General features: G+C 62.1%; 53 protein-coding genes (2 of these 53 running past the window's edge). 33 read left to right on the top strand and 20 right to left on the bottom strand.

The annotated features are described in order from the left end of the window. From PWG15_RS28915 to PWG15_RS28900, 4 genes are all read left to right on the top strand, one after another. Positions 1–47: the 3' portion of an ABC transporter permease gene (locus PWG15_RS28915; RefSeq protein WP_275024948.1), read on the top strand. The gene continues 1,129 nt to the left of window position 1, outside the view; 47 of the gene's 1,176 nt are visible here — the last part of the coding sequence; its start codon lies beyond the left edge, outside the window; the stop codon is at positions 45–47. Positions 48–116: 69 nt separating this feature from the next. Continuing rightward, positions 117–1,334: a glycosyltransferase family protein gene (locus tag PWG15_RS28910; RefSeq protein WP_275024947.1), complete on the top strand. Its 1,218-nt coding sequence runs from the start codon at positions 117–119 to the stop codon at positions 1,332–1,334. A 4-nt stretch (positions 1,335–1,338) separates the two neighbouring features. Beyond that, positions 1,339–2,583, top strand: a complete 1,245-nt coding sequence (locus PWG15_RS28905) for a glycosyltransferase family 4 protein (protein WP_275024945.1) — start codon at positions 1,339–1,341, stop codon at positions 2,581–2,583. Continuing rightward, on the top strand, positions 2,583–3,719 hold the full coding sequence (locus tag PWG15_RS28900) for a glycosyltransferase family protein (protein WP_275024944.1): 1,137 nt from the start codon (positions 2,583–2,585) through the stop codon (positions 3,717–3,719). Before PWG15_RS28905 ends, PWG15_RS28900 begins: the two co-directional genes overlap by 1 nt. Before the next feature lie 99 nt (positions 3,720–3,818). Here the strand turns inward: PWG15_RS28900 and PWG15_RS28895 are convergent, their stop codons facing one another. Beyond that, positions 3,819–4,493: a class I SAM-dependent methyltransferase gene (locus tag PWG15_RS28895; protein ID WP_275027248.1), complete on the bottom strand. Its 675-nt coding sequence runs from the start codon at positions 4,491–4,493 to the stop codon at positions 3,819–3,821. A gap of 304 nt (positions 4,494–4,797) precedes the next feature. Between PWG15_RS28895 and PWG15_RS28890 the strand changes: the two genes are divergently transcribed. The 8 genes from PWG15_RS28890 to nadE all read left to right on the top strand — a co-directional run bounded on the left by PWG15_RS28890 (position 4,798) and on the right by nadE (position 14,438). After that, positions 4,798–7,500: an ABC transporter transmembrane domain-containing protein gene (locus PWG15_RS28890; RefSeq protein ID WP_275024943.1), complete on the top strand. Its 2,703-nt coding sequence runs from the start codon at positions 4,798–4,800 to the stop codon at positions 7,498–7,500. A 91-nt stretch (positions 7,501–7,591) separates the two neighbouring features. Beyond that, positions 7,592–8,056 carry a cyclic nucleotide-binding domain-containing protein gene (locus PWG15_RS28885; RefSeq protein ID WP_275024942.1) on the top strand — a complete coding sequence of 155 codons (465 nt, stop codon included), beginning with the start codon at positions 7,592–7,594 and terminating at the stop codon, positions 8,054–8,056. 106 nt (positions 8,057–8,162) lie between these two features. Next, on the top strand, positions 8,163–8,924 hold the full coding sequence (locus PWG15_RS28880) for an FkbM family methyltransferase (protein ID WP_275024941.1): 762 nt from the start codon (positions 8,163–8,165) through the stop codon (positions 8,922–8,924). 339 nt (positions 8,925–9,263) lie between these two features. Further along, the gene (locus PWG15_RS28875; protein ID WP_275024940.1) at positions 9,264–9,497 is read left to right on the top strand and encodes a hypothetical protein; all 234 of its coding nucleotides are present in this window, start codon (positions 9,264–9,266) and stop codon (positions 9,495–9,497) included. A 140-nt stretch (positions 9,498–9,637) separates the two neighbouring features. Beyond that, complete coding sequence (gene asnB, locus PWG15_RS28870; protein WP_275024938.1) at positions 9,638–11,575, top strand: asparagine synthase (glutamine-hydrolyzing); 1,938 nt, start codon at positions 9,638–9,640, stop codon at positions 11,573–11,575. 23 nt (positions 11,576–11,598) lie between these two features. Further along, complete coding sequence (locus PWG15_RS28865; protein WP_113478800.1) at positions 11,599–11,865, top strand: acyl carrier protein; 267 nt, start codon at positions 11,599–11,601, stop codon at positions 11,863–11,865. A gap of 21 nt (positions 11,866–11,886) precedes the next feature. Then, positions 11,887–13,434 carry a class I adenylate-forming enzyme family protein gene (locus PWG15_RS28860; protein ID WP_275024934.1) on the top strand — a complete coding sequence of 516 codons (1,548 nt, stop codon included), beginning with the start codon at positions 11,887–11,889 and terminating at the stop codon, positions 13,432–13,434. Continuing rightward, positions 13,431–14,438, top strand: coding sequence for an NAD(+) synthase (nadE, locus tag PWG15_RS28855; protein ID WP_275024933.1), 1,008 nt, complete (start codon positions 13,431–13,433; stop codon positions 14,436–14,438). Before PWG15_RS28860 ends, nadE begins: the two co-directional genes overlap by 4 nt. A 72-nt stretch (positions 14,439–14,510) precedes the next feature. On the opposite strand, the gene PWG15_RS28850 is transcribed toward nadE, so the two are convergent. Both PWG15_RS28850 and PWG15_RS28845 read right to left on the bottom strand, forming a co-directional pair. Continuing rightward, positions 14,511–15,626 carry a hypothetical protein gene (locus PWG15_RS28850; RefSeq protein ID WP_275024931.1) on the bottom strand — a complete coding sequence of 372 codons (1,116 nt, stop codon included), beginning with the start codon at positions 15,624–15,626 and terminating at the stop codon, positions 14,511–14,513. Beyond that, entirely contained in the window at positions 15,623–16,276 is a 654-nt protein-coding gene (locus PWG15_RS28845; protein ID WP_275027247.1) for a N5-glutamine methyltransferase family protein, read from the bottom strand. The genes PWG15_RS28850 and PWG15_RS28845 overlap by 4 nt, the downstream gene beginning before the upstream one ends. A 270-nt stretch (positions 16,277–16,546) precedes the next feature. Here PWG15_RS28845 and PWG15_RS28840 point away from each other — a divergent pair, with 270 nt between their 5' ends. From PWG15_RS28840 to PWG15_RS28790, 11 genes are all read left to right on the top strand, one after another. Continuing rightward, positions 16,547–17,866, top strand: coding sequence for a lipopolysaccharide biosynthesis protein (locus PWG15_RS28840; protein ID WP_275024924.1), 1,320 nt, complete (start codon positions 16,547–16,549; stop codon positions 17,864–17,866). Beyond that, entirely contained in the window at positions 17,856–19,004 is a 1,149-nt protein-coding gene (locus tag PWG15_RS28835; protein WP_425536777.1) for a GNAT family N-acetyltransferase, read from the top strand. Before PWG15_RS28840 ends, PWG15_RS28835 begins: the two co-directional genes overlap by 11 nt. Before the next feature lie 127 nt (positions 19,005–19,131). Continuing rightward, positions 19,132–20,748, top strand: a complete 1,617-nt coding sequence (locus PWG15_RS28830; protein WP_275024923.1) for a GumC family protein — start codon at positions 19,132–19,134, stop codon at positions 20,746–20,748. A 10-nt stretch (positions 20,749–20,758) separates the two neighbouring features. After that, positions 20,759–22,087 carry an O-antigen ligase family protein gene (locus tag PWG15_RS28825; RefSeq protein ID WP_275024921.1) on the top strand — a complete coding sequence of 443 codons (1,329 nt, stop codon included), beginning with the start codon at positions 20,759–20,761 and terminating at the stop codon, positions 22,085–22,087. Continuing rightward, positions 22,080–22,841, top strand: coding sequence for a polysaccharide deacetylase family protein (locus PWG15_RS28820; RefSeq protein ID WP_275024920.1), 762 nt, complete (start codon positions 22,080–22,082; stop codon positions 22,839–22,841). Before PWG15_RS28825 ends, PWG15_RS28820 begins: the two co-directional genes overlap by 8 nt. 9 nt (positions 22,842–22,850) lie before the next feature. Beyond that, the gene (locus tag PWG15_RS28815; protein WP_275024919.1) at positions 22,851–24,095 is read left to right on the top strand and encodes a glycosyltransferase family 4 protein; all 1,245 of its coding nucleotides are present in this window, start codon (positions 22,851–22,853) and stop codon (positions 24,093–24,095) included. A gap of 325 nt (positions 24,096–24,420) precedes the next feature. Next, positions 24,421–25,521, top strand: a complete 1,101-nt coding sequence (locus PWG15_RS28810; protein WP_275027245.1) for a glycosyltransferase family 4 protein — start codon at positions 24,421–24,423, stop codon at positions 25,519–25,521. A 138-nt stretch (positions 25,522–25,659) separates the two neighbouring features. Continuing rightward, the gene (locus tag PWG15_RS28805) at positions 25,660–26,022 is read left to right on the top strand and encodes a VanZ family protein (RefSeq protein WP_275024918.1); all 363 of its coding nucleotides are present in this window, start codon (positions 25,660–25,662) and stop codon (positions 26,020–26,022) included. A gap of 81 nt (positions 26,023–26,103) precedes the next feature. Further along, positions 26,104–27,102, top strand: coding sequence for a glycosyltransferase family 2 protein (locus PWG15_RS28800; RefSeq protein ID WP_275024917.1), 999 nt, complete (start codon positions 26,104–26,106; stop codon positions 27,100–27,102). A 29-nt stretch (positions 27,103–27,131) separates the two neighbouring features. Then, positions 27,132–29,267 (top strand): glycoside hydrolase, encoded by a 2,136-nt coding sequence (locus tag PWG15_RS28795; RefSeq protein ID WP_275024916.1) that lies wholly within the window; start codon positions 27,132–27,134, stop codon positions 29,265–29,267. Between the two features lie 89 nt (positions 29,268–29,356). Further along, positions 29,357–29,776 carry a CBS domain-containing protein gene (locus PWG15_RS28790; RefSeq protein ID WP_275024915.1) on the top strand — a complete coding sequence of 140 codons (420 nt, stop codon included), beginning with the start codon at positions 29,357–29,359 and terminating at the stop codon, positions 29,774–29,776. A gap of 71 nt (positions 29,777–29,847) precedes the next feature. On the opposite strand, the gene PWG15_RS28785 is transcribed toward PWG15_RS28790, so the two are convergent. The 6 genes from PWG15_RS28785 to PWG15_RS28760 form a co-directional block, all read right to left on the bottom strand. Then, a complete protein-coding gene (locus PWG15_RS28785; RefSeq protein WP_275024913.1) occupies positions 29,848–30,555 on the bottom strand; it encodes an OmpW/AlkL family protein in 708 nt (235 codons plus the stop codon). Positions 30,556–30,747: 192 nt separating this feature from the next. Continuing rightward, positions 30,748–31,494: an ABC transporter ATP-binding protein gene (locus tag PWG15_RS28780; protein ID WP_275027244.1), complete on the bottom strand. Its 747-nt coding sequence runs from the start codon at positions 31,492–31,494 to the stop codon at positions 30,748–30,750. Next, the gene (locus tag PWG15_RS28775; protein ID WP_275024912.1) at positions 31,491–32,300 is read right to left on the bottom strand and encodes an ATP-binding cassette domain-containing protein; all 810 of its coding nucleotides are present in this window, start codon (positions 32,298–32,300) and stop codon (positions 31,491–31,493) included. The genes PWG15_RS28780 and PWG15_RS28775 overlap by 4 nt, the downstream gene beginning before the upstream one ends. After that, a complete protein-coding gene (locus PWG15_RS28770) occupies positions 32,297–33,148 on the bottom strand; it encodes an ABC transporter permease (protein ID WP_275024911.1) in 852 nt (283 codons plus the stop codon). Before PWG15_RS28770 ends, PWG15_RS28775 begins: the two co-directional genes overlap by 4 nt. After that, entirely contained in the window at positions 33,145–34,110 is a 966-nt protein-coding gene (locus PWG15_RS28765) for an ABC transporter permease (protein WP_275027243.1), read from the bottom strand. Before PWG15_RS28765 ends, PWG15_RS28770 begins: the two co-directional genes overlap by 4 nt. Positions 34,111–34,328: 218 nt before the next feature. After that, complete coding sequence (locus PWG15_RS28760; protein WP_275024910.1) at positions 34,329–35,873, bottom strand: ABC transporter substrate-binding protein; 1,545 nt, start codon at positions 35,871–35,873, stop codon at positions 34,329–34,331. A gap of 448 nt (positions 35,874–36,321) precedes the next feature. On the opposite strand from PWG15_RS28760, the gene PWG15_RS28755 reads away from it, so the two are divergent. The 7 genes from PWG15_RS28755 to PWG15_RS28725 all read left to right on the top strand — a co-directional run bounded on the left by PWG15_RS28755 (position 36,322) and on the right by PWG15_RS28725 (position 43,857). Beyond that, positions 36,322–37,401 carry a LacI family DNA-binding transcriptional regulator gene (locus PWG15_RS28755; protein WP_275024909.1) on the top strand — a complete coding sequence of 360 codons (1,080 nt, stop codon included), beginning with the start codon at positions 36,322–36,324 and terminating at the stop codon, positions 37,399–37,401. Beyond that, positions 37,398–38,420, top strand: coding sequence for a polyamine ABC transporter substrate-binding protein (locus PWG15_RS28750; RefSeq protein ID WP_275024907.1), 1,023 nt, complete (start codon positions 37,398–37,400; stop codon positions 38,418–38,420). The genes PWG15_RS28755 and PWG15_RS28750 overlap by 4 nt, the downstream gene beginning before the upstream one ends. 101 nt (positions 38,421–38,521) lie before the next feature. Then, a complete protein-coding gene (locus tag PWG15_RS28745; protein ID WP_275024905.1) occupies positions 38,522–39,349 on the top strand; it encodes an ABC transporter permease in 828 nt (275 codons plus the stop codon). After that, a complete protein-coding gene (locus PWG15_RS28740; protein ID WP_058323510.1) occupies positions 39,346–40,125 on the top strand; it encodes an ABC transporter permease in 780 nt (259 codons plus the stop codon). Before PWG15_RS28745 ends, PWG15_RS28740 begins: the two co-directional genes overlap by 4 nt. Then, positions 40,118–41,146 carry an ABC transporter ATP-binding protein gene (locus tag PWG15_RS28735; RefSeq protein ID WP_275024904.1) on the top strand — a complete coding sequence of 343 codons (1,029 nt, stop codon included), beginning with the start codon at positions 40,118–40,120 and terminating at the stop codon, positions 41,144–41,146. The genes PWG15_RS28740 and PWG15_RS28735 overlap by 8 nt, the downstream gene beginning before the upstream one ends. A 6-nt stretch (positions 41,147–41,152) precedes the next feature. Further along, on the top strand, positions 41,153–42,073 hold the full coding sequence (locus PWG15_RS28730; protein WP_275024903.1) for a nucleoside hydrolase: 921 nt from the start codon (positions 41,153–41,155) through the stop codon (positions 42,071–42,073). Continuing rightward, positions 42,070–43,857 (top strand): adenine deaminase, encoded by a 1,788-nt coding sequence (locus PWG15_RS28725; protein ID WP_275024902.1) that lies wholly within the window; start codon positions 42,070–42,072, stop codon positions 43,855–43,857. The genes PWG15_RS28730 and PWG15_RS28725 overlap by 4 nt, the downstream gene beginning before the upstream one ends. Positions 43,858–43,873: 16 nt before the next feature. Here the strand turns inward: PWG15_RS28725 and PWG15_RS28720 are convergent, their stop codons facing one another. After that, positions 43,874–45,049, bottom strand: a complete 1,176-nt coding sequence (locus tag PWG15_RS28720; RefSeq protein WP_275024901.1) for a M20 aminoacylase family protein — start codon at positions 45,047–45,049, stop codon at positions 43,874–43,876. Positions 45,050–45,240: 191 nt separating this feature from the next. On the opposite strand from PWG15_RS28720, the gene PWG15_RS28715 reads away from it, so the two are divergent. After that, entirely contained in the window at positions 45,241–45,921 is a 681-nt protein-coding gene (locus PWG15_RS28715) for a phosphoribosyltransferase (protein ID WP_275024899.1), read from the top strand. A gap of 62 nt (positions 45,922–45,983) precedes the next feature. Beyond that, on the top strand, positions 45,984–46,379 hold the full coding sequence (locus PWG15_RS28710) for a VOC family protein (RefSeq protein ID WP_275024897.1): 396 nt from the start codon (positions 45,984–45,986) through the stop codon (positions 46,377–46,379). A gap of 122 nt (positions 46,380–46,501) precedes the next feature. Here PWG15_RS28710 and PWG15_RS28705 read toward each other — a convergent pair whose 3' ends face one another. The 9 genes from PWG15_RS28705 to PWG15_RS28665 all read right to left on the bottom strand — a co-directional run bounded on the left by PWG15_RS28705 (position 46,502) and on the right by PWG15_RS28665 (position 55,922). After that, on the bottom strand, positions 46,502–46,963 hold the full coding sequence (locus tag PWG15_RS28705; protein ID WP_275024895.1) for a DUF411 domain-containing protein: 462 nt from the start codon (positions 46,961–46,963) through the stop codon (positions 46,502–46,504). 181 nt (positions 46,964–47,144) lie between these two features. Further along, positions 47,145–47,438, bottom strand: coding sequence for a copper-binding protein (locus PWG15_RS28700; protein WP_275024894.1), 294 nt, complete (start codon positions 47,436–47,438; stop codon positions 47,145–47,147). Between the two features lie 27 nt (positions 47,439–47,465). Continuing rightward, positions 47,466–47,951, bottom strand: a complete 486-nt coding sequence (locus tag PWG15_RS28695; RefSeq protein ID WP_275024893.1) for a cupredoxin domain-containing protein — start codon at positions 47,949–47,951, stop codon at positions 47,466–47,468. Positions 47,952–48,001: 50 nt separating this feature from the next. Continuing rightward, entirely contained in the window at positions 48,002–49,339 is a 1,338-nt protein-coding gene (locus PWG15_RS28690) for a multicopper oxidase family protein (protein ID WP_275024892.1), read from the bottom strand. A 13-nt stretch (positions 49,340–49,352) separates the two neighbouring features. After that, the gene (locus PWG15_RS28685) at positions 49,353–50,816 is read right to left on the bottom strand and encodes a TolC family protein (protein WP_275024891.1); all 1,464 of its coding nucleotides are present in this window, start codon (positions 50,814–50,816) and stop codon (positions 49,353–49,355) included. Positions 50,817–51,242: 426 nt separating this feature from the next. Continuing rightward, positions 51,243–51,635, bottom strand: a complete 393-nt coding sequence (locus PWG15_RS28680; RefSeq protein ID WP_275024889.1) for a hypothetical protein — start codon at positions 51,633–51,635, stop codon at positions 51,243–51,245. Between the two features lie 96 nt (positions 51,636–51,731). Further along, positions 51,732–52,202, bottom strand: coding sequence for a Cu(I)-responsive transcriptional regulator (cueR, locus tag PWG15_RS28675; protein ID WP_275024888.1), 471 nt, complete (start codon positions 52,200–52,202; stop codon positions 51,732–51,734). 123 nt (positions 52,203–52,325) lie between these two features. Continuing rightward, a complete protein-coding gene (locus tag PWG15_RS28670; protein WP_275027242.1) occupies positions 52,326–54,764 on the bottom strand; it encodes a heavy metal translocating P-type ATPase in 2,439 nt (812 codons plus the stop codon). Between the two features lie 732 nt (positions 54,765–55,496). After that, positions 55,497–55,922, bottom strand: a complete 426-nt coding sequence (locus PWG15_RS28665) for a DUF2721 domain-containing protein (protein WP_275024887.1) — start codon at positions 55,920–55,922, stop codon at positions 55,497–55,499. Between the two features lie 280 nt (positions 55,923–56,202). Between PWG15_RS28665 and PWG15_RS28660 the strand changes: the two genes are divergently transcribed. Next, entirely contained in the window at positions 56,203–56,862 is a 660-nt protein-coding gene (locus tag PWG15_RS28660; protein ID WP_275024886.1) for a hypothetical protein, read from the top strand. Here the strand turns inward: PWG15_RS28660 and PWG15_RS36595 are convergent. After that, on the bottom strand, positions 56,758–57,098 hold the 3' portion of the coding sequence (locus PWG15_RS36595; RefSeq protein WP_425536776.1) for a class I SAM-dependent methyltransferase. Its footprint extends 325 nt past the window's final position; the window shows 341 of its 666 coding nt (coding positions 326–666); the start codon falls outside the window, past its right edge; its stop codon occupies positions 56,758–56,760. The genes PWG15_RS28660 and PWG15_RS36595 overlap by 105 nt on opposite strands.

The raw sequence follows: 57,098 nt of genomic DNA, 5'->3' as shown, positions 1-57,098 counted from the left end.
ACTTCTTGGGAGATGGGTTGCGTGACGCGGCCGATCCCTACAAATGAAGCCCGATTTGACGCCGACGATCGGTCGGCGTGAAACGGTTCATTGATCCTGAGCGAAAGGTTTCTTGCATGATGCGGCGTTTCGAAGATGCCCGGATCCTCATGTATAGCCATGATACGTTCGGGCTCGGACACCTCCGGCGGTGTCGCACGATTGCGCATTCGCTGGTGGAAGACTATCGCGGCTTGAACATCCTGATCATCTCCGGGGCGACGATCGCCGGCGCCTTCGATTATCGCGCGCGTGTGGATTTCGTAAAAATCCCGAGCGTGATCAAGCTGCACAACGGCGACTACACCTCGCTCGACCGGCACATCGAGCTCGACGAGACGCTGAAGATGCGCCAGGCGATCATCCGGCACACGGCCGAAACCTTCAAGCCGGACATCTTCATCGTCGACAAGGAGCCCATGGGGCTGCGCGGCGAGGTGGAGGAAACACTGACCTATCTGAAGGCGCATGGCACGACGCTGGTGCTTGGCCTGCGCGAGGTCATGGACGCGCCGCATCTGCTGGAGGCAGAGTGGAAGCGGCGCGATACGATGCGCAAGATCGAGCAGTATTACGATACGATCTGGGTCTATGGCCCGCCGGATTTTTACGATCCGCTGACCGAACTCGAAGTGCCGCCGGCCGTGCGCGACCGGATGGACTTCGTCGGCTTCCTGCAGCGCAGCGTTCCGCGCGAGGAACTGCCGGGCCATAAGCCCCAAGGCGACTACATTCTGGTGACGACCGGCGGCGGCGGCGACGGCGCCGATCTGATCCACCAGGTCATTCACGCCTACCAGCAAGACCCGGAGCTGACGCACAGGGCGTTGATCGTGCTCGGGCCCTATATGCCGGTCAAGAAGCGGGAAAAGCTGATCCGTAAGGGCAGCAAGATCCCCTACATCAAGATCATCGAATTCGACAATCGCATGGAAGAGCTCATCGCCGGCGCAAAGGGCGTCGTTGCCATGGGTGGCTACAACACCTATTGCGAAATCCTCTCCTTCGACAAGCCGGCGCTGATCGTACCGCGCATCCAGCCGCGCGAAGAGCAGTTGATCCGCGCCCGCCGCGCGGCCGAGCTTGGCCTCGTCGAAATGCTGTTGCCGGACGAAGCGGAAGATCCGCTGCGGCTGGCGGCAGCACTGAAGGCGCTGCCGTTGCGGGCGCCGCCTTCGAAAAGCACCGCAAACGGCCTGCGACTGGAAGGGCTCGCCCATATCACCGAGATCGTCGGTCGGTGGCTCGACCGGCCGTCGAGCGACCACCTGAATATCGTGAAGAAATCGAGCTGAAGCATTGCCGACAGATCGCAAGATTGCAGTCGTGCTGAAGGGCTATCCGCGTCTTTCGGAAACCTTCATCGCGCAGGAACTGCTTGGCCTTGAGCGGGCTGGACTGGACCTCGTATTGATCGCGCTTCGCCGTCCGACCGACAGCAAGCGCCATCCGGTTCACGATGAAATTCGTGCCGATGTTCACTATCTGCCCGAGTATTTGCATGAGGAGCCGCTGCGGGTGCTGCGTGGCCTCGTCCGTTCCTTGCCAAAACCGGGTTTCTGGCCGGCATTCGGGCTTTTTCTGAAGGACCTGCGCCGTGATTTCAGCCGCAACCGCTTTCGCCGGTTCGGGCAGGCCGTGGTGCTTGCTTCGGAATGGCCGGGCAATCCGCGCTGGCTGCACGCGCATTTCATCCACACGCCGGCTTCGGTGACCGCCTATGCCAGCGTGATCGCCGGTACGCCCTGGAGCTGCTCGGCGCACGCCAAGGACATCTGGACGTCACCGGACTGGGAGCTTTCCGAAAAACTGGGCCGAGCACGTTGGACGGTCACATGCACGCGCATGGGCTATGAGCATCTCAAGAGTCTGACGACCGAGAAGGCGAGGGTGCATCTGAGCTACCACGGCCTTGATCTGGACCGTTTCCCGCGGTTCGGGGGCACGCATTCCGACCGCAACGGTTCCGACCCTTCGGATCCCGTGCGCCTCGTCAGCGTCGGCCGCGCCGTCGGCAAGAAGGGATACGACGTCTTGCTGAAGGCACTCTCGCTTTTGCCGGCGGACCTTCATTGGCGGTTCGAACATATCGGTGCCGGTGAACTGACCAGCACGCTCAAGGCGCTTGCCGCCGAGCTTGGCGTTTCCGACAGGGTTGTCTGGAAGGGTGCGCTCGACCAGACGGACGTGCTTGCCCATTACCGGACGAGCGATATCTTCGCGCTTGCCTGCCGCATCACCGCCGACGGCGATCGCGACGGGTTGCCCAATGTGCTCGTCGAAGCGTCGAGCCAGCGGCTGCCTTGTGTCTCTACGGCGATTTCCGGCGTTCCGGAACTGCTCGTCGATGGCGAGAACGGTCGGATTGTCCCTTCGGAAGATCCACAGGCGCTTGCACAGGCCCTGGAGCAACTCATCCGAGATCCAGCGCTCCGTCACAGGCTGGGCGGCGCGGCTGAGCGGAAGGTGCGCGAGCAATTCGATCACCACACCAGTATCGATCAGCTTGCCGGCCTGTTTGCCAGCGAATGGAGAGCCGTGTGATGCGCGCACGCCGTGTTTTTTTCTACGTGCAACATCTGCTCGGCATCGGCCATCTGGCGCGGGCGAGCCGGATTGCGAGCGCACTTGCCGCCAGGGGCTTCGAGGTGACCGTTTTGACCGGCGGCAGCCCGGTGCCGGGGTTCCCGGGAACCGACGTAAAGCATGTGGCCCTTCCGCCGGTGCTAGCCGGCGACAAGGGGTTTTCCGGCCTTGCAGACGGCGAAGGGAATCCGGTCAGCGATGCCTTCAAGGACAGGCGCCGCGACCTGCTGATCGAGGCTTACCTTGCCTGCAATCCCGATATCGTCCTCTTCGAGGCCTTCCCTTTCGGTCGCCGGCAGATGCGTTTTGAGCTCATGCCCTTGCTCAAGGTGATCGAAAAGCAGACCAGAAGACCCCTCGTTGCCGCTTCTCTGCGCGACATCCTGCAGGAGCGGACGAAACCCGGCCGCGCCGAAGAGACCCTCGACGTTGTCAGCGCATATTTCGATCTCGTGCTGGTGCATGGGGACCCTGCCTTTGCGCGGCTCGAAGAGACCTATCCCTACGCGGACGAGATCAAGGACAAGGTCGTCTATACCGGCCTTGTGGCCGGGCCGGCACCGGCCGCTCCGGCGGAAACGTTCGACGTGCTCGTTTCGGCCGGTGGCGGTGCGGTGGGCAAGGAACTGATCGGCGCAGCGTTGCAGGCGGCAAGCTTGCTGCCGCGCGAACTGCAGTGGTGCCTGGTCACGGGGCCGAACTTGCCACAGCAGGACTACGATGTCTTCCAGGCTGCAGCACCCGGCAACGTGCAGCTCTTCCGCTTCCGAAGGGATTTCGCCAGCCTGCTTTCGGGTGTCCGGCTTTCGGTTTCTCAGGCCGGCTATAACACGGTCTGCGACATCATCCGTGCCGGCTGCGGATCCCTGCTGATCCCCTTCGTCGCTGGTGGCGAAACCGAGCAGTCGACCCGCGCGGAACGGCTCGAGAAGCTCGGCCTTGCCGGCGTGCTGCCGGAGGCCGAGGTGACGCCCGAGAGGCTGGCACACGATGTCGAAGCGATGCTGGCGCGACCGAAGCCGAACATTCCGCCGCTGGATCTGGACGGCGCGAAGAAGACTGCCGAAATCCTGGAAAGTCGCACCGCTCTTTGATCGGTCTTTCGCGCGGGCGGCGTCTTTTGCGTGCGTGGGCCCGGCTGAGGCGCTGTTTGACAGGTAGATGGCCGCTTCGCTGCGGCGCGCCGGCTAACCTCAGACCTTACCGATCACCATGAAGCGGGTATATTTTTTCGTTGGCAGGGCGCCGGCAAATTCGACCGTCGAAAGCGCCGCCTGTTTCTTGAAGTCCTCGACGGAAGCCACGCAATTGATATGGGTGGGCTCGCTGAAATAGTCGTTGGATTGCAGGAGGACGCGCGTGCCGGCGGGGATGCGATCGAGCCACGCCCTCAGATCGGCGATGTGTTCGCAACTCGTGTTGATGATGAGGTCGGCCCCGAGCGCCGTATAGTCGATCGCATACATGTCGGCCGTCACCGCACGGAATTTCTCCGGGAAGGCAAAATTGAGGGTTTGCGCAACTGTTTCCACATCCGGGTCGATGTCGAAGCTGTCGACCGCAGCCACATTGAAGCGCGCGTCCTCCAGCAGCATCGCGCCCAGGATGCCATACCAACCGCCCAGGATCGCAACCTTAGCGTAGGATGAGCCAGCAACATTCAGGAGCGTATCGCGCGCCCACACCTTGCAGGCAATCTGCTTGTGGTTGAAGGCGTTGGCGATGTGGGCTTCTGGATGTTGCGCGATTACCTTGGCGACGCCTTCGAGAAGGGGGCTTTGCGTATAGGCGGCGATACCGCGTGCCAAATCAAAGGCATGCTCGTACCAATCGCTGCTTTGGGAAGGCTGGTGGCTGGTGTGTTTCATGCGCTCGTTGTAAGCTGGGCGCCGGGCGAGTGCAATAACGGCGTGTGCTTCGGAGAGTGACGTTCTCTGTGGTTGCCTTCGCGGCAGTGGAGTGGAAACCGCGTCCATTGCAGATTTCCCTCGCACCTGCATAATCGACAGAACCGGATTCGGCGCCGGGCGGAATATGCAGGCATCCACTTCGCGATCGAGCGCCGACAGGCACCCATCCGGAGGCTCCGCCGAGGAATGATGCGTGGTGGGGCAAACGGCAGTCCGCCACGCAAGCAGCTATCGTGTTCAATAAGGTCCTATTGCCAGACACATGGAACCACGCCTTTCCCGCTACATCTGGACCCACACACGCAAGGATCAGCTTTGGATTCTGGTGATTGTCGCGCTGTCGATGATCCCCTACTTCCTGTCCTTCGACCTGCCGAAGCAGATCGTCAACGGACCTATCCAGGGTGACGGCTTCGACAGTCCGGAGGCGACGCAGGCCTTCCTGCCGATTTCGTTCGACTTGCCGTATTTCGGAACGATCAATGTCTTTGACGGTTTCCATCTCGGCCGTGAAGGCATGCTGCTGGCGCTCAGCCTGGTGTTCTTGCTGCTGGTGGTCGTCAACGGCCTCTTCAAGTTCTACATCAACACCTTCAAGGGCCGGCTCGGCGAGCGCCTGCTGCGGCGCATCCGCTTCGAACTCGTCGATCGTGTCCTCCGTTTCCCGCCGAGCCACTTCAAGAGAGTGAAGCCGGCCGAAATCGCAACGATGATCAAGGATGAGGTCGAGCCGCTCGGCGGCTTTACCGGTGACGCCTTCGTCTCGCCGGCGCTGCTTGGCGGCCAGGCGCTGACGGCGCTGGTGTTCATCCTGCTGCAGAGCTTCTGGCTCGGTCTGATCGCGACGCTGATCGTGGCCGTACAGGCGGTCATCATTCCGCGCATGCGCAAGCGGCTACTGGTCCTTGGACGTGAGCGGCAGCTGACGGCGCGCGAACTCTCCGGTCGTGTCAGCGAAATCGTCGACGGCATCGGTGCCATTCGCGGCCATGACACGTCGAACTACGAGCGCGCCGACATCGCGGCCCGGCTCGGCCGGATCTTCAAGATCCGCTACGACCTCTACCAGTGGAAGTTCCTCGTCAAGTTCATCAACAACTTCCTGGCGCAGGTCACGCCGTTCCTGTTCTACGCGATCGGCGGCTATTTCGCCCTGCAAGGTCGCCTCGATATCGGTCAGCTCGTTGCCGTCATCGGCGCCTACAAGGACCTGCCGGGTCCGCTGAAGGAACTGATCGATTGGGACCAGGCCCGCCAGGACGTTCAGGTGAAGTACGCGCAGGTGGTCGAGCAATTCAGCGTCGATTCGTTGCTCGATCCCAAGGTCCAGGCCGTCGCAGCAGGGGCCATCGAATCGTTGAACGGACCGCTGGCGGCAGTGAACCTCACGGTGGTCGACGACGGTGGGTCGACCGTGCTCGACCACGTGTCGCTTCAGGTGCAGCCGGGCGAGAAGGTGGCGCTGACCGGCGGTGGCGAGGTGCTGGCGGAGGCCTTCGGCCGGCTGGTCTGGCCGGCGAGCGGCAAGGTGGTCGTCGGCGGACAGGATATTCTGGAGATTCCGGAATCGGTTACCGGACGTCGGATCGCCTATGCTTCGTCCGATGTCTACGTGTTCCAGGGGAGCCTCGGCGACAACCTCCTCTATGGCCTGAAGCACGCTCCACTGACGGAAGTAAGCTACGAAGGGGAGGGTGCTTCACACCGCAAATGGGAAGTGACCGAGGCGCGCCTTGCCGGCAATCCGCATCTGGATGTCAACAGCGACTGGGTCGACTACGGCTCGGCCGGGGCGAGCGGCCCGGATGACCTGCTCGTGCAGATTCGCCCGGTCCTCGACGCCGTGCTTTTGACCAATGACGTGATGGCGCTTGCCGTCCGCTCGACGATCGATCCGAACCGCCACGCGGCGTTCGCGGCCGGTATCGTTGAAATGCGCAGCGCGCTCAGGCAGAGTCTCGAAAAGGAAAAGCTCAGCGATCTCGTCGTGTTCTTCGAACCGGGAACCTACAACATCGAGGCCACTATCGGTGAAAACCTGCTGTTCGGCACCATCACCGATCAGGCGATGTGGGCGAGTGCGCTTGAAAACCACCCGTTCTTCAAGACGGTCCTGCAGCGGGTCGGGCTGCGCGACACCTTCTATGAGATGGGGCTCGAGATTGCGGAGAACGTGGTCGAACTGTTCCGCGACTTGCCGCCGGATCACCCGTTCTTCCAGCAGCTGACCTTTATGACCGCCGAGGAAATACCTGTCTACGAGGCCATTCTGCAGAAGGTGCGCACCCGCGGCAAGGCAGAGGTTTCAGAAGACGATCAGATCAAGATCATCCGCCTGTGCTTCGATTACATCGAGCCGCGGCACCGCTTCGGTTTACTGACGGACGAGGTCATGGCGAAGGTTGTTGCCGCGCGCCGCGAGTTCGATGAGGGGCTGCCGGCCGACCTCGTTGGAATGATCGAGCACTATCGTCCGAACCGGTACATCGCCTCGGGCAGCATCATCGACAACGTGCTCTTCGGGCGCATTGGCCACAAGCATGCCGATGGTTCGGAAAAGATCCGGGCGATTGTTCGCAACCTTTTCGAGGCCGGTGGCCTCTACAACGAAGTCCTGGCCTTCGGCTTCGATTACAATGTCGGAGCAGGCGGCAAGCGTCTGACGGCGGCACAGCGGCAAAAGCTCGATCTTGCGCGCGCGCTTGTCCGCGCCTGCGATTTTTATATCTTCAACCAGCCGCTGCTTGCGCTCGATCAACGCGTCCAGGAGCAGGTCGTGCGCAATGTCTTCTCGATGCTTGACCGGGCCGGGCGCGATCCTGCGATCATCTGGGTTCTTGCCAATCAATCGTTGCTGGACCTCTTCGATCGCGTGGCGCAGTTCGAAAATGGGCGCCTGATTCATGACACCGGCGCCGACGCCGCAGTGGATGACGGACGCGACTACAAGGAAATGGCATCTTGATGTAATATTAATGTCAGGGCACGAACATATGGTCCCGCCGCGATGCGGGAGGCAGACTGCTCCCGACGGGAAATCGGAGACACGGATTGTGATGTTGCTCAAGGATGAAGTTGAAATGCTGCGCCGGATTACCCTGTTTTCGGGGTTGCCGCCGGCAAAGTTGAAGCTTCTTGCCTTCACGTCCGACCGGGTCATGTTCGGTGCCGGGGAAGCGCTGTTCTATCAGGGTGACATCGGCGATGCGGCCTATGTCATTCTCTCCGGCAAGGCGGAGGTGCTGATCAACACCGCCGGCGGTCCCTTCAAGATCGCCGAGTTCGAGCAGAATTCCATCGTCGGCGAAATCGCCATCCTCTGTAATACGCCTCGCACGGCGACCGTGCGGACCACCACGCCGCTCGAAGCCTTGCGTATTCGCAAGGAGGATTTCCTCAAGCTGCTGGCCGATTTTCCCGAGATGGCGGTGGAAATCATGCGTGTCCTGGCTGATCGCCTGGCCCAGACCACGGCCGAGTTGAGCGAAGCCCGTAGCCAGGTCGAGCGGGTCGACGCCTGACGTGCTCCCAGCCTGAGCTGTGCCATTGTGGAAACATACCCTCAGGGCATGTGAGCCTTTCGCAAAAGCGATTCCGCTTGGCGGGTTTATCGGATAGACAGGCGACATGCGTTCGATCACCTATTTCCGCAAGACCGTTCAGTTTCCCGACAAGCCTGAGAAGAAGCGCTTCTTCTCGCGGCTGCAGAATGGCGATTGGGAACCTTGTACGTTTCAGAACATCGAGCGCCTTGTCGACCGCAAGACGACCTTCATCGATATCGGCGGATGGATCGGGGTGACGCCCTATTGGGCAGCGCAGATCGCAGACAACGTCATTACCGTTGAGCCTGACCCCGTTTGCTTCGGTATTCTCAAGGAGATGCAGCCGGAAAACAGCGGCGAGGTGCGCGTGATCAACGCCGCACTGTCCGAGGACGAGGTGCTGGTGCTGCACTCCGTCGGCGGCGGTTTCGGCAGCTCGGAAACCTCCGCGCTGATTGCCGACGACAACGGCGAGGCGATCCGTGCGCAGACGGTTACGATCGCCGAGCTTCAGACCATGGCCCGGACGGACCGGCTCTGCTTCAAGATCGACATCGAGGGATACGAGTATCGCGCTCTGGATCAATTCCGGGCCATCGATCCGCAACGCACGGCCGGAGTCCTGCTTGCGGTGCATCCGCAGATCCTCTTTGCCTCGCTGAGCGGACCTTCGGCGCTGCGCGCCATTCGCACGATTGCTGCCACGTTGCGCCTGATCCGCAGCCTGAGCGGCTTCCACCTCGATAATCCCTCGGCGATCTGGGCGGCGCTCCGCAAATCGATCGCCCGTCGGGAGTTTCGTGGCTTCGATCTCTTGTTCGTTTCGAGGCGGCATGATCGCTAGGCGGTTGCAACAACGGCAACGTGGGTCCACCCGCGTAAATCCGATGTATGCCCCTTCGGCAGGGGTGCTCGACGGCTGGCGTTCAAGCCACGTCCTGCAGGGATTGGTATCGAGCGAGACCGGCGCCCGTTGACATTGTCGCCAGCATGGTTAACCATTCTTTAGAGAATGTTAATTCTCCGTTTAAAGACGTAATTTTCAGTGCTATAAAATTCTTGGCCGCTATTACCTGCAGCGCCGGGCGTCATGTGGGACGCGCAAAGGTTGCTGTGGTACTTTGATTTGCTGCATGTCGTTGTCTAAAATCGAAATCGATCTGAGGGGCATGCAGGAAGCTTAATGTTGTGTCGTGAGGGCGACCGCATGTCATGGATGTATTTTGCGACTGCCGCCTATTGCCTGACCGCCTTGTTTCTCCTGGCGATGACCTATCTTGAAGGTTTGCAGGCGCGTGCGCCTTGGAACATGTATCGTCTTGCCGGACTGCTCATCTGCATTTTTTGGCCGGTCCTGTTTCTCTATCTGATGTTTAAAATGATATCGAAAACAAGAATTTCGGAGCGTCGAGGTTAGATTTCTCTGCCTCTAAGTCGGGTTTTGAGCCCGAACCGTGGCATTTACCATACAACCAGAAAATGCCGGAGATTTAACCCATGAGTCCCTCATGCGGATTATGCTTCAGCGGTGATCGACCGGTGTGAAAGTATTTGAACATGTGCGGTTTCGGTGGCTATTTCGGCTCAGTTCCAGACGCAAAGAACCTCCTTGAGAGAATGGTTTCCGCGATCGCCCATCGCGGCCCGGACGAGAACGGCGTCTTCGTCGACAAGGAGGCCGGACTTGGCCATGTGCGCCTGTCGATCGTCGGTCTCGGCGACGGCCAGCAACCGATGTCCGACGAGAGCGGTGAATTGACGATCGCCTTCAACGGCGAGATTTTCAACTATGTCGAACTACGCGACGAACTGCGCGCCAAGGGCCGGCGCTTCCGCACCTCGAGCGACACCGAAGTCATTCTGCATCTTTACGATGTCATGGGGGAGGAGTGTCTGTCCCGTCTCAATGGCGACTTTTCCTTCGCCATATGGGATCGCCGCCGCCAGCGGATGATGCTGGCGCGCGACCGGATGGGCGTACGCCCGCTGTTCTACATGAACAATGGCGGCACACTCTACTTCGCTTCCGAGATCAAGGCCTTGCTACAAGTGCCGGGCGTTTCTGCCGAGCTCGATCCGATCGCGCTCGACCAGATCTTCACGCTCTGGGCCCCAATCGCCCCGCGCACCGGATTCCGCGACATTCACGAACTCGAGCCGGCGCATCTCATGATTGCGGAAAAGGGCAAGGTTGCGATCCGCCCCTACTGGCAACTCGACTATCCCGACCGCGGGGCATCGCCGCTGTTTACAGACGAACGTGCCGCTGCCGAAGAGTTGCGTGCGCTGCTCACGGATGCCACCCGGATCCGGATGCGTGCCGATGTTCCCGTCGGTTCGTATCTTTCGGGCGGGCTCGATTCCTCCATTGTCGCGGCGATGGCGACCGGCATGGCGCCACAGGGGCTCAGGACCTTCTCCGTCACCTTCGACAGCGTGGAGCATGACGAGAGCGCATTCCAGATGGAAATGGCGACAGCGCTCGGCACGCATCACAGCGCCGTTGCATGCCGCGCTGGTGATATCGCGAGGTCTTTTCCGGAAGTGATCCGCTTTGCGGAACGACCGATCATCCGCACGGCGCCGGCACCTCTCTATCAGCTTTCGGGACTGGTTCGGGAGCAGGGGTTGAAGGTGGTTCTGACCGGCGAGGGGGCCGACGAGGTTTTTGCCGGCTACGATATCTTCAAGGAGGCGCGGGTCCGCCGGTTTTGCGGCCGCCAGCCCGGTTCGCGCATACGCCCGCATCTCTTCCGCAAGCTCTATCCGTACATCCCGGGCCTGCAGCAGCAATCGGCGGAGTATCTCGCCGCGTTCTTCGGCGCCGGCGACGTGCCGCTCGACGATCCGCTCTTCTCGCACCGTCCACGCTTCAAGAGCACAGCGGCGACCAAGATCTTCTTCTCGGGCGACCTGCGTACGCGGCTGAGCAACTACGATGCAGCGGAGGATCTGGCGAGCCGGCTTCCGGCAGCATTCAGCCGCTGGCACCCCTTGCACCAGGCGCAATATCTCGAAAGCCGCTTCCTGCTGCCGGGCTATATCCTGTCAAGCCAGGGCGATCGCATGGCCATGGCCCACGGGATCGAAGGACGCTTCCCGTTCCTGGATCATCGCCTCGTCGAATTCGCGACCCGTCTGCCGCCCGAAATGAAGCTGAAGGGACTGGTGGAGAAGCATATCCTGCGCGAAGCGACGAAGGATCTGCTGCCGCCGTCCATCGGCCAGCGCACCAAGCAGCCCTATCGCGCGCCGGACAGCCATTCCTTCACCGGGGTGGGCGAACTCGAATACGTCCGCGATGCCATGAGCGAGGCGCGCGTCAGCGACAGCGGGCTTTTCAATGCCAAGGCCGTGACGAAGCTTTACGAAAAATGCCAGTCGCAGCCGGTTACCGGCTTCCGCGACAATGCCGCTTTCGTCGGAGTCCTGTCGACACAGCTCTGGCTGCAAACCTTCACCGGCTCCGGCATCCGCGCGGCGGAAGCTGCCTGAAATAATTGAGGAAAGGAAACCACATGACGGAAACGATTAAAGACAAGGTCAGAGCCTTCGTCATCGAAAACTTTCTGTTCGGCGATACATCCTACGATCTCGCCGACGCAGCCTCGCTGATCGAGAATGACATTATCGATTCAACCGGCGTTCTCGAACTGGTGGCCTTCATCGAAGACCAGTTCGGCATTGTCATGGGCGACGCCGACATCGTGCCTGCGAATCTCGATTCTCTTGCGCGCATTTCGGCCTTCATCGAGGCCCGGGTCGGGGCGCCGGCCACGGCATAATCAAGGCGCGAGGGGGCGTCCATGCGGTTCGAGCAATTCCTTATCGGCAATGCCGCCCGGCAAGCGGCGAAAACGGCGCTGGTCACCGACCGCCGCCGCCTCAGCTACGGCGAATTCGACGATCTTTCGGGCAGACTGGCTGCCGCGCTGGCGCGGGCCGGCGTCAAGCGCAACGATCGCGTGCTCGTCTTCATGGACAATTGCTGGGAAGCGGCTGTTTCGATCTTCGCGATCCTGAAAGCCGGCGCGACGTTCAGCCCGATCAACGCCTCGACCAAGGCGGACAAGCTCGCCTATATCATCACCGACTGTGAGGCGGCGGCGATCCTGACGCAGGCAAAACTGATGCCGATCGTGGCGGAGGCGCAGGCCTTGAGCGGTAAATCGGATATCTTCGTTGCCTCGACAGATGCACCCAACGGAGGGGCCCCGCTCGACGCGATCTCCTTCGAGAGCTGCCTCGCGGAAGCGGCAACGCCCGTGCCGCATCGCGGCATCGACGTCGATCTTGCGATGTTGATCTATACCTCGGGTTCGACCGGTCGGCCGAAAGGCGTGATGATGACCCATCGCAACATCGATGCGGCATCGGAATCGATCACCACCTATTTGCGCAACGAACCCGACGATATCATCCTCAATGTATTGCCGCTTGCCTTCGACTATGGCCTCTACCAGCTGCTGATGGCGATCCGCATCGGCGCGACGCTGGTGCTCGAAAAATCCTTCGCGTTCCCGCATGCAATCTTCGAGCGGATCCGTGAGGAGGGCGTAACCGGCTTCCCGCTGGTTCCGACGATGGCGGCGATGATCTTGCAGATGCGCGATCTGGAACCCGGTTTCCTGCCAAGCCTGCGTTATCTCTCCAACACCGCCGCTGCCTTGCCGCCGCCGCATATTGCACGGTTGCGCGAACTCTTTCCGGGCGCCCGGCTCTATTCGATGTACGGGTTGACGGAGTGCAAGCGCTGCACTTATCTGCCGCCGGAAGAACTCGACCACCGGCCGGGTTCGGTCGGCATCGCGATCCCGAACACCGAGGCCTTTGTCGTCGATGACGAGGGCAAACGCGTGCCGCCGGGCGTTCCCGGCGAGCTCGTCATTCGCGGTCCCCACGTCATGCAGGGCTACTGGCGCAACGATGCTGCGACCGAGCGCATGCTGCGGCCGGGGCCCAACCCCTGGGAAAAGGTTCTCTATACCGGCGATCTCTTCCAGACCGACGAAGAAGGCTTCCTCTATTTCGTCGGCCGCAAGGACGACATCATCAAGACGCGCGGTGAAAAGGTCGCGCCCAAGGAAGTCGAGACCGTGCTGCACGCGCATCCCGGCATCGCCGAGGCCGTGGTGGTCGGCGTCGCCGATCCGGTGCTCGGGCATGCGATTGCGGCGCTGGTGGTGCGCTCTGATCCCAGCCTGACGGACAAGGACATAATTCGCCATTGCACCCGCCATCTCGAAGATTTCATGGTGCCGAAGATTGTCGAATTCCGCACCGAACTTCCGAAGACGGATACTGGTAAGGTCAGCCGCCGCCTTGCGGCCGAGACGATGGAGCCCGCCCAATGAACATTCTGATGACTGAGGGCGCGCGCCCGTTTTCGGCCGAGACGCTGACGATCGACCATGCGGCTGAGACGGACCGGATCGTCGCCGGGCTGCGCGAGCAGTTGCGGGGGATGAAGAAGCGCGGTCTGGTGCTCGGGCTCTCTGGTGGTATCGACTCGAGCGTTTCGGTCGCGCTGGCCGTGCGTGCTGTCGGTGCCAAGAATGTCTTCTGCCTGTTCATGCCGGAAAACGACTCCGATCCGGAAAGCCTGCGCTTTGGCCGTCTGGTTGCCGAGACCTTCGGCGTGGAGGCAATCATCGAGGATATCGGCCCGACGCTGAAGGCGATGGGCTGCTACGAACGTCGCGATGCTTTCATTCGCGAACTGGTTCCGGTCTATGGCGACGGATGGGCCTCGAAGATCGTGATCGCCAATGCGCTCGAAGGCGAAGGCTACAACATTTCCTCGCTCGTGGTCCAAAGCCCCGACGGCGTACAGTCCAAGCATCGCATGCCGCCTTCGGTCTATCTCGGCATCGTTGCCGCCACCAACATGAAGCAACGCACGCGCAAGCAGGTGGAGTATTATCACGCCGACCGGCTGAATTTCGCCGTGCTCGGCACGCCGAACCGGCTGGAATACGACCAGGGCTTCTTCGTCAAGAACGGGGATGGGGCGGCTGACGTCAAACCGATCGCGCATCTCTACAAGTCGCAAGTCTACGCACTCGCGGCCCATCTCGGCATTCCCGAGGAGATCCGGCGCCGGCCGCCGACGACCGACACTTACTCGCTGGAACAGACGCAGGAGGAATTCTACTTCTCGCTGCCATACGACCGCATGGATCTCTGCCTCTACGGGCTGAACAACGGCATCGAGATCGACGCCGTCGCGACCGCAGCAGGCCTGACGGTCACACAGGTGGAGCGTGTCTGGGCGGATATCGCCGCGAAGCGCAAGGCGACGCGCTACCTGCATCTGGGTCCACAGCTCGTGCAGCCGGTGGTGGAGGTCAAGGGCTGATATCGCGCATCGCTGCTTGACCAGGTTATTGCGGTGGCTTCACGGAAAACGCCGCAATAACTGAAACCCTTGTCAGTCGAACTGTCCGGCGATCAGCCGGCACCAATGCTCTCCGGCAATGCCGTTGAAGAAGCCTTGTCCATCCCGGCAGGCCTGGACGATTGCCGGGTCACGGGAGTGAAGCACCGTCGAGGCCACATGGACGAAGGCGATCCGACGGCCGAGCATGGCCTCCATAAGTACCGGTTGTGTTCGTCCCCTCAGGCCTGGAAGTCCACGCTTGGAGGCATGATCGACAAGACAGTCGATGACCGGACCGGCCTGACCCGGCAGCGCCAACACCTGGAGCACCCGGCCGATCTCGCCCGCCCTGGCGTAGTAGGCGAAAGCGCCGACGAGCGTGCCGGTGCGCGCCGCGACCAGAGCGTAGACGAGTTCCCCCTGTTCGGGCTTTTGCTCCGCGTCGCCGAGAATGTAGTCGAGTTGCCCTTCGGCCCATTCGGGACGAAGCGCAAACTGTGCGATGAAGCGATCGACAACGGCGGCAAAGCCGTTGCGGTCGGTTTCCTGTGTCGTGAAACCAGCCTGGCTTATGCCGGCGGCCGACACGGCGGACCAGCGTTGTTCGCCGGGTGCCATCCGTTTGCGGTAGGCGCTGTCGACGGCCCGCGCGAAGGGGGCGGCAAGCCGCGCCGGTTTGATCCGGTTGGACGCAACGCTCAGGCTGAAGGAAGCGGGCTGGATGACACGCACCCAGTCGAGACTGTACTGCGGCAGTACGACGCCACGCAGCCGTGTCCACATCTGCGCCGAGACGTCGCTTGCGGTTTCGCTGAAGGAAAGATCCTGCGAGCCGGCCAGAAAAGCCTTGAGGATGCGCGCTCCCGCCAGGGGATCGCTCTCGCGGTCCTCGACCATCAGCGAGCCACAGATGGCCGCGCGCAGTCGGCGGCCATTCAGCGCCATGGGCAGGACGTTGACGCCGACAAATCCGGAAATGACGCCTTTGTCGTTCACGTGCACAAGTGGACGTATCTCCGGATCGCAGCCGGGCGCATCGAGGTAAAGCTGCTGCATGTAGTCTGCAAGTGCCGGCGGTGGTGTGTTCTGGTCGTTGCGGAACACCCGCTGGAACATGCCTGCAATCGCTGGAATGTCCGCGCGTTCGAGCGAACGGATTTCGCTCATTTCGATAAGCTTCCGGCCTGGTCGTCGATTTTCCTGACGATGGCGACGCGTGGCTTGCCGTCGCGATCGGTTGCGAACGTCACCGGCTCATAGGTCTTGATGCGCGACAGAAGGGCAGCTGCCTGTCGGTCCTGGCCCTCGCCGAACTCGAACAGCAGCCAGCCGCCCGGCTTCAGAAAGGCAATGGCGTCGCGGATCAGCCGCTGGTGAATGGATATGCCATAGGGTCCGCCATCAAAGGCTTCGCGCGGCTCACTTTCAAGCAGGTGCGCCCGGTCTCCCTCCAGCCGTCCAGTCGAGATGTAGGGTGGGTTGCAGACGATCATATCGACCGTGCCTTCGAGATTATCGCCTTCGAAGGCGGCGAAGAGATCACCCTGTCGGATGGTGACACGTCCGCCGGTCTGAAGACGGTCGACGTTGCGGCTCGCCAGCGCAACGGTGCTGTCCGTAAGATCAGCGCCCCAGACGCGGGCAGACGGGACATCGTTGGCGATACCGAGTGCCAGATTTCCTGAGCCGCAGCACATGTCGATGACGGTTGGTGCCGAAGGGCCGTCGGCGAGGATCGACACGGCTTTTCTTCCGAGGAGCTCCGTTTCCTCCCGCGGGACCAGAACGTCTGGTGCCAGTTCAAGCTCCACGCCCATGAAGCGATGCAGACGGATATCATTGTCGTTGTGCGGCACGGCCACTCCCTCGTGTCCTCGGTCGGATTGTTCCTGGATAAATCTGTAGACGCGCAGTGCTGCAGACTATTGTAATCGGGTAAACGAAGCTCAAATGCAATTGCGGCGCATGCGTTAACCGCGCAATCATCTCTACCAGCTACCTTGCGCAGCGATCAAAGGCGATTGCTCGCTGTCATTGAATGCACTCTTGCGCAATGAACGGTGGGTTGGTGTCAAAGGCAGATCGGAATGGCTTCGGAAAGTGTGAAGGAACGCGCGCACAAACCGTTCCTCTCGATGATCATGTCCTATGCTGCATCCGGCGGCAGCCTAGTCATCGGATCCGCCGCCCAGCTTCTGACGTTTGCTATCCTGGCGCGCTGGCTCGGCGTGCATGAATTCAGCGTTTTCGTTGCAATTACGGCTGTCGCCAACATTGCCGTGCACCTGTGTGGTCTTGGCGCGATGGAGTGTCTGGTGCGCCGCGTGGCGCGCGATCGCAGCATGTACGCGCGCATGCTCGGGCACAATATTCTGCTGACCGCTGTCAGCGGCGTGGCCCTGGTTCTGCTCGGTGCTGCCGTCTTGCCGTTCTTCTTCACCTTGTCACCGGATCCCGCGACCAATGTCGCGGTGATCACGCTGATGCTCATCACCAATATCGTCTTCGTTCGCATCATCGTGCTGGCGGAGCAGATTTTCCTGGCGCATTCGAATTTTGCCTCGGCAAACAAGGTGGTCGTCGGCTTTGCTGTGGCGCGCACCATTGCAGCCGCACTCGCCTGTATCGCTTTCGGGGTTGCAACGGTCGCCTCCTGGGCGGTGTGGCAGTTCATCTGTCATGTGCTCGTCGCTGCCGGATGCTGGCGCGCCGTCAAGAGGCTGGGGCGTCCGAACTACGGCATCGTCCGTGAAGAGCTGCCCCTGGGGCTCTATTTCAGCATCCCGTTCATCCTGCGCGCCGTCAGGCAGAATGCCGACCTGCTGGTTCTGAGCCTGGTGGCGACGGCCGAGGTCATGTCGAGCTACAGCGTCGCGCGGCGTATGCTGGAAAGCAGCTACCTGTCGGTCGAAGCGCTGAACCGGTTGATCTATCCCGGCTCCGCAAAGGCGACCGCGGCCGGCCTGCATCATGCGTTCGAACGTGTGCGCAAGGTGCTGATTGCCGCCACCTCCATCAGTATCGCTGCCGCCATCGCGGTTTTCGTGCTCGCGCCAGTTCTGCCAAGCCTTTTCGGCAAGGACTATGTTTCCCTCGTTTCCTTCGTTCGTACACTCTGCTGGGTCGTTGTCCCAATCGCCATGTGGTCGGTAGCGATGGAGGCGCTCGGCGCATCTGGCCACCATCCGGCGCGCGCCTCGGTCATGGGGCTCGGCAGCATGCTCGGCGCCGCGGTCACGGCCTGGGCGACCTGGTATGCGCCGCCGACCGGAACGTTCGTCTCCTTCTACGTCATCGAAATCGCGATGGTTATCGTTTCCTGGACGGTCTTCTTGCGCTTCGTCCGGCGCGACAGACGAGATGCGGACAGGACACTGCTGTCGGCAAGGATGGCCCATGAAGGTTGAGGTCGGGACGATCCAGGCGGCAAGGCTGCATGGACCCGAAGCGCCCGGTACGGGTACTCTGCGCGCGATGGAGCTTCGAGACATACCGGCCGTGGGCAGCATGTTCACCCGGATCTTCCGCAAGCGCGAGTACAAGGCGGGTGACGATCTCCAGAAATACATCGAGACCATTTTCTTTGGCAGTCCGCTCTATTCGCCCGAACGCGGCAGTGTTGTCTATGACGACGGCACAGGAGGCATAGGTAGTGTAATCCTAGCGCTCCCGATGGAGTTTTCGGTGCAGGGGCGCCCGACAGTCGCAAAACTGCTCTGCGCTTTCATGTCGGAAGGAAAAGCGGGCGCACACGGTGCTGCATGTATTGCTCGCGCCATGCGCGCCGCCAAACAGGATATGTGCTTTTCGGACAATCTGTCACCGGTCAGCGCAGATCACGGGGTAGCAGGTGGTGGCATCGTGCTTCCTATCCAGAGCCTCGATTGGCGTCGCTCTTTTCACCCACTGAAAGCCTGGGCCTTGATGATTGGCAGACAGGCGCCGCTGCTCAGATCGCGCGTCGTTATGGGGCTGCTTGCTGTAGTCGATCGAATTTTGCGCCAGCGCCGCCCCGGGATGAAGTCGGGTGCCCCTGGCGGTTGCGCAACGCGTGCCATCGATCCCGCGGCCTTCGTTGATTGTGCCGAGCCAATGCTCCAGCGCTTTGCCGTTAGGCCCGTCTGGTCCCGGAACGAATTCAACTGGCTGGTGGCTGTTGCCGGTTTGAACAGAACCTTGGGTGAACTCCTCTGCCGGGAGGTCTTGGACGAGGGCGGGCGCGTGATCGGCGCCTATCTCTATTTCGGCAAGGCCGGGGAGATGGCGACGGTGCTCAACATCGTCTGCGAGGCCGGCCGCGAGCTCGATGTTACCACGCAAATGTTCCATTCGCTTGATGCGGAGGGCTACGCTCTTGCCGTCGGCAGCGCGCAACCATTCCTGATGAACGCGATCTCGCGCCAGAGATGGCTCTCATTCCACCATCGCGGCTATTTCTGCATGGTGACCCGGCATGCGGATCTCAAGGACGCCGCGCAGCGCAACGACATCTATGTCGGCGGCCTGGCGTCGGAAAGCTGGAGCCGGTTGCTCACCGACTTCTGACCCGGTGCGTTAAGCGGCAAACCCTGCCGTTTAACGGAATATTCACCCTAGAACCCTAATTCTGCGATGGAAGGCGGCTCGCGGGGTCACGATCTTCGCGTCTGGATGGCGTGCGTGAGGGATGCTTATGTATAGGCCGGACGAGGCCGAAAAACGGAGGCCCAGCCAACCGGCGCACGATCAGCGTGCACCGGCCGCGAGAGGCTCGTTGCTCGATCTGCTATCGTCTGACGCGCCGGAAGCCGAGCACGTGGCCGAGGAGCATGTTGGCGCTCGGCAGCAACACCAAGAGCCCTCGGAATTACCAAAGCGCCAGATCAAGGCGGCTGTGCCGCCTGCGCCGCTGCGTCGCGACAGCTACCTCCCCGGATTGAGCGAAATCGGCAACATTGGTGTCGATGATATCATCGGCTGGCTGCGCGACGGGCTTCTCTGGATCGTCGTCGCAGTGATGCTTTGTGTGGCCACAGCGCTCTCCTACGCGATGACGGCGACGCCACGCTACAACGTCTACACCGACATCGTTGTCGATCCCTCCAATCTGAATGTCGTCAGCGACGACGTCTTTACCTCCAACCCGCAGCGCGACGCGCAACTGCTGGAAGTCGAAAGCAAGCTTCGCATCCTCACATCGCGCAACGTGTTGTCGCGGGTGATCACGCAACTGCGCCTCACCGAGGATCCGGAGTTCGTGAAACCCTCGGCGTTCGCTTCGTTGAAGAACCTCTTCTCGACGAAGGCGGAACAGCAAGCCGGAAACGAGCTTGCCGCGATGCGGGCGCTGTCGGAGCGGGTCGAAGCCCGGCGTGAGGAGCGCTCCTTCGTTGTGGTGATGAAGGTCTGGAGTGAGGAGGCGGCGAAGGCGGTGACACTGTCCAACGCGATCGTCGCGGCCTTTGAGCAGGAGCTGTTTCAGTCTGCCGCCGAGAGCGCCGGCCGCGTTGCCCAGAACCTGAACGCCCGCCTTGACGAGTTGCGCCACAACGTCACCGAGGCGGAGCGGGCGGTCGAGGACTTCCGCCGCAAGAATGGATTGCAGTCCACCAATGACGGCCAGCTCGTCAGCAATCAGCTTTCGAACGAATTGAACACCCAGGTGCTCGACGCCCAGCAGCGCTTCATCCAGGCCGAGACACGCTATCGGCAGATGAACGATGCAATCGCTCAGGGCCGGACCGCCAGCGCCTCGGAGTTCGAATCCGTGAACATGACGAACCTGCGCGAGCAGTACAACTTACTGCAGCAGCAGATCGCCTCGATGCAGCGCACCTATGGCGAGCGCCACCCGCGCCTCGTCAATGCCCGCTCCGAGCGCACGACGCTGGAAGGGGCGATGGCTGACGAAGCGCGCCGCATTCTCGACCGCGCCAAGGCGGACATGGACCGCGAGCAGCAGGCCTTTGCTGCGCTGCGTGCAAAGGCGAGCGACGAGAAGTCCAACGTGTTTTCCGACAACGAGGCCCAGGTGCAGCTCCGGGACCTTGAAAGAGATGCCCGCGCCAAGGCCGCAATCTACGAGACCCATCTGGCGCGCGCCCAGCAGATCACCGAACGCCAGCAGATCGACACGACCAATGTCCGCGTCATCTCGCGCGCCCTTCCGCCGAACGCGCGGAGCTGGCCGCCGCGGACGGTGGTCCTCCTTGCCGGCGGTGCGATCCTCGGCCTCGCCCTTGGGATTGGCCTGACGCTGACGCGAGGGCTCTGGCGCTTCCTGCGCGGACGCCGGTCTGCAGCAGCCTGAGAGGGACGGCATGACGAGCGCCGTCTATCGCGAAGAGAGCCCGGCGGACCACCTCCGCGTCCGTATAGGAACCGTGCTCTTCATGGCTACGTTCTTGTTTTTCTGGATATCGACCACACCCTTCATCGATCTGACAGGGGCCGCGGTGCTGGATCCTTCCGCCGGCAACTCCAACCGGTTGAACCAGATCATATCGCTTGCGCTTTTCGCAGGCATGTTTGCTTATGGGCTCGCGCACCCCATGCGCGGTATCATCCTGCAGCCGCGACCATTGTTGGCCGTGCTCTACATCTGGTTCCTGTTTGTCTCGGTGATTTCGGCCTATCCGATGTTTGGCATCAAGGGGACCGTGCTCGCCGTGATGGTGACGATCAACGCCAGCATCTACCTGCTGCTGCCTGCTTCGGAGCGGCATTTCGCCAAGATGCTAGGTATCGGCACTCTGTTCATGCTGGCAGTCGCCTACTACGGCATTCTCTTCAAGCCGACTCTGGCGATCCATCAGGCTTCCGAGTTGCGCGAGCCGATGAATGCCGGCCTCTGGCGTGGCCATTTCCCTCACAAGAACAGCGCTGCCGCCGCCATGGTGATTGCCGCTTTCTTCGGCCTCTTCGTCATGAATATCTGGTCGCGACTGGCGGGGCTTGCCATCGTCGTCCTGTCGTTCAACTTTCTGCTTCATACGGGCGGCAAGACCTCTACCGCCATGCTTCCGGCGATCGTGATGCTTGCCTGGATTTTCGAACGGTTCCGTTTCTTGCGCATTCCGATCGTTATCGGCGGCGTCGGACTGTTCAATCTTTTCGCAGTCGGTTCGGCGGTGTTTAAGCCGCTCAGCGATCTCGTCACCGATCTTGGCATTGATGCGACCTTTACCAACCGCGCCGATATCTGGCGCTTCGCATTCACGGCGCTCGCCGAACAACCAATCACCGGCTACGGCTTCAAGGCTTTCTGGCAGACCTCGGAACTGGTCAACAGCGGCGGCTCCATCGAGACTTGGGCCGTGGCGGCCGCAAACGGCCACAACTCCTATCTGGACATCGCCCTGATGACGGGGTTTCCCGGATTGTTGCTGACGGCAATCTGGTTGTTGGTCCTGCCTCTGCGCAACATTGCGCGCCTGGCCCCGGCAGAGGAGCATTCGCATCTCACCCGGCTTTACATCCGCGTATGGCTCTACACGATCTTCAACGCTGGTCTCGAAAGCCTGTTTTTCGAGGGGGGTAACGCTCTGTGGTTCACCTTCCTCCTTTCCCTTTACGGCCTGCACCTACAGTCGCGCGCGGTTCTTTCAGTGGCCCCGCAGCAGGTAAAATCCGGAGCCGTCTATGCCTGATCTGCTGCAAACCGTCGACGGCCTTGTCGATCGCGTCGCCAACCGGTTGATCTGGCGTTTCGCGGCCAAGCCGCGCGACGTCGTGACCGATGTGCCGCTCGTTTCCTTCACCTTCGATGACGTGCCGGATACGGCGCTTCATAACGGGGCGGCGATCCTCGAACGCCACGGCGCGCGGGGAACGTTCTATATCGCCGGCGGATTGGCCGATCGCGTCGAGGCCGATCGCACTCTGATCTCGGCCAAAGGATGCGCCGATCTCGCCGGTCGTGGCCACGAAGTCGGCTGCCACACCTTCTCTCATAACAAGATCAGGCGCCTGGGCAGTGTCGGTCTTGCTCGGGATCTCGATCGCAATGCCGATTACTTGAAGCGCAGCGGTGTTGGGCCGGCGGTGACGAATTTTGCCTTTCCCTACAATGCCGCCTGGCCGCTGTCGCGCCGGGAATTGGGGCGGCGCTACCGCACCTGCCGCGCCGCCGGCGAAAGTATAAATCGCATCGCCGTCGACCCTTTGATGTTGAAGGCTGTGGAGATCCGACAGCCGGAAGCGGATGCGCGCGCACTGACCGGATGGATCGACGAGGTAGTCGCCCGGCCCGGTTGGCTCGTGTTCTTTACCCACGACATCGCCGCGCGTCCGACGCCCTATGGCTGTACGCCGGAGACCTTCGAACACCTCGTTCAATACGCGGTCGCGAAAGGGTGCGTGGTCCTGCCGGTCGAGCGGATGCTCGACAGGCTCGGCTGGTAGGGGACCGCCATGTCCGGTCAAAGGCTGCTCGCCATCAACAACTACTTCTATCGCCGTGGCGGCGCGGAAGCGGTTTTCTTCGACCATATGAAAATGTTCGGCGATATCGGCTGGGACGTGGTGCCCTTCGCCATGGAGCACGAGGACAACGAGCCTTCACCATGGTCCGACTATTTCGTCTCCGAGATAGAATACGGCCGACGCACCAATCTGCTGCGCAAGGTCGTGCAGGCGGCAAGCGTCATCTATTCGCGCGAGGCACAGCGCAATATCGACCGGCTGATCCGGAGTGCCCGGCCCGCGATCGCCCATGCCCACAATGTCTACCATCATCTGTCGCCAGCGATCTTCTCGACGCTGAAGCAGGCCGGCATCCCTGTCGTCATGACGGCGCATGATCTGAAGCTTGCCTGCCCCTCCTACAAGATGCTGCGTGGCGGCACCGTCTGCGAGGACTGTCGCGGCGGGCATGTCTACAATGTCTTGCGCCACCGCTGTATCAAGGGCGAGGTGACGCTGAGCGCGGTGGTGCTCGCAGAAACGCTGGTCCACCGCGCGCTCGGTCTCTACCGCAACCAGGTGGACCGCATTGTCGTGCCAAGCAAGTTCTACGTCGACAAGTTGGTCGAGTGGGGATGGCCGCGCGAACGCATGGTCCACATTCCGAACTTCGTCGACGTCAACGACTATTCCGACGAATGGACAGAGGGCGACTACTTCGTCTTCGCTGGACGTCTGGCGCCCGAAAAGGGTTTGGGGACCTTGATAAGGGCGGCGGCCGCGTCGCGCCAGCGCCTGGTCATCGCCGGAACCGGGCCCGAGGAAGCGATGCTTCGCCGGCTCGTCGAACAGACCGGAGCTGACGTGACCTTCGCCGGCTATCTCTCGGGCCAGGCCCTGCATCGTCTGATCGGGGAGGCCCGCGCCCTGGTCCTGCCGTCCGAATGGTATGAGAACGCACCGATCAGCGTGCTCGAAGCCTACGCCTTGGGACGGCCTGTCGTGGGCGCGGCGATCGGCGGTATTCCTGAAATGATCCGGGCAGGAGAGACCGGGATGACCGCAAGCCCCGGTGATGCCGACGATCTCGCGCGGGTGCTGACGCGGATGGCGGCGCTCCCTTCCTCCGAACGCGCGGCGATGGGGGCATCGGGTCGGCGTTGGGTCGCCAGTGAATTCTCGGCCGCCGCCTATCGCGACAGAACACTTGACCTTTATGCGTCGCTTGGAGCGGGGGAGGGCCAGCGCCGTTAACCGTCGCGCGCAATTTGTAGTAAAGTGGGCTCGCCGTATGGTTTTTGGTCAGTTATATAAGTGGTCAATAAAATATTTACTTGGTTTGTAAGTATTTCGCCGTGAATAACGGTGTGTACAACCCTCGAGGCGACGCATGAGCAGTAACTCTGATGTCTCGCGAAATCACCGCCAACAGCCGGTGATTGCACAGGAGATCGCACAATCCGGACTGTCCGAGGGGCGCGGGCAGATGCCCCGTCGTGGCTCGGCATTGTCTGGAAAGCAGCGGAGCCTTGACGTCCAGAGTGGAACCGTGGCGGCGAGATGCGAGCGCAAGCGCGTGATGATGCTGGGCTTGCGCGGCATTCCGAACGTGCAGGGCGGCGTCGAGAAACACGTCGAAATGCTTGCCAGCAAACTTCCGGGTTACGGCTGGAATGTCGAAGTCGTCGGGCGTCGGCGCTATCTTCAGGACAACGACTGCTACGCCTGGAATGGCGTCGAGGTCATCCCTCTCTGGTCGCCGCGCCGCATGGCACTGGAGGCACTCGTTCACACCTTCCTCGGCGTATGTCTTGCCGCCTGGCGGCGACCGGACGTATTGCATATCCACGCCATCGGCCCCGCCTTGATGACGCCGCTTGCGCGAATGTTCGGCTTGAAGGTGGTCGTCACCCATCATGGCTACGACTACGACAGACAGAAATGGGGCGCCTTTGCCAGGCGGACACTGAAGCTCGGCGAATTCTTGGGTATGCGCTTCTCCAATGGGCGCGTGGCTATATCTGAGGACATCGCCCAGACCATGCGCGCCCGCCACCATGTCTCGATGACGCTGGTCCCGAATGGCGTCGCGATTACGCCGCCTTCGGGCGATGCCGGCATCCTGCGTGAATTTGGCCTGGCGCCCCGGCGCTACATTCTGCTCGCCGCCCGCTTGGTTCCGGAGAAGCGACAGCTCGATCTCATCAAGGCCTTTGCGAAATGTAGGCTGAGCGATGTTCGGCTCGTTATCGCGGGTGGCGCTGAGTTTGAGACACCCTATGTCCGAGAGATGAGAACTCTCGCCAGCGAGGTGCAGGGGGTGGTGCTGACCGGCTTTCAGGCCGGCGACAGACTGGCGGAGCTCTTCGCCAATGCCGCCCTGTTCGTGCTGCCTTCAAGTCACGAGGGCATGCCGATCGCGCTGCTCGAGGCAATGGCCTACGGCCTGCCCTTGCTGGCAAGCGATATCGTTCCCAACCGGGAACTGGACCTTGCGCCCGACGAGTATTTTCCGCTGGGCGATATCGACGCGCTGGCAGACGGCATCACCGCAAAGCTCGCCACGCCACTCAGCGATGACGATGTGCGCGAGCGCGCCGCCCACGCGGAAGCTACCTACAGTTGGACAAACGTGGCGCAAAGGACTGCGGCAGTGTATAGCGCATTGCTGGCGAAATAAGCCGACCTTCGCGTCTGTCCAATCTTCGCCAATCATATGCGACAGCGCGCCGTGCACGTATGGACGGGCCGGCGGGCTCTGTCGTGGTCCGTTCGACGATTGCCGTGCCTTGCACGCCGCCTGGAAGACAAGCTGATAATGAACCTCAAGCGCGCCGCCGGCCTTTTCGCCTGGCTCCTTTTTGCCGTGATCGCCTATTCGACGATGTCCCCCCTCGAATTGCGTCCGCGCATCGGCCATCTCGTCCATATCGAGCGGTTCGGCGCCTTCGGCCTGCTGGGGTTGCTGTTCGCGATCGCCTATCCGAGGCATTTGGGACGCGTGCTGGTTCTCGTCTTTGCGACCGCAATCGGCTTCGAACTCTTGCAGATGATTTCGGCGGACCGGCACGCACGCGCGGCGGATGTCGCCGTCAAGCTTCTTGGTGGTGCCTGCGGCGTCTTTGGCGGCTGGTTCCTCTTCCGCTATCGGTTGCCATTGCTGCGCTTGCTGGGGCGGTAAACCAAAACGCAAAATATCGCGGGTAAGATCGCCCGCGACTTGGGCGCGGTTGTCGACGCGCCGTTGATATGGGGGGAACGCGTGGCAGTATCCGTCATCATCAAGACGCTGAACGAAGAAAAGCGCATTGCCGCGAACATCGAGAGCGCGCTCGTCGCCCTCAAGACGGTCGGCGGCGAAGTCATCGTTGCCGATAGTGGTTCCTCCGATAGAACCATCGAGATTGCCTCCCGCTATCCGGTCGTCATCGCACAAATCAGCCCGCCGGCGCTTCCGAGTTGCGGGATCGGTCCGCAGCTCGGTTTCCAGTATTCCCGCCACGAGCACATCTGCCTGCTTGATGGCGACATGCTTCTGGACAGCGACTTCCTCGCAGTTGCCGAGGCGTTCCTGGCCGACAATCGCGATGTTGGCGGCGTCACCGGTCATGTCCAGGAGATGCTCACCTCCAACCTCGAATTCGCCCGCCGTGTCACGCGCAATGCGCCGGAGAACCGGACCGGCGAGATCGACCGCATGAACGGCGGCGGTCTTTATCGCCGCTCGGCGATCGAGGCAGTCGGCTATCTCTCCGACCGAAACCTCCATGGCTATGAGGAGTTCGATCTCGGTATCCGGTTGCGCAGCGCCGGCTGGAAGCTGCATCGCCTCGACCGTCGCTTCGTCCAGCATTTCGGCCACACGGACAATTCCTACCGGCTGCTCGTCCGCCGTTGGAAGAGCAAGTACCTGTTCGGCATCGGCGAGTTGCTGCGTGCGTCGCTTGGCCGACCCTACTTCTTGCAGCTCATCAAGGAGTTGCCTGAACTCAAGCTTTGGGCGCTTGTCTATCTCTGGTGGGCGATATCGCTTGGCTTGTTGCTCTTCATGCCCAACAGGCTGCTTGCGCTCGGGATGGTCCTTGCAATCCTCGCGGGGGTCGTCGGTTTGATGAGCCTGCGTAAGGGCGGCTTCAGCATGGGGCTCTACACCGTCGTCGCCTGGTTCTTTCATGCGGCGGCGCTGCCGGTCGGGTTCTTTCGGGCGCGCCGGAAACCGGACGCGCCGATCGAAAGCAAGTTGCTCGGGGCTACGGCGTGATAGGGCGTCGGCTGTTCGCTGCTGCGGCAATGCTTCTAGCATTCGGTTCGCCCGTGAGCGCATCCGATCAGTGGCTTCCCGTGCGCGAAGTCTCGCTCGAACTTCGGGCAGGCAGCCCGCTCGACTTTTCCTCCTTCCTGCCGAACGGGACGATCGATGCCGATCATCGCCTTGTCGCAGGCGCCAATGGCCGTCTCGCCTTTGCGCAGTCGCCAGAGAAGCCCGAAAGAATGCTCTGTGCTTCGCTCGCCTGGAGCCCGGCGTCCGGCGGGTTTCCCGATCACCAGACAGCGGATCGCTATGCCCGGCAGCTGGCGATGCACGGCTACAATCTCGCCCGTCTGCATTTCGTCGATGCCAGCCTGATGTTCGGACGGGACAAGGATTTCGACTTCGACCTCGAGACGCTCGACCGCATCCACTATCTGCTGGCGGCCCTGAAGCGTAACGGCATCTACTGGATGGTCGATGGCCTTACGTCGCTGCGTGGCGTCTATGGCGGCTTTGACGATCGCTGGGACGATGGAGGAAATCTCAAGCTCGAGCTGTTTGTGGATGACCGGGCGTTCGATCATTGGACGCGCATGCAGCAGACGATCCTTGGGCGCGTGAACCGCTACACGGGCGTCGCGCCGATCCGCGACGAAGCCCTGGCCGTCGTCATTCTCGCCAACGAGAACGGTATCGAGTTCGACACCGTCGTGCACGATCGGCCTGGAAAAGCGCCCTACGATCCGCTGCTCGCGAAACCGTTCAACAACTGGCTGGCGAAACGCTATGGCTCCACCGAAGCCTTGGCCAAGGCCTGGCCCGATCTTCGCTCCGATGAGACGATCGAGGCGAGGTCGGTCGAGCTTCCCGCAGACCGCTATGGCGATAGCCCGCGGCTGCGCGATCTGCAGGCGTTCTTCATCGAGACGGAACGGGCCACAACCGCGCGAATGACCGAGGTGGTGCGCGGGCTTGGCTACCGTGGCCTGATCAGCAACTACAACAACTGGCCGACCGTCCAGGCGTCGCTCAGCCGACGCGACCTCGAAGCCGTGACCATGAACACCTATCACGACTGGGTCAGCGGCTATGCGCCGGGCAGCAAGACCACCCAGGTCAGCTCGATCGCCGATGGGGTGAACTATATCCGGATGATCGCGGCGGCGCGCTGGCTCGGCAGGCCCTTCGTGATCAGCGAATACGATCACCTGTTCTGGAACCGCTACCGCTACGAGGCAGGGCTGGCGATGCCGGCCTATGCGGCGCTGCAGGGCTGGGACGCGCTTTGCCGCCATGGTCACGGCCCGATTGTTCTTAGCTATGGCGAGCCTTTCGCGCACAAGAAGGCGATGCTTCCCTATGCCATAGCGCTCGATCCGGTGGCGCGCGCCGGCGAGACGCTGGCGGCGCTGCTTTACCGCCGAGGGGACGTTGCGACATCGGATGTAACCGTTCCGTTTGCCGTGCGCGGCGAGGAGGACCTTTCCAACGACATGCAGGCACGGGAGCCGGAATACCTGACTGATCTTGCACTCATCGGGCGGATCGGACTTGAGGACGCAAAGGATCTCGGCAAATCACCTGCCGTGCTGCAACCACGTCAGCAAAATGGCGAAGCGCTCCTCGAAAGCCTGCGCCGAAGCGGTGTGCTTGCGGGGGACAATGGCTCGAACATCGATACCGGCATCTATCAGAGCAGCACCGGCGAGATTCTGCTGAACCGTTTTGCCGGACAGTTGCGCGTTGCGACGACCGCAACGGAGGCTGCAGCATATTCGTCGCTGCGCGAGCCTATCGATCTTGGGGTGCTGCGCATCGAGAGTGCCGATGGCAACGGGCTGGTCGCGCTCTCGGCGCTCGATGCGGACGCGTCGCTGGCGAAGAGCCGTCGTTTCCTCGTGATCTTTGCGACGGATGCCCAGAACACCGGCATGACGTTTCGCGACACGGAGGAGAAGGTGATCGAAGATTTCGGAGGGCTGCCGGTCCGGATCCGCGAAGGCTATGCTGATCTGGCTCTGGCGCGAACCGCAGTGGCATGGAGCGTTTCGCCAGTTGGTCTTGATGGGACTGTGCATCCGCCTGTTGTGCGGGGGAAGGGCGCCGTCGCCTTCCGTCTTTCCAACAATGTTCCCTCCGGCCCCACCACCTATTTCCTCCTCGAGCTGCGATAGGATTCTTCTGCCGCCCTGTGCGGCCGTGGACCAATGAATGGCCATGATCTGCGCCTATTCTCCGTCGCTTTCATGCAAAGGAGGATACGATGAGAATTTCGGAAGCCATGCATCCCGGCGCTCGCTGGATCTCTCCCGAAACAGATATCAAGACGATCGCACGCATTATGCGGGACGAGGATATCGGCGCCTTGCCCGTCGGCGAAAACGACCGCCTGATCGGCATGGTCACAGATCGCGACATCGCCTTGCGTGCCTTTGCCAACGGGCGCGATCCCGCTTCGATGACGGCACGCGACTTGATGACCAGGGATATTGTTTACTGCCGCACCAGTGAAACGATCGAACACGCCGTCCACCTGATGGAGGCGAAACAGGTCCGGCGCCTGCCTGTCATCGACGACGACAAGCGCATGGTCGGCATGCTGTCACTGGGCGACATATCGCATGCCAGCAGCCGGCAGCTCTCAGGTGAACTCGCACGGGCAGTCACGGCCCATCATCTTTAACATCCGGCCTCAGCAGTTGCGGCGCCTACTACGGCGCCGCAAACGAATTCTCCCATCCCTGCGCGAACGGATCAGAAGCGATAGCTGATGCCCGTGCCAATCAGCCACGGGTCGAGCTTGACCTTGCCGCTGACCGCGCCGGCGCCGGGCAGGGTTGCGTTGACCTCAGGCTCGAGGAACAGCTTCTTGACGTCGAAGTTCAAGCCCCAATGCTCGTCGAGCTTGATGTCGACGCCCGCCTGCAGCGCCACGCCAAACGTGTTCTTCATGTTGAAGCTCGAGAAATCGCCGCGGGGCTTCTCGTTGTAGAACATCGTGTAGTTCACGCCGGCACCGACATAGGGCTTGATCGTGTCCGTCGCATTGAAATGGTACTGCAGCGTCAAGGTCGGCGGCAGCAGCCAGGCCTTGCCGATTTCGCCGAGACCGGCGATCGAGCCACTACCGCGCGCCGTGTGCGGCGTCGTGCCGAGGACCAGTTCAGCCGCGATGTTGTCGGTGAAGAAGTAGGTGATGTCGAGTTCCGGCACGACGGAATTGCTGACGCCGACCTTTTCACCGTCGAGTGCTACGCCGTTCAGGGAGAGCGAGGCTTTGTCGTCGGGCAGCACGGCCAGCGCGCGAGCACGGATCATCCATGGGCCCGGCTCGCTGGCGAGAGGCATTTCCGGTGCCGCGATCGCGCTCGGCTCGGAGAGATCTGCCGCCGTCGCGATCGCGAGCGGCGCCGCGAGTGCGACGAGGAAGATGGCAGATGGCAAGATGGCGCGAGTAGGCATGGTTTCCGGACCCCCAGAAGAAGTTGAACATCGCCGGTCAGGCGTTCGGCCGCGACTTGTCCGCGGCCGGCGGCACTATGCTCAAGACGAGTGTCTCAGGGGTTGTCCTGGATCAATGCAGCCATGAATCAGCAAGTCTTTGGGGACAAAGGCGGATTCGCCTCGGCACGCGATCGTAGTGCCAAACCCTTGTCAGGCAGGCATGCGCGGAATGCTGGCAAGCAGCCGCTGGGTATAGGGATGCCTGGGGGCGGTCAGAATGTCGCGGGTCTTGCCGCTTTCGACCACTTTGCCGCGCTCCAGGATGATCATTTCCTCGCAAAGAGCGGCAACGACGCCGAGGTCGTGGGAGACGAAAACCAGCGTCAGCTTTTCCGCAAGCGTCTTGAAAAGTTCGACGATGCGGATGCGGGTCGAAAGATCGAGTGCGCTGACCGCCTCGTCCGCCAGTACGATCTGGGGACGGGCGACGATTGCGCGGGCGATGGCGATGCGCTGGCGCTGGCCGCCCGAGAACTCGTGTGGATAGCGGCGCATTGCGTCGAGCGGCAGGCCGACGGCTTCAAGCGCATCTGCGACCGCCCGGGTGCGATCGACGGGGATGCGCAGCGACCTGAGCGGTTCGCCGATGATGTCGATCACCCGCTGACGTGGATCGAGCGATGAATAGGGGTCCTGGAAGACCGGCTGCACTGCACTGCGATAGCGACGCATGAATGCGCCATTACCCGGGTCGAGGACATCATCACCAAAGCGGATGGTGCCGCCGGTCGGGCGGATGAGCCCGAGCATCAGCCTGAGCAGTGTCGTCTTTCCGGATCCGGATTCGCCGACGAGGCCGACACTGACACCAGGGCGGACTGACAGCGAGACGTCGCTGAGCGTGGTCTGTTGGCGGGAATAGCCGAAACTGACGTTTTGAAGATCGAGCATCATTATCCGGTTGCCCCCAGTGCTTCGTCGAACAGGCGGGCGGCCTCGACCAGGGATCTTGTGTAGACGTGTTGCGGGTCGCCGAAGACCGTATTGACGGCCCCTTCTTCGACGGCAATGCCGTTCTTCAGTACGATCACGCGCTCCACCACCTGAGAAACGACGGGCAGGTCGTGGCTGATGAACAAGAGCGACATGCCTGTCTCGCGCACCAACTGGTCCAGCAGTTTGAGGATTTCTGCCTGCGTCGTCACGTCGAGTGCTGTCGTCGGTTCGTCGGCGATGAGCAGTTTCGGGCGGCAGGCGAGCGCCATGGCGATGGCGACGCGCTGGCGTTGGCCGCCGGACACTTCGTGTGGATATGAATTGACGATGCGCTCCGGCTGCGGCAGCGCCACCTTGTCGATTAGATCTTGGACCTCGCGGCTGATGGCTTGCCTCGATGCCTTGCTGCCCTCCCGCTCCAGCCGGCGACGGACGGGCTCGGCGATCTGTCGGCCGATCTTCATCAGCGGGTCGAGCGCGGTCAGCGGCTCCTGGAATACCACGGCCGCGGCAGCGCCGCGCAATCGGTTCATCGTTCTGTCCGGCGCGCCGACGACCTGCTGGCCGTCAAGTTCGATCGAACCCGTTGCGCTGATCGAGGTCGGCAGCAGGCCGGTCGCCGCCATGGCGGTCATCGACTTGCCCGAGCCGGATTCGCCGATCAGGCCGATGCGCTCGCCGGGCCGGATCGAAAAGGAAAGACCGGATACCAGCGGCTTGTCGCCGGCGCGGATATCGAGGCCCTGGACGTTGAGAAGCGCTGTCATCGCGATCTCCCGCGTGTCGGGTCGGCGACATCGCGCAAGCCGTCGGCCAGAAGGTTCATGCCTATGACGAGGGCGACCAGCGCGATGCCAGGCGCGATCGCGCCGATCGGCGCCGTGTAGACGGTTCCCTGCGCTTCCTGCAGCAGTCGCCCCCAGGAGGCGTTCGGTGGCGGTGCGCCAAGGCCGAGATAGGAGAGCGACGCTTCTGCGATGACGGCGAGGCCGAACTGCAGCGCGAAGTTGACGGAGAGCGTCGGCCAGATGTTGGGCAGCACGTGGCGGGAGACCACGCCCGGCCAGGACGTTCCCGACGTGCGCGAGGCGACGATGTAGTCCAGCCGGAGCACGCGCTTGGCGAGGATGCGGGTCAGCCGCGCGACGATGGCGGAAATCGCAAGCCCGAGCGCAAGGATTGCCGTCCAGAGGCTGGCACTGTCGCTTGCCGCCACCACCAGCATCGCCAAAAGCAGCGTCGGGAAGGCGATCAGGATGTCGAGCGTGGCGGCCATCACGTCATCGGCAAGCCGGGTGGCAAAAGCGGCGAGTACGCCAAGGCTGACGCCGATCGCGGCACCGATCGCCACCGCACCAGTGCCGACGAGGAGCGCGGTGCGGGCGCCGATCATCAGTTGGGTGAGCAGATCGCGTCCGAGCCGGTCGGTTCCGAGCAAGTGCAGGAGGGATGGTGCTTCCAGCCGTCCGCCCGAAGCGTTCAGTGGATCATAAGGCGTCCAGAACAGTGTCAGGACTGCGACGGCGAGATTGAGGGCGACAAGAGCAAGGCCAACAGTGAGAGCGAGCGAATGCCGGCGCTCTCGCGTGGACGCGGCCGTTTCGATCGGGCTCATGTGTTGCCTCCAACTGCCCGTTCGCGCAGGCGCGGGTCGATCAGCCGCTGGGTGAGATCGGCGGCAAAGCCGATCAGCAGCACCAGCAGTGTCGAGATGAAGAGCACGCCTTGAACGTTGGGATAGTCGCGCTGCTCGATCGCAAGCAGCAACATCGAGCCGAGGCCCGGCAGCGCGAAGACACGCTCGATGACGACGGCGCCGAGCAAGGTTGTCGCGAGTTCGATGCCGAGGATGGAGACGATCGGCACGGCGCCGTTGCGGATACCGTGGCGGACGAGCGCTTGCGGAAAGCTGGCGCCAAGCGCGCGTGCGGTGCGCAGGTAGTCGCTGCCGAGAACATCCTGCGTGGCGGAGCGGACATAGCGCAAGAGCGACGCGCCCATGACGAGCCCGATGGTCAGCACGGGCAGCGCCAGAGCATAAAGCGCCTGCCCCTCATTCTGCCAGCCGCGGCGGGGAAATCCGCCTGATGGAAACAGCCGGAACGAGACGGCAAAGACGGTGACGAGCAGGATGCCGACCCAGAAAACGGGAATAGCGATGCCGAGCTGCGAGACCGTCGAGATCAGCCCGCCATACCAGCGGTCGGCTTTGACGGCCGCGAGGATGCCGAGCGGCACGGCGACCAGAATGGACAGCAGGAATCCCATAAGCGCCAGCGGCACGGTGACGGTCAACCGCGCGGCGATCTCCTCGATCACCGGCTTGCCGCTGACAAAGGAGGTCCCGAGATCGAAGCTTGCGAGGCTGCCGGCAAACCGAAGAAACTGCTGCCAGAGAGGCAGGTTCGAACCGACCTGTTCACGGGCCCTTTCGATCTGCGCGGCATCGGCGCCGACAGACAGAAGCGCATTGGCGGGGTCACCGGGGAGCAGACGCAACAGGACGAACAGCACCACCGCGGCAATCAGCAGCGACAGGATGAGAATGGCAAAGCGGCGAAGGAGATAGGTGAGAATGGCTGCATTCCTTTCTTCTCACGGGACGCCGCGATCAGAGAAGTTGGCTTTTGCATCAAAACGGAGAGGGAGGCTAGAGCGGAGGGGCTACTTTAGCACGCCCTACGTCCCACCGGCCGAAACGGCCCGGATTGAAACCAAGGCGCGATCTTGGAACGCCGAAGCCCCTGGATCCGATCCAGGGGCTCCTGTTGCTGCGAAAAGCGAGGTCGTTTCGCTTACTGCTCGTTCTTCTTGATGCCAGAGGCAAAGAACTGCGAATTGAGGCCGTTCACCGGGTAGCCGGACACCGCCGAGCTCGAAACGACGATTTGCGGGTAGAGGTAGAGCCAGTTGCTGGCGGCATCCTCGGCGATGATCGTGTTGGCTTCACGAAGCTTGGCTGTTTGCTCGTCGGTGTTGGCTGCCGCTTCCGAGGCCTTGATCAGGTCAACGACCTTGGGGTTGTTGTAGCCCCAGTAGAAGTCCGGGTTGCCGTAGAAGACGATGTCGCGGTGGTTGACGTGCTCCTGCAGCGTCGCCTGGAAATCATGCGCCTTGTAGACCTTGGTGTACCACTCGTTGGCGGTGATGACGTTGATCTCGACCTTGATGTTGACCTTGGCGAGCTCGCTCTGGATGAACTGCGCGACGATCGGGTGCGGGTCGTAGTTCGGCGTGTCGAGCTTGAACGTGAAGCCGTCGGCAAAGCCCGCTTCCTTCAAGAGCGCCTTGGCGCTTTCGACGTCATAGGCATCGACGGCGGTCAGATCGACGTACCAGGGATCGGTCGGCGGAACGAAGGAGCCGATCAGAGTGCCGTATTCGCCCCAGATCGACGTCAGCAGCTTCTTGTCGTCGATGGCGCGGGCGATCGCCTTGCGGACCTTCACATTGTCGAAGGGAGCGACGCGATCGTTGAAGGCGAGCAGTTCCTTGGTGGTCGACTGGCCGGCCGTGACGGTGAAATCAGGATTGTCCTTGAACTGGGCGATCGAATCCGGGCTCTGGACGCTGGTGATGATATCGACGGCGCCGGTCAAAAGTGCATTGTTGAGGGCGGTCGCATCGGTGAAGTACTGGAAGACCACTTCGCCGTTGGTGGGTGCGGTGCCCCAATATTTGTCGTTGCGGGTCAGCGCGAGCGACGAGCCGCGGCGCCATTCGTCGAGACGATAGGGGCCGGTGCCGTCTTCGCTGGCGTTCAGGTCCTTTGCCGCATCGTTGACGATCCAGACGTAGCTCAGATTGTAGGGAAGCGAGATCGAGCGTGCGGTGAGCTTGACGACGACAGTCTGGTCATCGGGCGTCTCGATCGCGCTGATCGTCGCGAGGCTCTTCTTGCGCGAGCTCTTGGATTGCTCAGCCGTTACACGCTCGATGCTGTATTTGACGTCGGCCGCCGTCAGCGGATCGCCGGAGTGGAAGGTAACGCCCGAGCGGAGCTTGAAGGTATAGGTGAGACCGTCTTCGCTGACGCTCTGCTCGGCGACGAGACCCGGCTGCACGTCGCCCGCATCGGTCAGCGTGAACAGCGCTTCATAGACATTGCCGTTGAAGGCTTCGTTGATGCCCTGACCGGCGCCGGCGGTGTTGTCGAGGTTCTGCGGCTCGTAGAGCGAACCGATGGTGATCGAGGCGTTGGGGTCGAACTTTGCGTCCTCGGCGAAGGCGACCGCGCTCGTCGACAGCGTAAGCGCCAGTGTGGCGGCGGCGAGCGTCGAGCCGCGGCCCCGAAGGCCATGTCCCGAGATTTTGCCAAAGCCGATGATAGTGCCCGTCATTTCCCAAACTCCTGCTTATGCCTGTTATGCGGATCGCACCGCCACCCGAATGTACCCCATCGGGTGATTGCGATGCATCATACTTATTCCCTAGTAATTTAGTGGGAAAATTGGTTCCTTTTGTCCGCCGAAGTTGAAAATTGTGCCCGCGACAGGGGCCGGTGGGCAGACGGGCGTTTCGATTTTCCAGGTGCGGCGGCTCGCGGAGATATATCAGTAAGCCATGATGGATCCGTTTGAATTCGAGGTGCACGCCGTCTTTGGTCGCGCTACCAAAGCGCACGAGAATGGCGTTTTGTGCGGCAAGAGGTCAGCCGATTGTCGTCCACAGAGAAATTCTCTCGCAAATTGTAAAATGATCTGAGCCGGCAAAAGGATTCGACAGTTCGGGGATTCTGATATATCGCGTGATTAATCGTTTAATCATGCGATAGCGGAAACCACGGACTTGGCGCGTTCCGGACCAAAACTGACGAGGATTGCCAGAACGCTCGGCGTGTCCGCGGCGACGGTGTCCAACGCGCTCTCCGGCAAGGGCCGCGTGTCGGCCGAAATGGTGGAAAAGATCCGCGCGACCGCCGCCGAACTCGGCTATGTGCCGAGCCAGGCGGGCAGGGCGCTCAGGACCGGGCGCACCGGCGTCATCGGCCTCGTGCTCCCCGACATCGCCAATCCGCTCTTCCCGCAGATCGCCCAGGCGATCGAGCTTGCCGCCTCGTCATCCGGCTACGGCGTGCTGATAGCGGACTCGCGCGGCGACGTTTCGACCCAGACCAAGGCGATCGAGCGGCTGATCGATCGCGACGTCGACGGCCTGGTGATCGTGCCGCGGCGCGGTACCCGCATCGCCGATGTCGGCTGTCCGGTCGCCGTCATCGACACGCCCTCGACGCCCGGCAACACGGTTGCCGCCGACCATTGGGGTGGCGGCCAACAGATCGCCGCGCATCTGAAGGCGCTCGGGCACCGGCGCGTGCTGATCATCGGCAACAATCCCGCTTCCAACGTGCAGAACGATCGTGCCGGCGGTATCCGCTCGGTCTTCGGCGATGGCTGCCACACGGATACGCTCTGGATCGAGCCGCTGGAGAGGGTTTCCGGCAAGGGCTGCTCGCTCGGGCTCGCCGAAAAAGTTGCGGACGGTTACACCGCCTTCGCCTGCATCTCCGACCTGCATGCGCTCAGGGCGCTGACCGAACTGCAGCGCGCCGGCATCAATGTTCCGGAAAAAGCGAGCGTCACCGGCTTCGACGACCTGATCTGGGCGCCGGTCATCACGCCGGCGCTGACCACCGCGCGCATGGATATGACCGAGATCGCGGCCATTGCGGTCGCTGCCCTCGTCAAGGCGATCAGCGAGCGCGACCCGTCCGATCCGTCGATCGGCGCGCCGGTTACGGCCGAGACATCCAAGGTGCCGATGCATCTGGTCGTCAGGCAATCGGCCGCCGCACCACCTGCAGGTCATTCCATTCATCCCCCCATCACCGCAGCCACATCCGTCACCGAAGGAGGACACCAGCCATGAAGAAGTTCCTGCTTGCCTCGAGCGCGCTCTTGCTCGTCGCCGCCCCAGCCGCGTCTGCTCAGGAAAAGACGCTCACCATTTCCGTCTACGGCTTTGCCCAGGACGCCTTCAAGGAACTGGTCTATACGCCGTTCGAACAGAAGTGCGGCTGCAAGCTCGTGGTCGAGACCGGCAACAGCGTCGAGCGCCTGGCGAAGATGGAAGCCAACAAGGCAAGCCCGGTCGTCGACATGGCTGTCGTCTCGATGGCCGACGCGCTCTCGGCTTCGCGTGCCGATCTCATCGAAAAGATCGATACTTCGAAACTCCAGAACTTCAACAAGCTCTATGATCTCGCCAAGGACCCGAACGGCGACGGCATGAGCGTCGGCTACACCTTCTACGCAACCTCGATTGTCTATCGCTCCGACAAGATGGAGGTGAACTCCTGGGCCGATCTCCTGAGCGATGAGAACGCCAGCCACGTCGCGTTCCCGAATGTCACCACCAACCAGGGCCCGCCGGCGCTCTACATGGTCGGCGAAGCCATCGGCAAGAACACGCCTGATCTCAAGGAAGCGATCGCCGCCGTCGGCGCCAAGAAGGACGATATCGTCACTTTCTACGTCAAGTCGTCGCAGCTCGTGCAACTGATGCAGCAGGAAGAGATCTGGGCCGCTCCGATCGGCCGCTTCTCCTGGGAAGGCTTCACCAAGCTCGGCCTGCCGATCAAGTGGGCAACACCGAAGGAAGGCCAGACCGGCGGGATGAACGTCATGGTGCTGACCAAGGGCGGCAAAAACCAGGACCTGGCGCTTGAGTTCATGGACTTCTGGCTCTCGACCGAAATCCAGACCGCGCTTGCCGAAAAGCTGGTCGACAGCCCGGCCAACAAGGACGTCAAGGTCTCGCCCGAGATCGCCGAGAACCTGACCTACGGCGAGGAGACCGTGAAGAACCTGAAGCTGATCCCGTCGGCCGTCGCCCTCGACAACCGCGAAGCGTGGCTGTCGGAGTGGAACGCGCAGGTCGGCCAGTAAGCCAAGCGACTGAATTCCACCGGCCGGCCCGGTCGGCCGGTGGACGCTGCGGCGCCTTCGGGGGGTAGGCCGCGCCAACGAATGCCTTGAAAGGAAGAAGGATGTTCCAGAACCGCGCCGAAGCCCTGGCGCTCGCTCTGCCCGCAGCGGTCTTTGCGGCGATCGTCTTTCTGGCGCCGGTGGTGATCCTGCTGGCGGAAGGCTTTCGCAGCGCCGACAGTTGGTCGTTGTCGGCCTATACGACCTTCTTTTCCGATCCGCTGAACCGCACGGTCTTCCTGCGCACCTTCCGGCTCGGCCTGATGGTCACCGCCGTCTCCGCGGTCATCGGCTATGCCGCAGCCTTTGCCATCGTCAATCTTTCGCCGCGCAATAAAGGACAGATGATCGGCCTCGTCGTGCTGCCGCTGATGATTTCGTCGGTCGCCCGCACCTACGCCTGGATCGTCATTCTCGGCCGCACCGGCATCGTCAACCAGGCGCTCCAGCTCGTCGGCCTTTCGGACGAGCCGATCCGGTTTCTCTTTACGGAGACGGCCGTGTTCATCGGCCTGTTGCAGCTCTTCCTGCCGCTGATGGTCCTGTCGCTGATCAGCGCGCTCGAAAACATGCCGAAGGACGCGATCCCGGCAGCCCGCGTTCTCGGTGCGAATTGGTTCCAGGTGTTTTTCAAGGTGATCCTGCCGCTGACCAAGGAAGGCCTTGTTATTGGTGGTACCCTGGTCTTCACCGGCTCGCTCACGGCCTACATCACGCCGGCGATCCTCGGCGGCTCCAAGGTGCTGATGCTCGAAACGCTGCTCTATCAGCGCGTCACCGTCGCCAACGACTTCGTCGCCGCCAGCGTCATCGCCTTCATCCTGATCGTCATGAGCTTTGCCGCCAATCTTCTCCTGAAACGGCTTGCCACCGCGAGGAACAAGCGATGACACCCCGCGTCTTTTCTCCCCTCGTCCTGTTTCTGGTGATCGGTTTCCTGATCGGGCCGTTCTTCATCATCGTCGCCGCCTCGCTTTCCGGCGGCGAGACGCTGGCCTTCCCGCCGCAGGGTTTCTCGCTCAAATGGGTCGCCAAGGTCTTCACGGTCGAGAGTTTCCAGGAGAGCTTCGCGATCTCGATGCTGCTTGCGATCGGCGGCACGGCGGCTGCCCTCGTGCTCGGCGTGCCGGCCTCCTACGCCCTCTCGCGCTATAAGCTGCCTTTCGGCGAAACCATCCGCACGATCGTCTCCTTGCCGATCATCGTGCCCGGTATCATCGTCGGCCTGGCGCTCTTGCGCTACATCGTCGTCCCCTTCGGCCTCAACATCACGCTGACGCTGTTCCTCGCCCATACGGCGCTGGTTCTGCCCTATGCGGTGCGCGTCGTCTCGGCGAGCCTCAACAACCTGCGTTCCGATATCGAGGAGGCAGCCGTCCTGCTCGGCTCCTCGCGTGCCGGCGCCTTCTTCCGTGTGGTGATGCCGAACATCCGCAGCGGTATTCTTGCCGCCTTCATCCTCGGCTTCGTGACGAGTTTCAACCAGGTGCCGGTGTCGCTCTTCCTCTCCGGTCCGGGTGTGCGCACGCTGCCGATCGACATGCTCTCCTACATGGAGATCACCTACGATCCGTCGGTCGCAGCCCTCTCGGCACTGCTCGCCTTCATGTCCATCGGCATCGTCTTCCTTGCCGAACGCTTCCTGGGATTCTCTCGCTATGTCTGACGCCGCTTTCCTCAGCCTTGAAAAACTGACGCTCGCCTATGGCGAAACCGTTGCGGTGAAGGACCTTGACCTTTCGATCCGCAAGGGCGAACTGGTGGCGTTCCTGGGGCCGTCCGGTTGCGGCAAGACGACGACGATGCGCTCGATCGCCGGTTTGCTGTCGCCGGCTTCCGGTGCAATCAAGCTTGACGGCGCCGACATCACCCGCGTTTCCGCCAACAAGCGCTCGGTCGGCCTCGTCTTTCAGTCCTATGCGCTGTTCCCGCACCTGACCGTGTTCGAGAACGTCGCCTTCGGCCTGCGGCTAAAGAAGCTGCCGGCGGCTGAGATCGAGAGCAAGGTGACGGCCGGCCTGAAGTCCGTCGGGCTTTCGAAGTTCTCTGCCCGCAAGCCGGGCGAACTCTCGGGTGGCCAACAGCAGCGCGTAGCGCTCGCGCGCTCCATGGTCATGGAGCCGAAGGTGCTGCTTCTCGACGAGCCGCTGTCGAACCTCGATGCTCGCCTCCGTCTCGAAATGCGCACGGAGCTGCAGCGCGTGCAGAAGGAAACCGGCGTCACGATGATCTTCGTCACCCACGACCAGGGCGAGGCCCTGTCGCTGGCGGACCGGATCGTCGTCATGCTGAATGGCGCGATCGAGCAGATCGGCACGCCCGAGGATATCTACAACCGCCCGGTCTCGCGCTTCGTCGCAGACTTCGTCGGTTTCGAAAACATCTTTGCCGTCGAGGGCGGCAAGCTGAAGGCCGGCAACAGCCCGATCGATCTTTCCGGATCCCTGCCGCCTGACACGGCAGGGCTTGCGTGGCGTCCGCGCATGGTGACCCTTGGTTCAGGTCCTTTCCAAGGCACTGTGCGCGGAGCCTCTTTCTCCGGCAGCACGCGCGAGTATCTGCTCGATACGTCGCTCGGCGCCATCAAGGCGGAGGAAGATGCCGCATTGGCGGCGCGCGAAACCGGTTCTACGATTGCCTTCGATCTCCCGGTCGACAAGGCTGCGCGCCTCAAGAAGTTCGGTTGACGTCAGATGGGTGTCTGGATCGATACGGACATGGGCTTCGACGACATCGCTGCGGTGCTCGTCGTCCTTCATGCCGCTGAGAAGATCGACGGCGTTTCGCTCGTGTTCGGCAACACGCCGATCGACCAGGTGAAACGCAACGCCGCCAGCGCGGCGCTTTCCTTCGGCTGGGATTTCCCGATCCACGAGGGGCGCGCTTTGCCGGTGCTCGGCAGGCTCGAGACGGCCGAACGCATCCTCGGTGAAGCTGGCATGCCGACCGCTGGTCTGACGCTGCCGCAAGCCGATGCACTGCCGCCAAGTGACGCCTTTGCGGCGCTCTCGGCCTGGCTGGAGCAGGAAGGGCCGAAGCGCATTCTCGCTCTCGGGCCACTCACCAACCTTGCCGCCCTTTGCCTTGCCCGCCCGGACCTTGCCGCCCGGATCGCCGATCTCACCTGGATGGGTGGCGGTGTGACCAGCGGCAACCACACGGCATCCGCAGAATTCAATGCCTTTGCCGATCCGGAAGCGCTGGCGATCGTGCTTGCTCACGGCCTGCCGCTACGCATGGTCGATCTCGATCTCTGCCGCAAGGTCTTTGCCTATCCGGACGACGTTGCGCCGATCCGCTCGGCCGGCGGCGCCAATGCCGCGCTGATCGCCGATCTGCTGGCGGGCTATATCTCGATCGGCACCAGCCGCGGCCGCCCGGGCATGGCGATCTATGATCCTTCAGCTGCCGTCGCCTTCGTCAATGCCGGTGCGATCTCCTTCCGAAGCGCGCGTATTGATGTTGAGCTTGGCGGATCCTTGACACGTGGGCGCACCGTCGTCGAAACCCGCGCGAGCCATGCGATCTTCAATGCCGAATATGCCGTCGACGCCCACGTCGAGACGACGCGGGCGCAGATCCTGGGTGCGCTGATGAAAGAAGCGCAGAAATGAACGCCGTGCAGCAGCCTCACGACCTGGCGGACGCGGCGCTCCGGACCCGCGCGGTGGCCGCAGCGCGCGGTGATCAACCCTTCGACATGCTGTTACGGGGCGGGACGCTGGTCGACGTGGTCACCGGCGAGCTTCGTTCGGCGGATATCGGTCTTGTCGGACCATTGATCGCAAGCGTCCACGAACCGGGTACGCGCAGCGACGCGACTGATATCATCGATGCGACCGGCGCCTTTGTTTCGCCGGGCCTGATCGACACGCACATGCATGTCGAAAGTTCGATGGTGACGCCTTCGACCTACGCCAATGCGGTGCTGTCGCGTGGTGTGACGACCATCGTCTGGGACCCGCACGAATTCGGCAACGTCAACGGTGTCGCCGGCGTGCGCTGGGCTGCGGATGCCATTCGCGATCTGCCACTGCGCACCGTTCTGCTGGCGCCGTCGAGCGTCCCTTCGGCGCCGGGACTGGAATTGGCTGGCGCCGATTTCGACGCCGAAGTCATTGCTGACATTCTGCGCTGGCCGGAAATCGGCGGCATTGCCGAGATGATGAACATGCGCGGCGTCATCGACGGCGAGGCGCGCATCAGTGCCATCGTTCAGGCCGGACTTGCGGCCGGCAAGCCGGTCAACGGCCATGCACGCAGCCTTGCCGGTGCCGATTTGCAGGCCTTCATCACTGCCGGCGTCAGCTCCGACCACGAACTCGTGTCCGGCGACGATCTGATGGCAAAACTGCGAGCAGGGCTTTCGATCGAGCTGCGCGGCTCGCATGACCACCTGCTGCCGGAATTCGTCAAGACGCTCAACGCTCTCGGCCATCTTCCTCAGACAGTGACGCTCTGCACCGACGACGTTTTTCCCGATGATCTCGCCCGAGCCGGCGGCCTTGACGATGTCGTGCGACGGCTGGTCCGTTATGGCCTGCCCGCGGAATGGGCGCTTCGGGCGGCGACGCTGAATGGCGCCGTTCGGCTCGGCCGGCATGATCTGGGGCTCGTGGCGCCGGGACGCCGGGCGGATATCTCGATCTTCGAGGACCTGAGCGAGTTCCGCGCGCGCACCGTTATCGTCGACGGCAAAGTGATCGGGGAGAGCGGCCGTATGATCGAGCCGCTGACTGACATCGACGTTGCGCCGCTATACGGCACGATGAAGATTGCGCCGCTCGCAGAGGCCGATTTCCGCATCCCCGCTGCCGGCACGAAGGTGCGGGTCGCGACCATCGATCGCCCGCGTTTCACGCAATGGGCCGAAGCGATTGCCGAAGTGGAAAGCGGCTTCGTCGTACCGCCCGAGGGCACGACCCTGATTGCGGTCGCGCACCGTCACGGCCGCGCCGACAGCCGGCCGCGTGTCGGTCTCTTGTTGGGCTGGGGCACTTGGCGCGGCGCCTTCGCGACCACGGTTTCGCACGACAGCCATAACCTGACCGTCTTCGGCGGCAATGCCGCAGATATGGCAGTTGCGGCCAATGCGGTGATCGCCGCCGGCGGTGGCATGGCCGTTGCGTCCGGTGGCAAGCTCGATGCTCTCCTGCCTCTGCCACTTGCGGGGCTGGTCTCGGCGGAATCGTTGGCAGAGGTTGCAACCGGCTTCGCCGAGCTGCGGGATGCCGTTGGCCGCATTGTCGACTGGCAGCCGCCTTATCTCGTGTTCAAGGCATGCTTCGGCGCAACACTTGCCTGCAACGTCGGCCCGCATCAGACCGATCGCGGCATCGCCGACGTCGTCACCGGCAAGCTGTTGGAAACCCCTGTTCTCGCCGTTCTTGAGAAATGAACTGCATCGGCGGGCGCTATTCGGCGCCTGCCAGTTCCTGCTCGACCAGCTTTGACCAGAAGGCGACACCCGGGCCGATCGCAGCATCGTTGAAATCATAGGCGGTGTTGTGGTGCAGTGCGCCGTCGACGGCGGGGCCATTGCCGAGCCAGACATAGCAGCCCGGTGTTTCCAGCCCGAAGAAAGCGAAGTCGTCCCCCGCCGTCGAGGGCGGGAATGCCGTGCGGGTCCTTTCGCCGAAGACGGTTTGCGCCGCCTTCAGAGCCCGGGCGGTCGCATCGCCATCGTTGACGACGGGCGGGATGCGACGTTCGAATTCGTAGTCGACCGCAATCCCGTACATTTCCGCCGTGCCTCGGGCCAGTCGCCCGATCTCGGTTTCAAGCTGGTCACGCACTTCGGGCGTATAGGCGCGCGCCGTGCCGCCGATCTCTACGACGTCAGGGATGACGTTGAGCGCCTTCGGGTCGCCGGCGCGCACGGAGCAGGCGCTGACGACGGCCGGTTGCAAGGGATCGACGACGCGGCCGACGATCGATTGCAGCGAGGCAAGGAAGGTGCCGGCAGCCGTCACCGGGTCGCGGCCGAGGTGCGGCTTGGCACCGTGGGTGCCGACACCGCGGAACGTCAGCCGCCAGCTGTCGGAGGAGGCGAGCTGCGGCCCGGCGACGACGGCGATTTCGTCCGGGTCGAGGCCCGGCATGTTGTGCAGACCGTAGACGGCGTCGCAGGGGAAAAGCTCAAACAGCCCTTCCTCGACCATGCGTTTCGCGCCACCGCGACCTTCCTCGGCCGGCTGGAAGATGAAATGAACGGTGCCTGAGAAATTGCGGGTCTTTGCCAGATACCGAGCGGCGCCGAGCAGCAACGTGGTATGTCCGTCATGGCCGCAGGCGTGCATCTTGCCGGCTTCGCGGGATTTGTAGGGGCGGTCGGCGATTTCAGGCATGGCGAGTGCGTCCATGTCGGCGCGAAGACCGATCGTGCGTGTGCCGTTGCCGACCTGCAAGGTGCCGACCACGCCGGTTTTTCCAAGGCCGCGGTGGACCTTTAGTCCGGCGTCCTCGAGCCATTTGGCAACGAGGTCACTGGTGCGCACCTCCTCGAAGCCGAGTTCCGGATGGGCATGCAGATCGCGACGGAAGTCGGTGAGGAAGGTGAGGTCGTCGGCTATTCCGTCCGGCAGGCGCATGTTCTGGTATTCCTGTGGTTCAACTGGCGAAGGGCTTGTGAATTCCGCGCGCTTGGCTCTGCCTGCGGTACCCTTTCGGTTTGATCGAAGTCGCAAACGGTATAGACGAAAACCACCGGGATCAGAACAGCGAACCGGCTTTTTTGGTCGCCTTTCAATCCGGGCGAAATGCGCAGACGAGGACGGAACCGATGCAGCCTCACGACTTCTGGCAGGAGGTCTACCCGCCGAAACGTTTCGATATCCAGGCGGGTTATCGCGACTTCTTCCCGGCGACGCTTGGCGATGGCCGCCAGATCCTTTTGCCGATCCGTCCGCTCAGCGACGGCAAGCATGCGCTTGCTTCGCTGATCGTCAACCAGGCGAGCTTTGCGGTCGAAGACGCACTGGCAACCGAGCTTGCGGCAAAGCTTGCGGCCTTCGAGCCCGATGTCGTCGCCGGCCTGCCGACATTGGGCCTGACGCTCGCTTCGGCGGTCGCTCGCAAGCTCGGCCATAGCCGCTACGTGCCGCTCGGGACCTCAAGAAAGTTCTGGTATGTCGACGACCTCTCGGTACCTCTCTCATCGATCACGACGCCGGACCAGAAGAAGCGGCTCTATGTCGATCCGCGCATGCTGCCGTTGCTCGAAGGGCGGCGGGTGGCGCTGATCGACGACGTGATTTCCAGCGGCACATCGATTGTGGCGGGGCTCACTCTGATGGATGCCTGTGGCATCGAGCCGGTCGCGATCGGCGCCGCCATGCTGCAAACTGAGCGCTGGCACCAGCCGCTTGCCGATCTCGCGCCGCATTGGCCCGCGCGGGTTGTCGGGGTTTTCCAGACGCCGATGCTTCAGTGCAGCGACGACGGCAGCTGGCGCGCCGCTTGAATTCCTTTGCATCGCTCTTTGGCGGCGATAGGTTTGCGGCAGGGCATCACGAAAGAACGTCCATGCGCTTCGTCAATCCGATCCCCTTCGTTCGCGACATCGATCGCTCCAGGGAGTTCTACGAGAAGATCGTTGGCCTGACGGTCCGTGAGGATTTGGGGAACTTCGTACTGTTTGAAAGCGGGTTTGCGATCCACGAGGGCCGCTCACTAGAGCGGACCGTCTGGCGGCAGGAGTTTTCTTCAACGGAGCCTTACGGGCGGAGAAACCTGCTCCTTTACTTCGAGCATGAGGATGTCGATGCCGCCTTCTTGCGCATCGCGCCCCATGCGGAGATGGTTCATCCGGTCGAGCGTCAGGAATGGGGCCAGCGCGTCTTCCGCTTCTACGATCCGGACGGACATGCCGTGGAGGTTGGAGAGCCGCAGGATCTGGGGGCTTCGGGCAAGGCCAAGTAGCCCGCGCTGGCTGACAGACCAAGCTGGGCAAGCCGAACGCCTCGCCATTGGCGAAAGCGTTCGGATCGGAGACGTGCGAAAACACACGGGGGCGTTGCGGCGAACTCCCTTGCGAGGCGCACTCAGTTCTTTGGGCGTACCTGATAGTAGACCGTCGATTGGGCGCCTGCCTTGGCGATCGTGTAGACGTCGTAGGAAGCCTGCGGATCGTTGCCCATGCCGAGCGAGCCGGAGGGCATGCCGGGAACCGCGATGCCGGCGATGTCAGGCCGCTCGGCCAGCAGCTTCTTTACCGCTTCGAGTGGCACGTGTCCCTCGATGACATAGCCGTCGACGACGGCCGTGTGGCAGCCCTCCATATCGGCCGGCACCGAAAAGCGTGTCTTGATCACCGACATATCGGCCTCGTCGCGCACCTCGACCTTATAGCCGGCTGCTTCCATCGCGTCCGCCCATTGCTCGCAGCAGCCGCATTGCGGATCCTTGTAGACGGCCATGGTGCCCGTTGCCGCGACCGCGCCTGTTGCAAAGAGGGTGATGCCCGCGATCGTGCCTGCAACGAAATGCCTGCGTAAAACGTTCATCGAACACTCCTTTCGTGTCTTCCTGGTTTTAAGGATTGTGGAGCCCGGTGCGCACAAAGTCGACCCGGACGGACCGCATGTCTCCTCAAATAGGTGCTGATTTGAGGATGAAGACATGCGGCAAAACAACCTACGACAGCGTCGCATGTCTGATCAGACATGCGACGCTGTCGTGTCGCAGTTACTTGACCTCGGTCACCGTCAGTTTGCCGTTGACCCGGTCGGCGACGAATTCGATTGACGCCCCTTCCTTGAGCTTGGCGAGAACCGCGTCATCGCCGACGCGGAAGACCATGGTCATGGCCGGCATGTCGAGGTTTTTCAGGTCTTCATGGTCGATCGTCACCTTCTTGGCCTTGGTGTCGACCTTCTTGACTATGCCCTTGGTGAACTCGGCCGCCTGCGCGGGAAGGGCGAAGGTGGCGGTGGAAGCTGCGAGCGCGAGGGCTGCGAAGAGTTTGCCTGCGGTGTTCATGGCTTTGATCCTTTCCTGTGGTCGGGGTTACTTCTTCACGACATCGAGCGGGCCGTGCATGCCGGCGTCGTAGTGGCCGGGCACTAGGCAGGCGAACTCGAAGGTGCCGTCATTGGTGAAGGTCCAGTAGATGTCGCCGGACTTGCCCGGCTCGAGCCGGAGCGCATTCGGGTCGTCGTGTTCCATGTCCGGGAACTTCTCCATGGTGATCTTGTGTTCCTGGATCGTCGCCTTGTCGTCGAGAACGAATTCATGCGCGAGTTCGCCGGCGTTCTTGATGGCGAAATGGACCGTCTGGCCCTGGCGCACCTTGATGGTCGAGGGCGTGAAGATCATCTTGCCGTCGTCGGTTTCCTTCATGGTGACGCGGATCGTCTGCGTCGCCTTGGCCTTGTCACCGGCTTGGCCGACCGAGACCTTGTCGTGGCCACCGGCATGGCTGCCCGACGCGAGTGCCTGGGAGGAGAGGGCGGAGGCGACAACGAGCGCCAGAGCGTATGCAGTTTTCTTCATCGTATGGTTCCTGGTGGAGTTGAGAGAGTTCATAATAATCAGCCGGGCCATCATGGTTTCGGCGTGATCACGGTCTTGGCATCTTTTGCCCGCGTTGCTTCCGGCAGTTCGCCGGTCCATTCCCAGGCTTGCGTTCCCGGTGGGTTCTCGTACCAGCCGGGATCGCTGTAATCGCCGGCGGAGATGCCTTCGCGGACCTTCACCACCGAGAACATGCCGCCCATCTCCAGCGCGCCGTGCGGACCCCAGCCGGTCATCATCGGGATCGTGTTGTCGGGGAGCGGCATTTCCATTTCGCCCATGTCGGCCATGCCGGCCGTTCCCATGGGCATGTAGTCGGGCTTGACCTTGCGGATCTTCGCCGCGACCGATGTCTTGTCGGCGCCGATGAAGGTCGGGATATCGTGGCCCATCGCGTTCATCGTGTGGTGCGACTTGTGGCAATGGATCGCCCAGTCGCCCTCGTACTTGGCGTCGAACTCGTAGGCGCGCATGGCCCCTACGGGGATATCGATCGATACTTCCGGCCAGCGTGCTTCCGGCCGCACCCAGCCGCCATCGGTGCACGTCACTTCGAAGTCGTAGCCATGCATGTGGATCGGGTGGTTGGTCATGGTGAGATTGCCGACACGCACCCTTACGCGGTCATTCTTCGACACGACCAAGGGGTCGATGTCTGGGAAGATGCGGCTGTTCCAGCACCACATGTTGAAGTCGGTCATTTCCATGATGCGCGGCACATAAGTGCCGGGATCGATGTCATAGGCATTGAGCAGGAACACGAAATCACGGTCGACGCGCATGAAGTTCGGATCCTTCGGATGGATGACGAAGAAGCCCATCATGCCCATGGCCATCTGCACCATCTCGTCGGCATGCGGGTGGTACATGAAGGTGCCCGACTTCACGAGGTCGAACTCGTAGACATAGGTCTTGCCGGCGGGGATGTGTGGCTGCGACAGCCCGCCGACGCCATCCATGCCCGACGGCAGGATCATGCCGTGCCAATGGATCGTGGTGTGCTCCGGCAGCTTGTTGGTGACGAAGATCCTGACACGGTCGCCTTCGACCGCCTCGATCGTCGGGCCCGGTGACTGGCCGTTATAGCCCCAAAGATAGGCCGTCATGCCGTCGGCCATCTCGCGTTCGACCGGCTCGGCAACGAGGTGGAACTCCTTGACCCCATTGTTCATGCGGTGCGGCAGCGTCCAGCCGTTGAGGGTGACGACCGGGTTGTAGTCGGGGCCACTCGTCGGTACGAGCGGCTTCTGGGTCGTGGCGTTGTCCATGCTTGCCGCTTCGGGCAGGCCGGAGTTGGACGTCTGGGCCCAGGCGGCGGTCGAAACGAGAGCAGCACCTGCACCGAGGAAGTGTCTTCTATTGAACATGATCCGATCCTTCTTAATGTCCTGCGCCGCCGGCTTCGGCCGCCGCGGGTGCCGCCGCTCCGCCAGCCGAACCGCCTGAGCCGCCGCCGTTGATCGCGGTCACCAGATCGGCGTCGGCGAGCCAGAAATCGCGCTTGGCATTGACCGAGAGAACGGTCGAATTGACCTTCGCCCGGACGTCGGCAAGCAGTTCGAAGGTGCTGGTGATCATGCCGTTGTAGCTGAGCGTCGCCTCCTCCTCGATCTTGGCGCGCAGCGGCACGACGCTGTTGCGATAGTGACGGGCGATCTCGTAACGCGAGCGATAGGCCTCATAGGCCGAGCGTGCCTCCGAGCGGATGTTGACCGCCTTTTCCGCCAGCAGGTTGGCCGAACGCATATGGGTGAGTTCGGCCTTGCGCATGCGGGCGCTGCCGCTGTCGAAGATCGGGATGACGAATTCGAGCTCGAACTGGCCTGTTGTCTCGACCTTGGTGCCGTGATCCTCTTTTTCTCGCTCCGCTTCCGCGCCGGCAACGAGCTCAAGGTCGGTGACGAGGCGGGTCGCCTCGGTCAGCTTGTAGGATTTCGCCACCGCTTCGAGATCGAGGCGGGCGATCTGCAGATCGACACGCCTTTTCAGCGCTTCCGCCTCGATGCTGTCCTTGCGGGCGAGCGTCTTCGGCAGGTCCGGCAGGCGGTTCGGGACCTGGTAGGCGACATCGGATCCCCACAGGCCCATCAGGCGCGTGAGGTTTTCCTTGGCAAGCCGCGCGGCAAGCCGGGCTTCGGCTGCCTGTCCTGCGAGTTCGGCGTTGAAGACATGCTCGCGCGCCTGCGTGCCCTTGCCCATGGCGCCGGTTTCACCGAGCTTGGCGGCAAGTTCCGAGGATGCGTCAGCAGCCACCTGGGCTCGGCTCAGTTGTCCGACGGTTTCCCACGCCGCGACTGCTTCGACCCAGGCACGGCGGGTTTCAGCGGCGAGTTCCAGCGTGCCGAGTGCCGCTGACAGCTGCGCCTGGCGAAAGCGTGCGTCGGCGATGGCGATGGTCTTGTCGCGGGTCAGAAGCGCCAGGATGTTGGTGGTGACGAGGCCCTCGATCGCACGATAGGCTTGGAGTTCCGGTGCGCCGATACCGGTGGTGCCGATCGAGACGGTGGGGTTGAGGAACAACGTCGCCTGCCAGGCGTCCGCCGAGGCGTCGCCGAGATCGGCATAGGCCGCTTGCAGCCCCTTGTTGTTGAGGAGCGCGATCTGGACTGCCGTATCAGCGTCTATCGTCTTGCGCTTCAAGAGCGCCTTGACCTCGGCGTTGACCTTTTCTGCCTGTTCGCGGTTCTGGATCCAGACGCTTCTCTTCGTGGTTGCCGTCGCCACTTTTGCGTCGACCGTCGTAAAGCCCGCATCCTTGGCGGAATACTCCGCGTTGGTCGCGCAGCCGGCGAGCACGAGCGGCAGGCCGATGAGCGCTGCCAGTTTGATCTTGCTGCCTATCATGACGCGTCTCCCTTCTTGGGCGACTGGGCGTCATTCAACGGAACCCACGGCTTCGGGCCGATCGGCTCGCGGTGGGTGTAGCCGACAACGGGGCTTCGATATTGGAGGCTCCGAATCCCGCTCGTACTGTCGGCGGGATCGCCGACGCTTGAGACGTCGGCAGGCAATGTGGCAGCGCATCCGCCCAGGATCATGGGCAGGAGCGCCATGGAAAACAAACGTTTCATGGTCAAACCTGAAATGTGAATGGCAGAGGTCGGCGACCGACCGGCATTGGACCGGGCGGGCCTCGTCGCGAACCGCGCTACGGCTTCGTGCGCCTCAACAGGTGCGCAAGGGCCGCGGCTCTTTGCAATGCTGCAGGCTCTCGCCCTTCAATCGGCTAGGATCAAAGGAAACATGCAGCAGCGGTCACGGATTCAAATGTCAGGCTCTTGGGGGGCGATGAAGGCCGTCGAGCTCACCCGGGGTCAGCTGCGGCTGCGGTCCGAAGTTGCGGATGGAGCGCGGGAAAACAGGATGGCTGGCGCCGAAATCGGCAAGAACGGCAACAGCGGCACAGAAGGTCTTGCAGCAATCCTTCTTGTCGGCCTTGCCGCTATCCTGGCCCGGCTTCACCTTGCCCTTGTCGAGGCTCGGGCAGTGCTCGGTCGCTGCTTGGATCGGGTTGTCTGAGGATACCTCGATCTGCATTGAGCCGTGCGCGGCCGCATGTGTCATGCCGGATGCGGTGGAATAGGGCATGAGGGCAAGCGATACGGCGATCGCCAGCTTCAGCACAATCAGCAAATGCAGATATGTGGTTCGCACCTTTTCCATATTCGATCCGTAGAAACGCCCGCGATTCCTGTCAATGCCGTGTGCGCCCGGCACCGTCACGAATGCGTGAGGCTTTGTCGGGTGCATTGAGTAAGTTCATCCATGGCGCCGGTTGCGAACCGGATCGATGCCGCTCGCACCGAAACGGGCGGGCTCCGTTCCCTTCGTGGGGGCGTTTCCAGCGTCCGCGAGGTCGTCGAGAATGGGACAGTCCGGCCGTCCGTCACCATGGCAATGGGCGGCGAGATGTTTCAACGTGCGGCTCATCGCCTTCAGTTCCTCGGCCTTGCGTTCGAGGATCTCGACATGCTCGAGCGCAATCTTCTTGACCTCGCCGCTGGCGCGCGACCGGTCGCGCCAGAGCGCCAGGAGATCGGCCATCTGCTCGACGGTGAAGCCGAGATCGCGCGAGCGTCGGATGAAACGCAGCGTATGGACGTCGTTGTCGCCATAGTTGCGGTAGCCCGCTTCGCTGCGGTCGGCCGGCGGGATCAGGCCGATGGTCTCGTAGTAGCGGATCATCTTGGTCGAGACGCCGGAGGCGCGCGAGACTTCACCAATGTTCATGACTTCACCTTTGGAGCAGCACGCAATCTTTTGGAGGAGCGTGCGTGTACGGCACGTCTTTCGATCGAATATAGGAGGTCTGCCCGGTTTCCGCCAAGTCGCTGGGAAATCCGGGCAGGGTTGTCAGTGTGCGGCCTTCGTTGCAGCCGCAACGGGCCTGAAGCCTCTGAGACGCAGCGCGTTTCCGAGCACGAAGACGCTCGATAGCGCCATGGCGCCGGCCGCAAAGATCGGCGACAGCAAGAGGCCATAGGCAGGATAGAGTGCGCCGGCGGCAACCGGGATCAGTACCGCGTTATAGGCGAAGGCCCAGAACAGGTTCTCCTTGATATTGCGGATTGTCGCCTTGGAAAGCGCGATCGCATTCGGCACGCCGAGAAGATCACCAGACATCAGCACCACGTCGGCGCTCTCGATGGCGACATCCGTGCCGGTACCGATCGCCAGCCCGACATCGGCTTCGGCCAGCGCCGGCGCGTCGTTGATGCCGTCGCCGACGAAGGCAACCGCCCGTCCGCCTTCCTTGAGCTTCTTGAGTGCCGTGACCTTGCCGTCGGGCAGGACCTCGGCGATGACCTCGTCGATGCCGAGCTTGGCGGCGATGGCTTCAGCCGTGCGGCGGTTGTCTCCGGTGATCATCGCGACCTTGAGACCAAGATCGTGCAGCATGCGGATTGCCTGTGGCGTCGTCTCCTTGATCGGGTCGGCAACCGCAATGATCGCTGCAAGCTTCCCGTCGATCGCCGCATAGAGCGGGCTTTTGCCTTCCGAACCCAGGCGAGCGGCCTGTTCGGCAAAGGCCGAGACGTCGAGCTTCAACTGCGCCATCAGCCGGTCCGCGCCGACATGGACGGTGCGGCCCGCGACCTCGGCACTGGCGCCGAAGCCGGGGATCGCCTCGAACTTTGCCGGCTCGGCGATTACCAGGCCCCTTGCCTTTGCCGCTTCGACGATGGCTTCGGCGATCGGGTGCTCGGAGCGGGTCTCAACGGCGGCGACCAGCGTCAGAACGGTGTCGCTGTCGAAGCCTGCGGCGGTTTCGAGGTCGGTCAGTTCCGGCCGTCCCTTGGTCAGCGTGCCGGTCTTGTCGACGGCGATGACGGTGGCGTTGCGCAGCGTCTGCAGCGCCTCGCCCTTGCGGAAGAGCACGCCCATTTCGGCGGCACGACCGGTGCCGACCATGATCGAGGTCGGGGTGGCAAGGCCCATCGCGCATGGGCAGGCGATGATCAGCACCGCGACGCCATTGACGAGTGCGAAGGTCAGCGCCGGATCCGGGCCGAAAACCAGCCAGATGCCGAAGGTGATCAGCGCAATGGCGATGACAGCCGGTACGAACCAGGCGGTGACGCGGTCGACCAGTGACTGGATCGGCAGCTTGGCGCCCTGGGCCTGTTCGACCATCTTGATGATCTGCGCCAGCACCGTATCGGCGCCGACCTTGGTGGCGCGGACGGTGAAGGAGCCGGTCTTGTTGATCGTGCCGCCGACCACTTCGCTGCCGGCTACCTTTTCAACCGGAACCGGTTCGCCCGTGATCATCGATTCGTCGACATAGGAGTTGCCGTCGATGACGCTGCCATCGACCGGAACACGGTCGCCGGGACGCACGAGAACGGTGTCGCCTGCGTTGACGTCGGAAAGCGGAACCTCGATCGTCTCGCCGTTGCGGATGACGCGGGCGGTCTTTGCCTGCAGGCCCATCAGGTGCTTGATCGCTTCCGATGTCCGGCCCTTGGCGCGGGCCTCCAGGAAGCGGCCGAGCAGGATCAGCGTCACGATGACGGCCGCGGCCTCGTAGTAGACGTTGGCGGTGCCGTCAGGCAGGAGATCCGGCGCAAAGGTGGCGACGACCGAATAGACCCACGCGGCCGACGTGCCGATCGCCACGAGCGAGTTCATGTCCGGCGCCAGGCGGAAGAGCGCGGGGACGCCCTTCTGATAGAAGCGCAGGCCTGGGCCGAAGAGCACCAGCGTCGTCAGCACAAACTGCAGATACCAGCTTTCCTGCATGCCGATATTGGTCATGACGAAATCATGCACTGCGGGGATGAAGTGCGAGCCCATTTCGAGCACGAAGATCGGCACCGTCAAGGCGCCGGCGATGAGCAGGGAGCGTGCGAGCTTTCGGGTTTCCTGTTCGCGCTTCTCGCCTTCGCGGTCGACGCTTTCGTCGCCGGTGATGTGCTTGGCGGCGTAGCCGGCAACACGAACCGCCTCTTCCAATGCGGCGGCTGTCGCGATGCCCTTCGTCACGCGGACGGAGGCGCGTTCGGTCGCCAAATTGACATTGGCTTGCGTGACGCCCGGCACGGTCTTCAGCGCCTTCTCGATGCGCGCGACACAGGAGGCGCAGGTCATGCCTTCGATGCCGAGTTCGATCGTATCTTCGGCGGCACCGTATCCTGCGTTTTCGATCGCCTTGACGATATCGGCCGATTTGGTGGTCGCATCGAAGCGAACATCGGCACGTTCCGTTGCGAGATTGACCGAGGCCTCGGTGACACCGGGCACGGCGCGGATCGCCTTTTCGACGCGTGCGACGCAGGACGCGCAGGTCATGCCTTCGACGGGTATGCTCGCACTCAGCGCGGCGGCGGAACTGGCCTCGAGATCGTTCGTTCTAATGGGGGTCACAGATCCCATGATCGTGCTCCTTTCTCTGTCTTTTGTCGCAAGATGGAGCTTCCAACGATGGGAAGGTCAAGGGCACTGCCGAACTTTCTTGGTTGCCGTTCTTCGTGACGGGCCAAAGCTAATTTGAGCGCCAAAAACACACGACGCAAACCCAAAAAATCTTGGTGTTTGCGTTTGCGTATGTCTTTAATTTAAATTGATAAAGCGCTCTGGCGCGATCTCGCGCGAACACAATTTCGTCACGCTCCATCTTTCGGGCCTATTCGTTTATGGAAGCGTTGCGAGGGGCAAAGACCCTCAGTAGCGATATGGATATTGGCGCAATCGCCGGGAAGGAAATCCTCGCGGAAAACGTCCTCGCATGCGCGGAGCGCCTTAGAACATACTAGAAAATAAGGAGGGGTGTAATGGTGGGCCCGGCAGGATTTGAACCGACTGCATTAGGAGGCTCGCGTCTGCCAACCCAGCTACCTCGCTCTCTTCCTTGATTCAACTCGATCTCCACAACAGCGCCGTCGGGCCGGAGAGTGGGATACTTGAGCGACATTTCTTCAGCTTTCATGCCGTGCCGCTCGGAGATTTCTGATTCCTGGCTCTAGCGACGGAAACTCTTTGGGCGACCGTCCAGGTGTCACCCTCGGTTAGTGGTGACTAGATCTAATGGTGATGGTCGTGCTCGCTCAGCGAAAGTCGCACGTCCTGCAGGAGCCGAAACAGCGAAGCCAACAGAAAACATACAGCCACGATAAAGAGCATGCCTGCGCCTGGCTCATGGCGATAACCTAGGAAGGCAACCACGAACCCAAGCAGCAACAGGAAGGTGATTACGATTCCGCCAATCACGGCCAGATGCAGAGAACTGTTCAACAGCAGTTCGCGCCGTTTCAGGCGGGCGATGTCGACCTTCAGCCATGCGCGCGTGGCGTCGCCATCGGTTATCTGATTAAGGTTCCGGATCCGCTCCGTTACCCCGGCCATCCGATTGATCAGGATCACCACAAAGGCCGCAACGGCGTTCAGCAAAAACGCAGGGGCGACGGCGTGGGTGATCATGGTCGAAAGTTGAGCCGCGTCGACTGACATTTCAGAGGGCATCTCGAAGGTGCTTGCGTCTACGACACAGGATCGTCGATCCAGAGCATGTCACTGATTGACCTTCGCGACAATTCCGTTCCGGCTCGTTCCGTAATGGCCTTGTTACCCGGCGTCTCCAAGGCTAGGCTACTGATGCTTTCGATCATCGCGTGAGTGCTCATCGGATCTTGGGCCCGGCCGTGCCGGCTATGGGAGTAACGATGGTGCTGTGTTTAACACGCCTGAACCCCGCTCATCTATTTTGAAGCCCCCGTCACGCAGGACGTCCATGACCGATCCCAGTCAAGCAGTCCGCGACGAGCCGCGCTGGCCTCCAGCGCTCGCGATACTCGCCGTGCTCGGCCTGTTGGCAGTGTTACCCCACCACGTCTACTTGATGCCGGTTTGGGTGGCCCATGGCGTCGCCTTTGCGGTGCTTGTGACGATGATTGCCGTAACGCTCAAGACTGGCAACATTCTCTGGCTCCGAATTGAGCGAACGGCGATCATGCTGTTTGCCGCGGTGTATGCCGCCAACACGGCCGCGGAACTCGCGGACATGATCGGCATAATCACGCTTCATCCGCCGGAAACGCGTTCGATTTCGCTTCTTTCCTCATCGCTGGCGATCTGGGTCACCAATGTTCTCACCTTCTCCCTGCTCTACTGGCAGATCGACCGAGGCGGCCCCTACGGTCAGGTGCACGGCGCGAGCGCAAAACCGGATTGGCTCTTTCCGCAGGCAGCGGCACCGGAAGCCACGTCATCCGACTGGCGGCCAATGTTCCTCGACTATCTGTCCCTTGGATACAACACTGCGACGGCGTTCAGCCCAACCGACGTGTTACCGCTTACACGACGGGCGAAAATGTTGATGATGGCCGAAAGCGCGATTTCTCTCCTGACTCTCGTCATCGTTGCGGCCCGTGCAGTCAACGTTCTCACGTAGCGGCACGTCAGCGGAACACGGCGGCCCGTTGACGTAGAGAAAGTACGTGTCTTTGGGTGCGCCCGGTGGATGCGGTAGCGAACTGGTCCCCGCAAGTTCGAGCGGCAAATCGGACAGGACGATGGCATGCGGCGAAAGGACCGCCGGGAGGCATCGGCTCAGTTTGGCGCTCGTCACAATATTGTTCGCTTCGACATACGAACCCATATCCGCATGTGCCAGGATGACCTGTCCGC

Origin of the sequence: Ensifer adhaerens, from assembly GCF_028993555.1 — a bacterium.
In the GTDB taxonomy this organism is placed as follows: domain Bacteria; phylum Pseudomonadota; class Alphaproteobacteria; order Rhizobiales; family Rhizobiaceae; genus Ensifer; species Ensifer adhaerens_I.
Note: the sequence above shows the minus strand (reverse complement) of the source record. Positions and strands in the feature narration are given on the sequence as shown.

Coding starts and splice junctions, on each gene's coding strand:
- PWG15_RS28910 (WP_275024947.1), top strand. CDS start 117: ATGATGCGGCGTTTCGAAGATGCCCGGATCCTCATGTATAGCCATGAT.
- PWG15_RS28900 (WP_275024944.1), top strand. CDS start 2,583: ATGCGCGCACGCCGTGTTTTTTTCTACGTGCAACATCTGCTCGGCATC.
- PWG15_RS28895 (WP_275027248.1), bottom strand. CDS start 4,493: ATGAAACACACCAGCCACCAGCCTTCCCAAAGCAGCGATTGGTACGAG.
- PWG15_RS28890 (WP_275024943.1), top strand. CDS start 4,798: ATGGAACCACGCCTTTCCCGCTACATCTGGACCCACACACGCAAGGAT.
- PWG15_RS28885 (WP_275024942.1), top strand. CDS start 7,592: ATGTTGCTCAAGGATGAAGTTGAAATGCTGCGCCGGATTACCCTGTTT.
- PWG15_RS28880 (WP_275024941.1), top strand. CDS start 8,163: ATGCGTTCGATCACCTATTTCCGCAAGACCGTTCAGTTTCCCGACAAG.
- PWG15_RS28875 (WP_275024940.1), top strand. CDS start 9,264: ATGTTGTGTCGTGAGGGCGACCGCATGTCATGGATGTATTTTGCGACT.
- asnB (WP_275024938.1), top strand. CDS start 9,638: ATGTGCGGTTTCGGTGGCTATTTCGGCTCAGTTCCAGACGCAAAGAAC.
- PWG15_RS28865 (WP_113478800.1), top strand. CDS start 11,599: ATGACGGAAACGATTAAAGACAAGGTCAGAGCCTTCGTCATCGAAAAC.
- PWG15_RS28860 (WP_275024934.1), top strand. CDS start 11,887: ATGCGGTTCGAGCAATTCCTTATCGGCAATGCCGCCCGGCAAGCGGCG.
- nadE (WP_275024933.1), top strand. CDS start 13,431: ATGAACATTCTGATGACTGAGGGCGCGCGCCCGTTTTCGGCCGAGACG.
- PWG15_RS28850 (WP_275024931.1), bottom strand. CDS start 15,626: ATGAGCGAAATCCGTTCGCTCGAACGCGCGGACATTCCAGCGATTGCA.
- PWG15_RS28845 (WP_275027247.1), bottom strand. CDS start 16,276: ATGGGCGTGGAGCTTGAACTGGCACCAGACGTTCTGGTCCCGCGGGAG.
- PWG15_RS28840 (WP_275024924.1), top strand. CDS start 16,547: ATGGCTTCGGAAAGTGTGAAGGAACGCGCGCACAAACCGTTCCTCTCG.
- PWG15_RS28835 (WP_425536777.1), top strand. CDS start 17,856: ATGAAGGTTGAGGTCGGGACGATCCAGGCGGCAAGGCTGCATGGACCC.
- PWG15_RS28830 (WP_275024923.1), top strand. CDS start 19,132: ATGTATAGGCCGGACGAGGCCGAAAAACGGAGGCCCAGCCAACCGGCG.
- PWG15_RS28825 (WP_275024921.1), top strand. CDS start 20,759: ATGACGAGCGCCGTCTATCGCGAAGAGAGCCCGGCGGACCACCTCCGC.
- PWG15_RS28820 (WP_275024920.1), top strand. CDS start 22,080: ATGCCTGATCTGCTGCAAACCGTCGACGGCCTTGTCGATCGCGTCGCC.
- PWG15_RS28815 (WP_275024919.1), top strand. CDS start 22,851: ATGTCCGGTCAAAGGCTGCTCGCCATCAACAACTACTTCTATCGCCGT.
- PWG15_RS28810 (WP_275027245.1), top strand. CDS start 24,421: ATGATGCTGGGCTTGCGCGGCATTCCGAACGTGCAGGGCGGCGTCGAG.
- PWG15_RS28805 (WP_275024918.1), top strand. CDS start 25,660: ATGAACCTCAAGCGCGCCGCCGGCCTTTTCGCCTGGCTCCTTTTTGCC.
- PWG15_RS28795 (WP_275024916.1), top strand. CDS start 27,132: ATGCTTCTAGCATTCGGTTCGCCCGTGAGCGCATCCGATCAGTGGCTT.
- PWG15_RS28790 (WP_275024915.1), top strand. CDS start 29,357: ATGAGAATTTCGGAAGCCATGCATCCCGGCGCTCGCTGGATCTCTCCC.
- PWG15_RS28785 (WP_275024913.1), bottom strand. CDS start 30,555: ATGCCTACTCGCGCCATCTTGCCATCTGCCATCTTCCTCGTCGCACTC.
- PWG15_RS28775 (WP_275024912.1), bottom strand. CDS start 32,300: ATGACAGCGCTTCTCAACGTCCAGGGCCTCGATATCCGCGCCGGCGAC.
- PWG15_RS28770 (WP_275024911.1), bottom strand. CDS start 33,148: ATGAGCCCGATCGAAACGGCCGCGTCCACGCGAGAGCGCCGGCATTCG.
- PWG15_RS28760 (WP_275024910.1), bottom strand. CDS start 35,873: ATGACGGGCACTATCATCGGCTTTGGCAAAATCTCGGGACATGGCCTT.
- PWG15_RS28750 (WP_275024907.1), top strand. CDS start 37,398: ATGAAGAAGTTCCTGCTTGCCTCGAGCGCGCTCTTGCTCGTCGCCGCC.
- PWG15_RS28745 (WP_275024905.1), top strand. CDS start 38,522: ATGTTCCAGAACCGCGCCGAAGCCCTGGCGCTCGCTCTGCCCGCAGCG.
- PWG15_RS28740 (WP_058323510.1), top strand. CDS start 39,346: ATGACACCCCGCGTCTTTTCTCCCCTCGTCCTGTTTCTGGTGATCGGT.
- PWG15_RS28735 (WP_275024904.1), top strand. CDS start 40,118: ATGTCTGACGCCGCTTTCCTCAGCCTTGAAAAACTGACGCTCGCCTAT.
- PWG15_RS28730 (WP_275024903.1), top strand. CDS start 41,153: ATGGGTGTCTGGATCGATACGGACATGGGCTTCGACGACATCGCTGCG.
- PWG15_RS28725 (WP_275024902.1), top strand. CDS start 42,070: ATGAACGCCGTGCAGCAGCCTCACGACCTGGCGGACGCGGCGCTCCGG.
- PWG15_RS28720 (WP_275024901.1), bottom strand. CDS start 45,049: ATGCGCCTGCCGGACGGAATAGCCGACGACCTCACCTTCCTCACCGAC.
- PWG15_RS28715 (WP_275024899.1), top strand. CDS start 45,241: ATGCAGCCTCACGACTTCTGGCAGGAGGTCTACCCGCCGAAACGTTTC.
- PWG15_RS28710 (WP_275024897.1), top strand. CDS start 45,984: ATGCGCTTCGTCAATCCGATCCCCTTCGTTCGCGACATCGATCGCTCC.
- PWG15_RS28705 (WP_275024895.1), bottom strand. CDS start 46,963: ATGAACGTTTTACGCAGGCATTTCGTTGCAGGCACGATCGCGGGCATC.
- PWG15_RS28700 (WP_275024894.1), bottom strand. CDS start 47,438: ATGAACACCGCAGGCAAACTCTTCGCAGCCCTCGCGCTCGCAGCTTCC.
- PWG15_RS28695 (WP_275024893.1), bottom strand. CDS start 47,951: ATGAAGAAAACTGCATACGCTCTGGCGCTCGTTGTCGCCTCCGCCCTC.
- PWG15_RS28690 (WP_275024892.1), bottom strand. CDS start 49,339: ATGTTCAATAGAAGACACTTCCTCGGTGCAGGTGCTGCTCTCGTTTCG.
- PWG15_RS28685 (WP_275024891.1), bottom strand. CDS start 50,816: ATGATAGGCAGCAAGATCAAACTGGCAGCGCTCATCGGCCTGCCGCTC.
- PWG15_RS28680 (WP_275024889.1), bottom strand. CDS start 51,635: ATGGAAAAGGTGCGAACCACATATCTGCATTTGCTGATTGTGCTGAAG.
- cueR (WP_275024888.1), bottom strand. CDS start 52,202: ATGAACATTGGTGAAGTCTCGCGCGCCTCCGGCGTCTCGACCAAGATG.
- PWG15_RS28670 (WP_275027242.1), bottom strand. CDS start 54,764: ATGACCTGCGCGTCCTGCGTCGCACGCGTCGAAAAGGCGATCCGCGCC.
- PWG15_RS28665 (WP_275024887.1), bottom strand. CDS start 55,922: ATGTCAGTCGACGCGGCTCAACTTTCGACCATGATCACCCACGCCGTC.
- PWG15_RS28660 (WP_275024886.1), top strand. CDS start 56,203: ATGACCGATCCCAGTCAAGCAGTCCGCGACGAGCCGCGCTGGCCTCCA.